The sequence below is a fragment of the Marivita sp. genome (genome assembly GCF_020055675.1).
In the GTDB taxonomy this organism is placed as follows: Bacteria; Pseudomonadota; Alphaproteobacteria; order Rhodobacterales; family Rhodobacteraceae; genus Marivita.
Genome location: NZ_JAIPUS010000003.1, coordinates 158,093 through 211,202, shown reverse-complemented (window position 1 = coordinate 211,202; position 53,110 = coordinate 158,093). Strand labels below are relative to the sequence as shown.

71 protein-coding genes (1 of these 71 only partly in view) are annotated in these 53,110 nt (G+C 61.4%); 30 read left to right on the top strand and 41 right to left on the bottom strand.

Annotation, left to right across the window (positions count from 1 at the left end):
- The 5 genes from LCF59_RS04155 to LCF59_RS04135 all read left to right on the top strand — a co-directional run.
- Positions 1-157 carry the 3' portion of a hypothetical protein gene (locus tag LCF59_RS04155; RefSeq protein WP_292285876.1) on the top strand. The gene continues 206 nt to the left of window position 1, outside the view, so 157 of the gene's 363 nt are visible here — the last part of the coding sequence; its start codon lies beyond the left edge, outside the window; the stop codon is at positions 155-157.
- 16 nt (positions 158-173) lie between these two features.
- A complete protein-coding gene (locus LCF59_RS04150) occupies positions 174-518 on the top strand; it encodes a YbaB/EbfC family nucleoid-associated protein (protein WP_292285875.1) in 345 nt (114 codons plus the stop codon).
- 48 nt (positions 519-566) lie between these two features.
- Positions 567-1,160 (top strand): recombination mediator RecR, encoded by a 594-nt coding sequence (recR, locus tag LCF59_RS04145; RefSeq protein WP_292285873.1) that lies wholly within the window; start codon positions 567-569, stop codon positions 1,158-1,160.
- A 73-nt stretch (positions 1,161-1,233) separates the two neighbouring features.
- The gene (locus LCF59_RS04140) at positions 1,234-2,133 is read left to right on the top strand and encodes an MBL fold metallo-hydrolase (protein WP_292285872.1); all 900 of its coding nucleotides are present in this window, start codon (positions 1,234-1,236) and stop codon (positions 2,131-2,133) included.
- Between the two features lie 10 nt (positions 2,134-2,143).
- The gene (locus LCF59_RS04135; RefSeq protein WP_292285869.1) at positions 2,144-2,527 is read left to right on the top strand and encodes a rhodanese-like domain-containing protein; all 384 of its coding nucleotides are present in this window, start codon (positions 2,144-2,146) and stop codon (positions 2,525-2,527) included.
- A 142-nt stretch (positions 2,528-2,669) separates the two neighbouring features.
- Here LCF59_RS04135 and LCF59_RS04130 read toward each other — a convergent pair whose 3' ends face one another.
- Positions 2,670-3,443: a DUF1013 domain-containing protein gene (locus tag LCF59_RS04130; RefSeq protein ID WP_292285866.1), complete on the bottom strand. Its 774-nt coding sequence runs from the start codon at positions 3,441-3,443 to the stop codon at positions 2,670-2,672.
- A gap of 134 nt (positions 3,444-3,577) precedes the next feature.
- Between LCF59_RS04130 and LCF59_RS04125 the strand changes: the two genes are divergently transcribed.
- Positions 3,578-4,216 (top strand): ribonuclease T2, encoded by a 639-nt coding sequence (locus LCF59_RS04125; RefSeq protein WP_292285864.1) that lies wholly within the window; start codon positions 3,578-3,580, stop codon positions 4,214-4,216.
- Here the strand turns inward: LCF59_RS04125 and LCF59_RS04120 are convergent.
- Positions 4,209-4,925 (bottom strand): COQ9 family protein, encoded by a 717-nt coding sequence (locus LCF59_RS04120; RefSeq protein WP_292285862.1) that lies wholly within the window; start codon positions 4,923-4,925, stop codon positions 4,209-4,211. The genes LCF59_RS04125 and LCF59_RS04120 overlap by 8 nt on opposite strands.
- A 199-nt stretch (positions 4,926-5,124) precedes the next feature.
- On the opposite strand from LCF59_RS04120, the gene LCF59_RS04115 reads away from it, so the two are divergent.
- From LCF59_RS04115 to LCF59_RS04065, 11 genes are all read left to right on the top strand, one after another.
- Positions 5,125-5,802 (top strand): hypothetical protein, encoded by a 678-nt coding sequence (locus tag LCF59_RS04115; protein WP_292285860.1) that lies wholly within the window; start codon positions 5,125-5,127, stop codon positions 5,800-5,802.
- Positions 5,803-5,887: 85 nt separating this feature from the next.
- Complete coding sequence (rpsU, locus tag LCF59_RS04110; protein ID WP_188483398.1) at positions 5,888-6,094, top strand: 30S ribosomal protein S21; 207 nt, start codon at positions 5,888-5,890, stop codon at positions 6,092-6,094.
- A gap of 205 nt (positions 6,095-6,299) precedes the next feature.
- Positions 6,300-6,977 (top strand): haloacid dehalogenase type II, encoded by a 678-nt coding sequence (locus tag LCF59_RS04105; RefSeq protein WP_292285858.1) that lies wholly within the window; start codon positions 6,300-6,302, stop codon positions 6,975-6,977.
- Entirely contained in the window at positions 6,977-7,798 is an 822-nt protein-coding gene (locus LCF59_RS04100) for an alpha/beta hydrolase (RefSeq protein ID WP_292285856.1), read from the top strand. The genes LCF59_RS04105 and LCF59_RS04100 overlap by 1 nt, the downstream gene beginning before the upstream one ends.
- Positions 7,799-7,801: 3 nt before the next feature.
- On the top strand, positions 7,802-8,779 hold the full coding sequence (locus LCF59_RS04095; protein ID WP_292285855.1) for a threonine/serine dehydratase: 978 nt from the start codon (positions 7,802-7,804) through the stop codon (positions 8,777-8,779).
- A gap of 171 nt (positions 8,780-8,950) precedes the next feature.
- Entirely contained in the window at positions 8,951-9,739 is a 789-nt protein-coding gene (pcaD, locus tag LCF59_RS04090) for a 3-oxoadipate enol-lactonase (protein WP_292285853.1), read from the top strand.
- Between the two features lie 50 nt (positions 9,740-9,789).
- A complete protein-coding gene (locus tag LCF59_RS04085; RefSeq protein ID WP_292285851.1) occupies positions 9,790-10,995 on the top strand; it encodes a TCR/Tet family MFS transporter in 1,206 nt (401 codons plus the stop codon).
- A gap of 74 nt (positions 10,996-11,069) precedes the next feature.
- A complete protein-coding gene (locus tag LCF59_RS04080; RefSeq protein WP_292285849.1) occupies positions 11,070-12,149 on the top strand; it encodes an alcohol dehydrogenase catalytic domain-containing protein in 1,080 nt (359 codons plus the stop codon).
- A gap of 89 nt (positions 12,150-12,238) precedes the next feature.
- Positions 12,239-13,486 (top strand): mandelate racemase/muconate lactonizing enzyme family protein, encoded by a 1,248-nt coding sequence (locus LCF59_RS04075; protein WP_292285847.1) that lies wholly within the window; start codon positions 12,239-12,241, stop codon positions 13,484-13,486.
- Between the two features lie 60 nt (positions 13,487-13,546).
- Positions 13,547-13,867, top strand: a complete 321-nt coding sequence (locus tag LCF59_RS04070) for a helix-turn-helix transcriptional regulator (RefSeq protein ID WP_292285846.1) — start codon at positions 13,547-13,549, stop codon at positions 13,865-13,867.
- Entirely contained in the window at positions 13,864-15,282 is a 1,419-nt protein-coding gene (locus tag LCF59_RS04065) for an amidase (RefSeq protein ID WP_292285844.1), read from the top strand. Before LCF59_RS04070 ends, LCF59_RS04065 begins: the two co-directional genes overlap by 4 nt.
- A 143-nt stretch (positions 15,283-15,425) precedes the next feature.
- Here the strand turns inward: LCF59_RS04065 and LCF59_RS04060 are convergent, their stop codons facing one another.
- The 4 genes from LCF59_RS04060 to LCF59_RS04045 all read right to left on the bottom strand — a co-directional run bounded on the left by LCF59_RS04060 (position 15,426) and on the right by LCF59_RS04045 (position 21,552).
- Positions 15,426-17,306 (bottom strand): acyl-CoA synthetase, encoded by a 1,881-nt coding sequence (locus LCF59_RS04060; RefSeq protein WP_292285842.1) that lies wholly within the window; start codon positions 17,304-17,306, stop codon positions 15,426-15,428.
- 329 nt (positions 17,307-17,635) lie between these two features.
- Positions 17,636-19,021, bottom strand: coding sequence for an FAD-linked oxidase C-terminal domain-containing protein (locus tag LCF59_RS04055; RefSeq protein WP_292285840.1), 1,386 nt, complete (start codon positions 19,019-19,021; stop codon positions 17,636-17,638).
- Positions 19,022-19,092: 71 nt separating this feature from the next.
- A complete protein-coding gene (locus LCF59_RS04050; RefSeq protein ID WP_292285838.1) occupies positions 19,093-19,758 on the bottom strand; it encodes an SOS response-associated peptidase in 666 nt (221 codons plus the stop codon).
- Between the two features lie 210 nt (positions 19,759-19,968).
- Positions 19,969-21,552 carry a bifunctional UDP-sugar hydrolase/5'-nucleotidase gene (locus LCF59_RS04045; protein WP_292285836.1) on the bottom strand — a complete coding sequence of 528 codons (1,584 nt, stop codon included), beginning with the start codon at positions 21,550-21,552 and terminating at the stop codon, positions 19,969-19,971.
- A 116-nt stretch (positions 21,553-21,668) separates the two neighbouring features.
- Here LCF59_RS04045 and LCF59_RS04040 point away from each other — a divergent pair, with 116 nt between their 5' ends.
- Both LCF59_RS04040 and LCF59_RS04035 read left to right on the top strand, forming a co-directional pair.
- Entirely contained in the window at positions 21,669-22,049 is a 381-nt protein-coding gene (locus LCF59_RS04040) for a DUF952 domain-containing protein (protein ID WP_292285835.1), read from the top strand.
- Positions 22,046-23,092 (top strand): quinone-dependent dihydroorotate dehydrogenase, encoded by a 1,047-nt coding sequence (locus LCF59_RS04035; protein WP_292285833.1) that lies wholly within the window; start codon positions 22,046-22,048, stop codon positions 23,090-23,092. The genes LCF59_RS04040 and LCF59_RS04035 overlap by 4 nt, the downstream gene beginning before the upstream one ends.
- 69 nt (positions 23,093-23,161) lie before the next feature.
- Here LCF59_RS04035 and LCF59_RS04030 read toward each other — a convergent pair whose 3' ends face one another.
- From LCF59_RS04030 to thyX, 4 genes are all read right to left on the bottom strand, one after another.
- Positions 23,162-23,818 (bottom strand): phosphoribosylanthranilate isomerase, encoded by a 657-nt coding sequence (locus tag LCF59_RS04030; RefSeq protein ID WP_292285831.1) that lies wholly within the window; start codon positions 23,816-23,818, stop codon positions 23,162-23,164.
- A gap of 9 nt (positions 23,819-23,827) precedes the next feature.
- Positions 23,828-24,178, bottom strand: coding sequence for a LapA family protein (locus LCF59_RS04025; protein ID WP_292285830.1), 351 nt, complete (start codon positions 24,176-24,178; stop codon positions 23,828-23,830).
- Positions 24,179-24,184: 6 nt separating this feature from the next.
- On the bottom strand, positions 24,185-24,466 hold the full coding sequence (ihfB, locus tag LCF59_RS04020; RefSeq protein WP_292285939.1) for an integration host factor subunit beta: 282 nt from the start codon (positions 24,464-24,466) through the stop codon (positions 24,185-24,187).
- 353 nt (positions 24,467-24,819) lie between these two features.
- Complete coding sequence (gene thyX, locus LCF59_RS04015) at positions 24,820-25,725, bottom strand: FAD-dependent thymidylate synthase (RefSeq protein WP_292285828.1); 906 nt, start codon at positions 25,723-25,725, stop codon at positions 24,820-24,822.
- A 210-nt stretch (positions 25,726-25,935) separates the two neighbouring features.
- Here thyX and LCF59_RS04010 point away from each other — a divergent pair, with 210 nt between their 5' ends.
- From LCF59_RS04010 to LCF59_RS03995, 4 genes are all read left to right on the top strand, one after another.
- Positions 25,936-27,042: a hypothetical protein gene (locus tag LCF59_RS04010; RefSeq protein WP_292285827.1), complete on the top strand. Its 1,107-nt coding sequence runs from the start codon at positions 25,936-25,938 to the stop codon at positions 27,040-27,042.
- A gap of 100 nt (positions 27,043-27,142) precedes the next feature.
- Positions 27,143-28,426, top strand: coding sequence for a hypothetical protein (locus tag LCF59_RS04005; RefSeq protein ID WP_292285825.1), 1,284 nt, complete (start codon positions 27,143-27,145; stop codon positions 28,424-28,426).
- Positions 28,427-28,495: 69 nt separating this feature from the next.
- The gene (locus LCF59_RS04000) at positions 28,496-28,924 is read left to right on the top strand and encodes a VOC family protein (protein WP_292285823.1); all 429 of its coding nucleotides are present in this window, start codon (positions 28,496-28,498) and stop codon (positions 28,922-28,924) included.
- 31 nt (positions 28,925-28,955) lie between these two features.
- Positions 28,956-29,648 carry a DUF1194 domain-containing protein gene (locus tag LCF59_RS03995; protein ID WP_292285821.1) on the top strand — a complete coding sequence of 231 codons (693 nt, stop codon included), beginning with the start codon at positions 28,956-28,958 and terminating at the stop codon, positions 29,646-29,648.
- Here the strand turns inward: LCF59_RS03995 and LCF59_RS03990 are convergent.
- The 3 genes from LCF59_RS03990 to LCF59_RS03980 all read right to left on the bottom strand — a co-directional run bounded on the left by LCF59_RS03990 (position 29,642) and on the right by LCF59_RS03980 (position 30,869).
- A complete protein-coding gene (locus LCF59_RS03990) occupies positions 29,642-30,139 on the bottom strand; it encodes a winged helix DNA-binding protein (RefSeq protein WP_292285819.1) in 498 nt (165 codons plus the stop codon). The two genes, LCF59_RS03995 and LCF59_RS03990, sit on opposite strands and share 7 nt — an antisense overlap.
- An 80-nt stretch (positions 30,140-30,219) precedes the next feature.
- On the bottom strand, positions 30,220-30,480 hold the full coding sequence (locus LCF59_RS03985; RefSeq protein WP_292285817.1) for a succinate dehydrogenase assembly factor 2: 261 nt from the start codon (positions 30,478-30,480) through the stop codon (positions 30,220-30,222).
- Positions 30,477-30,869, bottom strand: a complete 393-nt coding sequence (locus tag LCF59_RS03980; protein WP_292285815.1) for a helix-turn-helix transcriptional regulator — start codon at positions 30,867-30,869, stop codon at positions 30,477-30,479. The genes LCF59_RS03985 and LCF59_RS03980 overlap by 4 nt, the downstream gene beginning before the upstream one ends.
- An 85-nt stretch (positions 30,870-30,954) precedes the next feature.
- Here LCF59_RS03980 and LCF59_RS03975 point away from each other — a divergent pair, with 85 nt between their 5' ends.
- The 4 genes from LCF59_RS03975 (at position 30,955) to LCF59_RS03960 (ending at position 35,382) form a co-directional block, all read left to right on the top strand.
- Positions 30,955-32,157 carry a pyridoxal phosphate-dependent aminotransferase gene (locus LCF59_RS03975; RefSeq protein WP_292285813.1) on the top strand — a complete coding sequence of 401 codons (1,203 nt, stop codon included), beginning with the start codon at positions 30,955-30,957 and terminating at the stop codon, positions 32,155-32,157.
- A 147-nt stretch (positions 32,158-32,304) separates the two neighbouring features.
- Positions 32,305-32,718, top strand: a complete 414-nt coding sequence (locus LCF59_RS03970; RefSeq protein ID WP_292285811.1) for a hypothetical protein — start codon at positions 32,305-32,307, stop codon at positions 32,716-32,718.
- A 74-nt stretch (positions 32,719-32,792) separates the two neighbouring features.
- Positions 32,793-34,751, top strand: coding sequence for a DNA topoisomerase IV subunit B (parE, locus tag LCF59_RS03965; RefSeq protein ID WP_292285809.1), 1,959 nt, complete (start codon positions 32,793-32,795; stop codon positions 34,749-34,751).
- 1 nt (position 34,752) lies between these two features.
- On the top strand, positions 34,753-35,382 hold the full coding sequence (locus tag LCF59_RS03960) for a hypothetical protein (protein ID WP_292285807.1): 630 nt from the start codon (positions 34,753-34,755) through the stop codon (positions 35,380-35,382).
- A gap of 522 nt (positions 35,383-35,904) precedes the next feature.
- On the opposite strand, the gene rplQ is transcribed toward LCF59_RS03960, so the two are convergent.
- The 19 genes from rplQ to rpmC form a co-directional block, all read right to left on the bottom strand.
- Complete coding sequence (gene rplQ / locus LCF59_RS03955) at positions 35,905-36,327, bottom strand: 50S ribosomal protein L17 (protein ID WP_292285805.1); 423 nt, start codon at positions 36,325-36,327, stop codon at positions 35,905-35,907.
- Positions 36,328-36,450: 123 nt separating this feature from the next.
- On the bottom strand, positions 36,451-37,467 hold the full coding sequence (locus LCF59_RS03950) for a DNA-directed RNA polymerase subunit alpha (protein WP_292285803.1): 1,017 nt from the start codon (positions 37,465-37,467) through the stop codon (positions 36,451-36,453).
- Positions 37,468-37,582: 115 nt separating this feature from the next.
- On the bottom strand, positions 37,583-37,975 hold the full coding sequence (rpsK, locus tag LCF59_RS03945; RefSeq protein ID WP_292285801.1) for a 30S ribosomal protein S11: 393 nt from the start codon (positions 37,973-37,975) through the stop codon (positions 37,583-37,585).
- Positions 37,976-37,990: 15 nt separating this feature from the next.
- Complete coding sequence (gene rpsM, locus LCF59_RS03940; protein ID WP_292285799.1) at positions 37,991-38,359, bottom strand: 30S ribosomal protein S13; 369 nt, start codon at positions 38,357-38,359, stop codon at positions 37,991-37,993.
- A gap of 191 nt (positions 38,360-38,550) precedes the next feature.
- Positions 38,551-38,883 carry a DUF6693 family protein gene (locus tag LCF59_RS03935; RefSeq protein ID WP_292285797.1) on the bottom strand — a complete coding sequence of 111 codons (333 nt, stop codon included), beginning with the start codon at positions 38,881-38,883 and terminating at the stop codon, positions 38,551-38,553.
- A 100-nt stretch (positions 38,884-38,983) separates the two neighbouring features.
- On the bottom strand, positions 38,984-39,562 hold the full coding sequence (locus LCF59_RS03930) for an adenylate kinase (protein WP_292285795.1): 579 nt from the start codon (positions 39,560-39,562) through the stop codon (positions 38,984-38,986).
- A complete protein-coding gene (secY, locus tag LCF59_RS03925) occupies positions 39,559-40,923 on the bottom strand; it encodes a preprotein translocase subunit SecY (RefSeq protein ID WP_292285793.1) in 1,365 nt (454 codons plus the stop codon). The genes LCF59_RS03930 and secY overlap by 4 nt, the downstream gene beginning before the upstream one ends.
- Before the next feature lie 103 nt (positions 40,924-41,026).
- Entirely contained in the window at positions 41,027-41,500 is a 474-nt protein-coding gene (rplO, locus tag LCF59_RS03920) for a 50S ribosomal protein L15 (RefSeq protein ID WP_292285791.1), read from the bottom strand.
- A gap of 222 nt (positions 41,501-41,722) precedes the next feature.
- A complete protein-coding gene (rpmD, locus tag LCF59_RS03915; RefSeq protein ID WP_292285789.1) occupies positions 41,723-41,911 on the bottom strand; it encodes a 50S ribosomal protein L30 in 189 nt (62 codons plus the stop codon).
- A gap of 5 nt (positions 41,912-41,916) precedes the next feature.
- Positions 41,917-42,501, bottom strand: a complete 585-nt coding sequence (gene rpsE, locus LCF59_RS03910) for a 30S ribosomal protein S5 (protein WP_292285787.1) — start codon at positions 42,499-42,501, stop codon at positions 41,917-41,919.
- Between the two features lie 163 nt (positions 42,502-42,664).
- On the bottom strand, positions 42,665-43,018 hold the full coding sequence (gene rplR / locus LCF59_RS03905) for a 50S ribosomal protein L18 (protein WP_292285785.1): 354 nt from the start codon (positions 43,016-43,018) through the stop codon (positions 42,665-42,667).
- A 12-nt stretch (positions 43,019-43,030) separates the two neighbouring features.
- The gene (rplF, locus tag LCF59_RS03900) at positions 43,031-43,564 is read right to left on the bottom strand and encodes a 50S ribosomal protein L6 (protein WP_292285783.1); all 534 of its coding nucleotides are present in this window, start codon (positions 43,562-43,564) and stop codon (positions 43,031-43,033) included.
- A gap of 12 nt (positions 43,565-43,576) precedes the next feature.
- The gene (gene rpsH, locus LCF59_RS03895) at positions 43,577-43,969 is read right to left on the bottom strand and encodes a 30S ribosomal protein S8 (protein ID WP_292285781.1); all 393 of its coding nucleotides are present in this window, start codon (positions 43,967-43,969) and stop codon (positions 43,577-43,579) included.
- A 12-nt stretch (positions 43,970-43,981) separates the two neighbouring features.
- On the bottom strand, positions 43,982-44,287 hold the full coding sequence (gene rpsN, locus LCF59_RS03890; RefSeq protein ID WP_292285779.1) for a 30S ribosomal protein S14: 306 nt from the start codon (positions 44,285-44,287) through the stop codon (positions 43,982-43,984).
- A 13-nt stretch (positions 44,288-44,300) separates the two neighbouring features.
- Positions 44,301-44,861 (bottom strand): 50S ribosomal protein L5, encoded by a 561-nt coding sequence (gene rplE / locus LCF59_RS03885; RefSeq protein WP_292285777.1) that lies wholly within the window; start codon positions 44,859-44,861, stop codon positions 44,301-44,303.
- Positions 44,854-45,165 (bottom strand): 50S ribosomal protein L24, encoded by a 312-nt coding sequence (rplX, locus tag LCF59_RS03880; protein ID WP_292285775.1) that lies wholly within the window; start codon positions 45,163-45,165, stop codon positions 44,854-44,856. Before rplX ends, rplE begins: the two co-directional genes overlap by 8 nt.
- On the bottom strand, positions 45,165-45,533 hold the full coding sequence (gene rplN / locus LCF59_RS03875) for a 50S ribosomal protein L14 (RefSeq protein WP_292285773.1): 369 nt from the start codon (positions 45,531-45,533) through the stop codon (positions 45,165-45,167). Before rplN ends, rplX begins: the two co-directional genes overlap by 1 nt.
- A 78-nt stretch (positions 45,534-45,611) precedes the next feature.
- The gene (rpsQ, locus tag LCF59_RS03870) at positions 45,612-45,842 is read right to left on the bottom strand and encodes a 30S ribosomal protein S17 (protein WP_292285771.1); all 231 of its coding nucleotides are present in this window, start codon (positions 45,840-45,842) and stop codon (positions 45,612-45,614) included.
- Positions 45,843-45,857: 15 nt separating this feature from the next.
- On the bottom strand, positions 45,858-46,064 hold the full coding sequence (rpmC, locus tag LCF59_RS03865; protein ID WP_292285769.1) for a 50S ribosomal protein L29: 207 nt from the start codon (positions 46,062-46,064) through the stop codon (positions 45,858-45,860).
- 45 nt (positions 46,065-46,109) lie between these two features.
- Between rpmC and LCF59_RS03860 the strand changes: the two genes are divergently transcribed.
- The 3 genes from LCF59_RS03860 to LCF59_RS03850 all read left to right on the top strand — a co-directional run bounded on the left by LCF59_RS03860 (position 46,110) and on the right by LCF59_RS03850 (position 47,596).
- Entirely contained in the window at positions 46,110-46,283 is a 174-nt protein-coding gene (locus LCF59_RS03860) for a hypothetical protein (RefSeq protein ID WP_292285768.1), read from the top strand.
- Positions 46,284-46,408: 125 nt separating this feature from the next.
- Positions 46,409-46,816, top strand: coding sequence for a DUF4168 domain-containing protein (locus LCF59_RS03855; protein ID WP_292285766.1), 408 nt, complete (start codon positions 46,409-46,411; stop codon positions 46,814-46,816).
- Positions 46,817-46,972: 156 nt separating this feature from the next.
- Positions 46,973-47,596, top strand: coding sequence for a TIGR02466 family protein (locus tag LCF59_RS03850; RefSeq protein WP_292285764.1), 624 nt, complete (start codon positions 46,973-46,975; stop codon positions 47,594-47,596).
- A 238-nt stretch (positions 47,597-47,834) separates the two neighbouring features.
- Here the strand turns inward: LCF59_RS03850 and rplP are convergent, their stop codons facing one another.
- The 9 genes from rplP to rpsJ form a co-directional block, all read right to left on the bottom strand.
- On the bottom strand, positions 47,835-48,248 hold the full coding sequence (rplP, locus tag LCF59_RS03845) for a 50S ribosomal protein L16 (RefSeq protein ID WP_292285761.1): 414 nt from the start codon (positions 48,246-48,248) through the stop codon (positions 47,835-47,837).
- Positions 48,249-48,250: 2 nt separating this feature from the next.
- Positions 48,251-48,964: a 30S ribosomal protein S3 gene (gene rpsC / locus LCF59_RS03840; RefSeq protein WP_292285760.1), complete on the bottom strand. Its 714-nt coding sequence runs from the start codon at positions 48,962-48,964 to the stop codon at positions 48,251-48,253.
- Positions 48,964-49,344, bottom strand: coding sequence for a 50S ribosomal protein L22 (rplV, locus tag LCF59_RS03835; protein WP_292285758.1), 381 nt, complete (start codon positions 49,342-49,344; stop codon positions 48,964-48,966). Before rplV ends, rpsC begins: the two co-directional genes overlap by 1 nt.
- 3 nt (positions 49,345-49,347) lie before the next feature.
- Positions 49,348-49,626 carry a 30S ribosomal protein S19 gene (gene rpsS, locus LCF59_RS03830; protein WP_058260876.1) on the bottom strand — a complete coding sequence of 93 codons (279 nt, stop codon included), beginning with the start codon at positions 49,624-49,626 and terminating at the stop codon, positions 49,348-49,350.
- Positions 49,627-49,629: 3 nt separating this feature from the next.
- Positions 49,630-50,472 carry a 50S ribosomal protein L2 gene (rplB, locus tag LCF59_RS03825; protein WP_292285750.1) on the bottom strand — a complete coding sequence of 281 codons (843 nt, stop codon included), beginning with the start codon at positions 50,470-50,472 and terminating at the stop codon, positions 49,630-49,632.
- A 326-nt stretch (positions 50,473-50,798) separates the two neighbouring features.
- A complete protein-coding gene (locus LCF59_RS03820) occupies positions 50,799-51,095 on the bottom strand; it encodes a 50S ribosomal protein L23 (protein WP_292285748.1) in 297 nt (98 codons plus the stop codon).
- Positions 51,092-51,709, bottom strand: coding sequence for a 50S ribosomal protein L4 (gene rplD, locus LCF59_RS03815; RefSeq protein WP_292285746.1), 618 nt, complete (start codon positions 51,707-51,709; stop codon positions 51,092-51,094). The genes LCF59_RS03820 and rplD overlap by 4 nt, the downstream gene beginning before the upstream one ends.
- Positions 51,706-52,548, bottom strand: a complete 843-nt coding sequence (gene rplC / locus LCF59_RS03810; RefSeq protein WP_292285744.1) for a 50S ribosomal protein L3 — start codon at positions 52,546-52,548, stop codon at positions 51,706-51,708. Before rplC ends, rplD begins: the two co-directional genes overlap by 4 nt.
- A gap of 9 nt (positions 52,549-52,557) precedes the next feature.
- Complete coding sequence (gene rpsJ, locus LCF59_RS03805; RefSeq protein WP_007792792.1) at positions 52,558-52,866, bottom strand: 30S ribosomal protein S10; 309 nt, start codon at positions 52,864-52,866, stop codon at positions 52,558-52,560.
- Positions 52,867-53,110 lie beyond the last annotated feature (244 nt).

Genomic DNA, 53,110 nt, shown 5'->3' with positions numbered 1-53,110 from the left:
AGCCTTTGCCACCTTCCTGACAATGCTGGCCCCGGCCTCGCGGAAAATCGCGATGGCGGAAGGCTGCGTCGGGTCGCCTGCCTTGTTCATCGGCACCATCGCTGCAATATGTGTGGGGATGATCTTTTACACCGCGCCACTGATCAAGGGGCGCTGACAACCGGAGGGACAGGATGTTCAAGGGTTTGGGCCAAATGGGCGACATGGGCAAGATGATGAAAGCCGCGCAGGAAATGCAAGGCAAGATGGCCGAGCTGCAGGAAGAGATGGCCAACATGACCGTGACCGGGGAATCCGGCGCTGGTCTGGTCAAGGCCACCTCGACCGCGAAAGGCGAATTGACCGGGCTGGACATCGATCCGTCGATTTTCAACGGTGACGACAAGGAAGTGGTCGAGGACCTGATCCTTGCCGCGATCAAGGATGCACAGCAAAAGGCCCAGGCCAAGTCGCAAGAAGAGATGGCCAAGCTGACCGAAGGCCTTGGCCTGCCGCCCGGCATGAACCTGCCGTTTTAAGCGGGGTGTGCATCTTCCTCTCTCTGCGCGCCCGGTCGGACAGGTAGAATGCGCCAAGGCAGCGATATCGAGGCGCTGATCGACATGATGGCGCGGCTTCCGGGGCTTGGCCCCCGGTCGGCGCGGCGCGCCGTGCTCCACATGATCCGCAAGCGCGGAATGCTGCTGGGGCCCTTGGCAGAGGTCATGGCGCGCGTCGCGCGGGATGCCCGCGAATGCCTCAATTGCGGCAATATCAGTACGCAGGACATCTGCGACATCTGTCAGGACAATCGCCGCACCAATGGCACGCTCTGCGTGGTCGAGGATGTTTCGGCCCTCTGGGCGATGGAGCGGTCAGGCGTGTTCAAGGGCCGCTATCACGTTCTGGGCGGCACATTGTCGGCGCTGGACCAGGTCGGCCCGGACGAGCTTCGCATTCCCAAGCTGTCGACTCGCATCGAAAGCGAAGAAATCACCGAGGTGATCCTCGCACTCAATGCCACGATCGACGGCCAGACCACGGCGCATTACATCGCGGACCAACTGGAGGGGCGCGTCACGCTGACCTCCCTGGCGCAGGGTGTGCCGATTGGCGGAGAACTGGATTACCTTGACGAGGGCACCATCACCGCCGCGATGAACGCCCGCAAGCGTCTTTGAAAATTACCTTGTCACATTCCGGAACAAGAATACGTCCTGCGCAGTTGGTAAATGAAAGACGAAAGAGGTGTATATGACTTTGTCGAGAACCAGCCCGTCCACCGGACCCAATTCCCCGGATGTAACCGGGTTTTACGACGCGGATACCGGCAGCATCCAGTACCTGGTTGCCTGCCCGCAGACACGCAAAGCGGCGATCATCGATGCGGTTCTGCCGTTCGACCCCGCCGGCGCCGCAACCGATCCGGCCCCGGTCGACGCGATCCTGCGCTTTGCCCAGACCGAGGGGATCGAGATTGTATGGATTCTCGACACGCACCCCCATGCCGATCACCTCATGGCGTCAGCCTATTTGCGAGACAGGTTGGGAAAGCCCAATGCGATCGGCGAAAAGGTGCAGGAGATCGCGACGCTCTGGCGCGAATACTATCACCTGCCCGATGCGTTCGACCCCGCCGCGGATTTTGACCACCTGTTTGCTCATGGCGATGAATTCCAGATCGGCGAACTCCAGGTGAAGGTGATGCTGTCACCGGGACACACGCTGGGTTCGATTACCTATGTCGTCGGGAATGATGCCGCTTTTGTGCATGACACGTTCATGATGCCCGATGCCGGCACGTCACGCGCCGACTTCCCCGGCGGGTCCGCCGACGACCTGTGGAATTCGCTGCAGGATATCCTTGCCCTGCCCGGCGAAACACGGCTCTTCATCGGACACGACTACGGCACCTCGAACCGCCCCGGCCCCGCGTGGGAATCCACCGTGGCCGAACAGCGGCGTCACAACGTGCACATCGGCGGCGGGGCGCCCAAGGCGGGATATATCGACCGGCGCGAGGCGCGGGACAAAACGCTCGCCCTGCCGGACCGGATGTTGCACGTGCTGCAAATGAACTTGCGGGCCGGTCGTGCGCCGGAGCCCGAAAAAGATGGCAACAGCTATCTGAAAATTCCGTTTAATCGATTCTAGGAGAGATCGCATGGAGATCGAAAACACTGAGCAAGGCATCCTGGAACACTGGACCCCGGCCGAGGTGGCCGAAGCCTTCGGCAAGGACAGCATTATCCTGATCGACGTGCGCACGCCGCAGGAATTCGCGCTCGAACGGATCACCGGTGCCCTGTTGGCCCCGATGCAGACATTCCAGCCAAACCACATGCCGGACCCGTCGACGAAACCCATCGTGTTTCACTGCGGCTCCGGTGTGCGGTCCTCCAAGGTGGCGCAGCAATATCTTGCCCATGGTGAGGACCGGATCGCCCATATGGCCGGTGGCTTTGCCGCGTGGAAAGACGCGGGGCTGGCCTACATGGGCACAGACACGGCCAGCGGCGCACCGAAAGAAATGCAAAAGTCGTCCTAGGGTCCGGACACCGCCTGTATCTGCGTTCCGCTGAACTGGCCCCGGCCGGGACCGATGGCAGAGCGGCGCGGCGGGATCGACCACAAGAAAAAGCCCGGCACCGAACTTCGGGCCGGGCTTTTCGTGCCATCGTCTTCGACGATCACCGCTTGTCGGAATCCTCGTCGTCTTCCTCGTCGTCATTTGCCCCGTCGGGCAGGTTGAAGAAGCTGTCGGCATCGGCGTAATCGCTGTCAGGGCTGTTGTCTTCGTCACTGTCCGCTTCGGACCCACTCGACAGGCTGAATGTCTCAAGCCCTTCGATCGCACTGGGAAGGCGCGGCTCCTCGTCCATCCCGAGGCTCTGTTCCGTCGACACCAGCTTGCGGCGCTCGTCATCGGACATCACCGCCTCCTGCTTTTTCGCGGCCTTGGCCACGGCGGCATCCAGTTCGGACTGCCGGCACAGGCCCAGCGCCACGGGATCAATCGGCTGGATGTTGTTGATATTCCAATGCGTGCGGTCGCGGATCGCCTGGATGGTCGGCTTGGTTGTGCCCACCAGCTTGGAGATCTGGCCGTCGCTCAGTTCGGGGTGAAATTTGACCAGCCAGAAGATCGATGCCGGACGGTCCTGACGCTTGGACAGCGGGGTATACCGGGGACCCCGACGCTTTTCTTCACCCTGGGCCGCGGCATAGACCTTGAGCCGGAGCGTATAGAGCGGGTCGGCTTCCCCCTTCTTGATCTCCTGCGGATCAAGCTGGTTGTTGGCGATCGGATCGAACCCCTTCACGCCGGCAGCCACGTCGCCATCGGCAATGCCCTGCACTTCAAGCTCGTGCATCCCGGTGAAATCCGCGATCTGCTTGAACGTGAGTGTCGTGTTATCCACCAGCCAGACAGCAGTGGCCTTGGCCATGATCGGTTTGCCCATCTCGCGTCTCCTTGCGCATAGCTTTTTCCCGCTCCCGGAGGTCTCCGGGAGGTCCCGGATCGACCGGAACGGGTTTCCATTGTCAGGGAACTTGGACGCCTTATAGTCGGGCAAGGCAAAAGAGGAAAGAGTAAATGCGGGTTTTGGTAAGCGCTCTCATCTGTGTAATGGCCGTGTCGCTTGCACGGGCAGAAGGCGAGCGCGCGGGTGTGTTCGACTATTACGTGCTGTCACTGAGTTGGTCACCGACCTGGTGCGCGATTGAAGGCGACGCGCGACAGTCGCCGCAATGCGACGACAGCGCCGATTTCGGCTGGGTGATGCACGGCCTTTGGCCGCAATATCATCGGGGCTGGCCGTCCTATTGCCCGACCAATCAACGCGATCCTTCGCGCGGCATGACGCGTGACATGGCCGGTATCATGGGCACATCCGGCCTTGCCTGGCACCAGTGGAACAAGCATGGCGTCTGCTCCGGCCTGTCGGCCCCGGACTACTACGCCCTGTCGCGCGAAGCCTTTGGCACGATAAACCGTCCCGAGACGTTCCGCAAACTTGACAAGGCTGTCACATTGCCAGCCTCCGTCGTCGAAGCCGCGTTTCTGGAGGCCAACCCGGAGCTTGAACCGGACATGATCACCATCACATGCAAGCACGGCCGCATCAACGAGGCAAGGATTTGCCTGTCCAAATCGCTTGATCCAGTGCCCTGCGGACAAGACGTCGTGCGCGACTGCGCCGCGACCGACGCCCTGTTCGATCCGATCAGGTAAGCCCGGAGCCGGAACGCTGGCGCGGCACTGTCCAACCACCGGGCAGGTCATCACGGCGGTTCTTGGGCGGCGTGACCCGCGACAAGACCGCTTCGGCCTGCTTGGCCAATCGACCCAGGCCAGGGGTCTTGCGCACCTGCGCCTTGGCCTTCTCGACCTGCATCACATCCCCGATGCGGCGATCCAGAAAGCCCCATGTCGCCTGGTTGTCGAGCGAATCATCTCCAAGCCAATAGAGCACGGTCGAGGAATAGACCCCCGACAGGGTTGCGCGCTTTGTGTACCAGTTGATATCGCGCGACGTGTCGCCCAGCGCGGTCCAAATGCGATCCGCCGTACCCCAGATCAGCCGTGTGCCTTCTGCGGCGTGCATGGGCAGCGCGAACAGGGTCGCCCCCCGGCGCACTGCCTCCTTGTCTTCCACCGCCTCGAGTCGCAGCCGCACGGCCAATGCCACCTTGTCGCGAAAGCGCATCTCGCTCAGGTCGTGGTCCCGCAGGGCGGCCACCATCGCGTCATCGCCACGCCGGTGAAAGGCAACGGCCAAATCCAGCGCGCCGCGCGGGAAAAGCCCCTTGGCCACGGCGGGCGCAACATCGACATCGGCAATCGCGGCTTTGAACGCTGTGTCGGACCATCCGTCAAACGGGACATGCATCAGCGCCGCGTCCAGTAGCTCTGTGGCGATATCGCGGGGTGTCTCTGTCATGTCGGGCCTCCAGGGAGTGGTTGCTTGCATCGCTGGTATAACCTAGACCGCATTTGCGCGTCCCGCCACATCGGTCGGCGAAATTCTCGTGCGGCATGGGCGCAGAAATTTTCTGCGCGAAATGAGGTCATTGGCCTTTTCTACGGCGTCATGCACCCGTTGCATGAAACAATTCACACAGATCAAACGTTGATACCGTGTGACTCGAGAAACCACAGATCATTTCCTTCTGGCCCTTGGTGTCGTGATCCTGATTGCCGCCTTCGTCGCATCGGGTATCTCGACGGAGTTTTTCCTCCGATATTTCGGGGCCGAGGATTCGCTGATCGAGAACGCGACCGCGGTGCTGCTCGCGACTGCGGGCGTTGTTCTGATCCACCGTGTCATGGTGCATCGCGGCGCCTTGTCCCGCCCGCTGCTGATGCTTGGCGTAATCTACGGGCTTGTCTACATCTGGGCGGCCGGTGAAGAGATCTCATGGGGGCAGCGCATCATCGGTTTCGAAAGCCCGCAATATTTCGAACAGAACAATGACCAGCAGGAATTGACGCTGCACAATCTGGTCATTGGTGGCGTGAAACTGGATGAGCTGCTGTTCGGGCCGGTGCTGTCCTACATCATACTCAGCTACCTGATCGTGTTGCCACTGCTGTGGCGCAAGCTGGCATGGGTCAAATCCGTGACAGACGCGCTGGTCATCCCTGTGCCGCGGACGCATCACGCGATCTATGCGCTTGCCATCACGATCATCATCCCGATGCTGGACCAGACCCGCAGATGGGAAGTCTACGAATGCATCTTCGGTCTTTTGTCCATCGCGATCTTCGTGAACGCGGCCAATCCTGTGAAAGGGTCCAGGACAACTCCGACAGCTTAGCTCTGGACAAAGTAAATTTCCGTTGCTATGCGGGCCGCTCCTGCAATTCCTTGCAAATCCAACTTAGAAAGGTGGTGAAAACCACATGCAGGTTAGTGTTCGTGACAACAATGTCGATCAGGCGCTCCGCGCTCTGAAGAAAAAGCTGCAGCGCGAAGGCGTTTTTCGCGAAATGAAGCTCAAGCAACATTTCGAAAAACCGTCCGAGAAAAAAGCACGCGAGAAAGCTGAAGCGGTCCGCCGTGCGCGCAAACTGGCGCGCAAGAAGGCACAGCGCGAAGGTATGCTCTAAGCACGGCTTTCCGACACATTGATGTTTTGATGACCCCCGGAACCAGTCGGCTTCGGGGGTTTGTCGTTTCCGCACAACACCCTATCCCAAATCCTTCACCCTTACTGACAGGCGCCGCCGCCGGGATTTTGCCGGTCTTGGCCCTTCCCTCCGCATGGGTGTTCTGCCACGGTATCCGAAGTGGCGCGAAGGGACGAAAACAACCATGGCTATCACTTGCGTATTCGACGCTTACGGCACGCTGTTCGACGTATCCGCCGCGGCGCGTGTCGCGTCAGAAGAACCGGGCCGCGAGGCTCTGGCCGCCGTCTGGCCGCAATTGGCCGACCACTGGCGCTCCAGGCAATTGCAGTACACCTGGCTGCGCACCATCACCCAAGACCACGCACCGTTCTGGGATGTCACCCGCGATGCGCTGGATTGGGCGATGGAAAAGACCGGTCTCGCCGGGGACCCCGAATTGCGCGAACGACTTCTGGGCCTGTACTGGGAATTGCCGGCCTATCCCGAGGTGCCCATGATGCTGGCCCGGCTGAAGGCGGCGGGAAAGACCTGCGCAATCCTGTCGAATGGCAGCCCGGACATGCTGGAAGGCGCGGTCGATAGCGCCGGGATCGGCGAATTTCTGGACGCCGTTCTGTCGGTCGAGGACGTGGGCACCTTCAAACCCTCCAAGGCGGTTTACGACATGGTCGCTGCGCAACTGGGTTCTGCCAGGACCGATGTGCTCTTCGTCTCTGCCAATGGATGGGACATCGCGGGCGCATCCGGCTATGGCTTCAGAACCGTCTGGGTCAACCGCGCGGGCGACCCGGTGGATCGCCTGCCGCACCGCCCGGCGCATGTGCTGACAGATCTCGCCACCATACCGGAGCTGGCCTGATGCCGCGTTTCACCACCGCCGACGGATTGTCGCTCCATTATACCGATGAAGGCGACGGCCTGCCGCTGCTCTGTCTTGCCGGGTTGACGCGCGATGGCCGCGATTTCGAATTCGTCGCGCCGCACCTGGAGGGCGTGCGCCTGATCCGGCTCGACTACCGCGGTCGCGGACAGTCGGATTGGGGCGATCCGTCCACCTATCAAATCCCCGTCGAGGGTCGTGACGCGATCGACCTGCTCGACCACCTCGGGCTCGACTCCGCAGCCGTTCTTGGAACCTCGCGCGGCGGGCTGATAGCGATGGTCCTGGCCAGCACGGCCAAGCACCGCCTGCGCGGTGTGGCGCTCAACGATATCGGCCCCGAGATCGCACCGGAAGGGCTGGAGGTGATCAAGGACTACCTTGGCCGCCCGCCCGTTCTGAAAACGCATGCAGAGGTGGCACGGGCCCGCGCCCAGATGCTGACCGGTTTTGCCAATGTCCCGGACCCACGCTGGCTGCGCGAGGCGCAGATCCTGTTCAATGACACCGGAGACGGGCTCGAACTGACCTACGATCCGCGCCTGCGCGAGGCGGTTCTGGACAGCGGCGCGCAACCGGCGCCCGATCTCTGGCCGCTGTTCGATGCCATGTCGGGCCTGCCACTGGCCTGTTTGCGCGGCGCCAATTCCGATCTTCTTTCGCCCGAAACCTTCGCCGAGATGAAGCGCCGCCGCCCCGACATGATCGCGGTCGAAGTGCCCGACAGGGGACACATCCCGTTTTTGGACGAACCGCAAAGCCTGCGCGCGCTGCGACGCTGGCTGGATATGTTGAGGTAACACATGGATATTCACCGGATCGAGGCCGCCGCCCAGCGCCTGCAAGGTCACGCGCGGGTCACACCACTTCTGTCTTCCCCCTTTCTGGACGAAATTGCCGGGCGCCGGGTGCTGATCAAGGCGGAATGCCTGCAACATACCGGCAGCTTCAAATACCGCGGCGCGCGGTCTGCCATTTCAGCATTGCCGGAAGATCAGCGCGCCTCCGGCGTGATCGCCTTTTCCTCGGGCAACCACGCGCAAGGCGTGGCGCTGGCGGCCCGGCAATTCGGTGTCGCTGCGGTGATCGTCATGCCGTCCGACGCGCCGAAGATGAAAATCGCCAACACCCGCGCGCTCGGTGCCGAGGTGGTGCTCTACGACCGTGCGACCCAGGATCGGGACACGATCGGCCATGACATTTCGAACGCGCGCGGGCTGTCCCTGATCCGCCCCTTCGATGAACCCGAGGTCATCGCGGGGCAAGGGACATGCGGTCTCGAGATCGCGGCGCAAGCGGCCGATCTGGGGGTGACAGCGGCGGATGTGATTGTCTGCTGCGGTGGCGGCGGGCTGACCTCGGGCATCGCGCTGGCGCTGGACGCACGGGCTCCTGAGATGCGCGTGCGCCCTGCCGAGCCCGAGGCGTTCGACGATGTCACACGGTCTCTTGCCTCTGGCCGGATCGAACGCAACGCCAGCCAGTCGGGCGGCCTCTGCGATGCCATCGTCACCCCGCAGCCAGGGGCGCTCACATTTCCGATCATGCAGCGCCTGTGCGGCCCCGGCCTCGTTGTTTCCGAGGAGGAGGCGCAAATGGCCATGGCGCAGGCGTTTTCCCGGCTCAAGCTGGTCGCCGAGCCCGGTGGCGCGGTGGCATTGGCGGCAGCGCTGTATCATGCGGACCAACTCGAAGGCGATACGGTGATCTGCACCCTCTCGGGCGGCAATGTCGACCGCGGGGTTTTCCTTCACGCTCTGCAACAATACGGAGACGCCTAGTGCAGGACATCACAGGCGCGCATTTCAACCTCAGGACCCTGATCGGGCCGGCGACCACGGTCGGATCATGGCACATTTGAAGACCGGTTGAACCACCGGCGCCGCTGTCTCGCCGCCTTGCAGCGACGTCCCCGAGGTATCCGGAGCCAAAAGAAACACAGGAGCGCCACCATGCAGATCGCCAAACTTGACGATATCCGCCTGCACTACCGGATCGACGGCGATCCCGACGGTGCGCCGGTGGTCTTTGCAAATTCGCTGGGCACCGACCTGCGGCTCTGGGACAAGCTGATTGCGCGGCTTCCGAAAACAGGCCTGAAATACCTGCGCTATGACAAACGCGGGCATGGCCTGTCGGACTGCCCGCCCCCGCCTTATGGCATGGGCACGCTGGTGCGCGATCTGGAGCAGTTGATGGATCACCTCGCCCTGCGCGACGCGGTTGTTGTCGGCTTGTCCATCGGGGGCATGATCGCACAAGGGCTGGCGGCCAAGCGGCTGGATCTGGCGCGCGCCCTGGTCCTGTCGAACACTGCTGCACGGATCGGCACGCGCGAGATGTGGGCAGACAGGATCGCGCAGATCGAACAGGGTGGGGTCGAGGCTTTGGCCGACGCGGTCATGGCGCGTTGGTTTTCGACTGACTTTCGCCAGACCCAGGAGCTTGTCGCCTGGCGCAACATGCTCACCCGCACACCGGCCGAGGGATATGTCGGATGCGCGCAGGCAATTGCCGGAACGGATTTCTACTCCACCACGGCTGCGTTGCGCCTGCCCACCCTTGGTATCGCGGGCAGCGAAGACGGATCGACGCCCCCCGATCTTGTCCGCGAGACGGTGGACCTGGTGCCAGGTTCTCGGTTTCAGCTCATCCGCAAGGCCGGACATCTGCCCTGCGTCGAGGCGCCGGACACCTACGCCGCCGCGCTGACCGAGTTCATTGCCGCGCAGGCGCATTGATGCGGACCCTGTCGACAGCCCGGTACGGATCATCTTGAAAGCGTTGGACCATGCGCCTGCCGGTTCTCTTCATCCTTCTGACCGTAATGATCGATTCCATGGGGATCGGGCTCATCATCCCGGTCATGCCGGACCTGATCCAGGAGGTGACCGGCGGCGATCTGGCCAGTGCCGCGCTCTGGGGGGGCGTTCTTGCCACGGTCTTTGCCGTGATGCAGTTCCTGTTCGGCCCGCTGCTTGGCAACCTTTCGGACCGCTTCGGGCGCCGGCCGGTCCTGCTGATATCCCTTCTCGTGATGGCGGCGGATTACGTCGTGATGGCCCTTGCCGGGAGCATCTGGCTCTTGCTGGCCGGGCGCCTTGTCGGCGGCATCACGGCGGCCACGCAATCCACCGCCTCCGCCTACATGGCCGATATCTCCGAGCCAGGGAAAAAGGCGCAGAATTTCGGGCTGGTCGGCGCGGCCTTCGGTCTGGGCTTTGTCATCGGACCGTTGCTGGGCGGGCTGCTGGGTGAATGGGGCACCCGCGCGCCGTTCTGGGCCGCGGCCGGGTTGGCCGGGGCAAACACGGTGCTTGGCTATTTCGTCCTGCGCGAAACCGTGACCGACGCGATCCGCCGCCGCTTCGACTGGCGGCGCGCAAACCCGCTGGGCGCGTTCAAATCGCTGCGCGCGCTGCCGGGGCTGGGGCGGCTGTTCACCGTGTTTTTCCTCTACCAGGTCGCGTTCTTTGTCTATCCGGCGATATGGGCCTATTTCGGACAGGCGCGGTTTGGCTGGAACGCGGGCCTCATAGGGGTGTCGCTGGGCCTTTTCGGCGTGATGATGGCGGTGGTCCAAGGCGGGCTCATTCGACTGATCCTCGCACGTCTGGGTAAACGCGGCACGGTCCTTTACGGTCTCGTGTTCGACGTCTTTGCCTTCGCCGCGCTGGCCTTTGTCACGTCCGGCCCCATCGCGTTGATCCTTACGCCGCTGGCGGCGCTCGGCGCGGTCATCACCCCGGCGCTGCAAGGGATCATGTCGCGCGCCGTCGGAGAGACGCGGCAGGGCGAATTGCAAGGCGCGCTCACCTCGGTCAGCGCGATTGCGATGATCATCGCCCCGATGCTGATGACCTCGGTCTTTGCACGGTTCACCCATGCGGACGCGCCGATCCATTTTCCCGGAGCACCGTTTCTGCTGTCGCTTGCGCTCATCCTGATCGCCTTGGCGGTGTTTCTCTATCCCAAGCGCCCTCCGGTGGCGGTCTGACGGATCAGGCCCGGTATCGGCTTGCACTTCCGTGCCGCCAGCCCCACCTTGCGCGAAACCAAACAGGAGGGGCCATGACCCGCATAAAAGCCGCCGTCTGCACGGAATTCGGCGCACCGCTGCGCCTCGAATCGCTCGAGCTGCGCGCACCGCAGGCCGGAGAGATCGAGGTCACACTCGAGGCAGTGGCGATCTGCCATTCCGACATCCATTTTGCCGAAGGCGCATGGGGTGGCGATTTGCCCGCGGTCTATGGGCACGAGGCGGCCGGCCGGGTGTCTGCCATCGGTCCGGGCGTGTCCGACCTGATCGAGGGACAGCGCGTGGTCGTGACGCTGATCAAGGCCTGTGGCACCTGCCCCAACTGTGCAATCGGCAAACCGACGATCTGCGAAACGCCGGGCACCGGACCGTCGCCCTTGGCGCGCGAAGATGGCACACATGTCGTGCAGGCCATGAATTGTGGCGCCTTTGCCGAACGCCTGGTCGTGGACCAGAGCCAGGTCGTGCCCTTGCCGGACGACATGCCGCCGGAAGCGGTTGCGCTCATGGCCTGCGGCGTGATCACCGGCGTCGGCGCCGTGATCAATGCTGGCCGTTTGCGCGCGGGCGAGGACGTTGTGGTGATCGGCGCGGGCGGGGTCGGCCTGAACGCGATCCAGGGCGCAAGGATCGCCGGCGCACGCCGCATCGTGGCGGTGGACATGACGCAGGACAAGCTCGACACCGCGATGGCCTTCGGGGCGACGGATGGCGTGCTCGCCACCTCGGATGCGCCCTGGACCGAGGTCCTTTCCATCCTCGGGCGCGGAGCAGATCTTGTTGCCGTCTCGGTCGGCGCGATTCCCGCCTACAACACCGCGCCGCGCTACCTCGGATGGGGTGGGCGCATGGTGATGATCGGGATGCCCCATTCCGGCGCGATGGCCGAATACGAACCAGTGGTTCTGGCCTACATGGCGCAGGGCATGACGGGCTCCAAGATGGGCGATGTGGTGATCCGCCGTGACATACCGTGGCTCGCCGATCTTTACCGGCAGGGCCGGCTCAAGCTTGATGACCTGGTGTCGGGACGCTGGTCGCTCGACCAGATCAACGAGGCCATCACCGACACCAAGACAGGTGGCGCGAAACGCAACGTGATCGTTTTCTGAGCAGCCCCGACCCGCTGCACGCGTTTGCCGTCACCGGAAACTCTGCGATGTGCCGACGCATCGCCCGCCCGATACACCAAGGAACCGCCATGAAACTGCAGTCGCTCGACATCATCACCACCGCCCCGCCTGCCCCCGGCTGGGGCGGCCGCTACTGGACGCTGGTCAAGCTGACCACCGACACCGGCCTCACCGGCTGGGGCGAATGCTACGCCTCCAGCGTCGGCCCCAAGGCGATGACGGCGGTGATCGAAGACGTGTTCGAGCGACACATGAAGGGCGAAAACCCGGAAAACATCGAATTGATGTTTCGCCGCGCCTATTCATCGGGCTTCACCCAGCGCCCCGACCTGACCGTCATGGGAGCGTTTTCCGGCCTGGAAATCGCCTGCTGGGACATCCTCGGCAAGGCGCGGGGCCGTCCGGTCTGGGCGCTTCTGGGCGGGCGCATGAACGCCAGAGTGCGCGCCTATACCTATCTCTACCCGCTCCCGCATCACGATCTGACCACGTTCTGGACCGACCCCGACGCCCATGCCGAGGCGGCAGCGCATTATGTCGAACAAGGCTACACCGCGCTGAAATTCGACCCCGCCGGCCCCTACACCATTCACGGTGGCCACCAGCCCGCGATGTCGGACATTTCCCTGTCGGTCGAGATGTGCAAGGCAATCCGAGCGGCAGTCGGCGACAAGGCAGATTTGCTTTTCGGCACGCATGGCCAGTTCACCACCTCGGGCGCGATCCGGCTGGGTCAGGCGATCGAGCCCTATCTGCCACTCTGGTACGAGGAACCGATCCCGCCCGACAACCTGCTGGAGTTCGCAGAGGTGGCACGCGCCGTGCGCATTCCCATCGCAACCGGCGAACGGCTGACAACAAAAGCCGAGTTTGCCACGCTCCTGCGCAGCGGCGGCGCGAGCATCCTGCAACCCGCCCTGGGCCGCGCCGGCGGTCTCTGGGAGATGAAAAAGCTCTCCGCGATGGCCGAGGCCTTCAACACCGAGATGGCGCCGCATCTTTATGCCGGGCCGGTGGAATGGGCCGCGAACCTGCACCTGTGCACCTCCATTCCCAATGCCCTTCTGGCCGAGACGATCGAGACGCCCTTTCACGCCAGCCTGATCCGCAATACGATCACCGTTGAAAATGGCTTTGTCACCCTGCCGGACACGCCCGGCCTTGGCATCGACGTCGACGAAGACCTGGCCCGCGCGCATCCCTACACCGGCGATGGTCTGCATCTCGAGATGCAGTCAGACCCCTGCAATTACCAGGGCGGCAACAATTTCATGGGCGGCGCGCCCCCGAAGACCGACAGCGGACCGGCGCGATAAATCTTTGAACTGCGTCGCGCATCGGTGCTATGTTCCATGGAATGGTTCGGGATATCGCAGATGAATGACCTCGGGTTTGCGCCTGCAACGGCGCAGGACATGGCAAAAAGCGCGGAAGACGCGGCCGCCTACCTCAAGACCTTGGCGCATGAAGGCCGCCTGATGATCCTGTGTCACCTCGGCACTGGCGAAAAATCGGTTGGAGAGCTCGAAAGCCTGCTCAACATCCGTCAGGCGGCGGTCAGCCAGATGCTGGCCCGGCTGCGCGACGAAGAGCTCGTCAGGACGCGGCGCGACGGCAAGACCATCTACTACAGCCTGAACGACGAAAACACCGCCCGCCTGATCGCTCATCTACACGGGATGTTCTGCGCCTCATGACCCGCCCCGACACTTCTTTCAGCGGACCCGAAATCTGCGCCAAACCGGCGCGGGACGTGATCCGCCTGCTGCGCAACCGCGAACTGAGCACCGCCGATCTGATCGAGGCAAGCACCGCGCGCATGGATCAGGTCGAAGAGCAGGTGACCGCTGTCGTTACCCGCTGCCCCGACCGCGCCGGCGCCGCGCAGGCCGATCCGGACAGCGCGCTGGCCGGGCTGCCCATCGGGATCAAGGACCTCAATCCGGTCGCGGGGGTGCGCACCACCTTCGGCACGCAAGGCATGTCCGATCACGTCCCCGGCGCATCTGACCCTCTGGTGGCACGGCTGGAGGCGCGGGGCGGCGTGGTTCTGGGCAAGACCAACACGCCGGAAATGGGCGCGGGTGCCAACACGTTCAACACCGTTTTCGGGGCCACCCGCAACCCTTGGAACACCGCGATGAACGCGGGCGGCTCCTCCGGCGGCGCCGCGGTATCGTTGGCCACCGGGGAACTCTGGCTCAGCCACGGTTCCGATTTTGGCGGCAGCCTGCGCAGCCCGGCCAATTATTGCGGCATCGTCGGCCTGCGCCCCTCGCCCGGCATCGCGGGGGGATCGTCAGCGAACCTGGGGTTCACCACCGGCGGCGTCGACGGCCCGATGGCGCGCGATGTGTTGGATTGCGCGCTCTTTCTTGACGCGATGGCCGGCTTCGATCCGGTCTGGCCGATCTCCTATCCGGCGCCCGCCACGCCTTATTTCGAAACCGCGCGGCAGGACGCGGGTGCGGTTCGCATCGCCTACACGCCCGACCTGAACGGCTTTGCCGCTGTGACCGCCGAAATCGACGGCGTGCTGCGCCGCGCGCTGAAGCAGGTGCAGGCCCCGGCGATCACCGTCGAAGAACATTGCCCGGACCTGTCACGCCTCGACGAGACCTTCCGCGTCTTGCGCGGCCTATCCTTTCTCGGCAGCTACGCGGCCACACCCGACAGCGTCACCCGGCACTACAAGCCCGCGATCCAGGGCAATCTTGCCGATGCGCAGGCGCTGACATTCGGCGACCATGTCCGAGCCGAACGCGATCGTTCGGCGATCTACAACACGATGGCCGGGTTTTTTCGCACCCACGATGTCCTCGCCTGCCCGGTCAACGGGTTGGCGCCGCTGCCGGTCGAGATCGAATACCCGACCGAGGTCGCTGGCCGCCCGATGCGCGACTATATCGACTGGCTGCATTTTGCCTTCCTCGCGACGGTCGCTGGCTTGCCAGCCTTGTCGCTTCCCGTCGGTTTCACTGCCTCAGGCATGCCCGTTGGACTGCAACTGATCGGTCCGCCGCGCGGCGAAGGCCGACTGTTGCAGATCGCGCATATGATCGAGCAGTCTCTGGCGCTCCCGGTCACGGTCATCGACCCGATCCCGTCCTGACAGGACAGGACAGGACAGGACAGGACAGGACTGCGCGGAGCCATCCGGACCGTCCATCCTTCTTCTCTTTCCAAATATGCAAAATGCGCGCCGAAGGCGCGCCCGTCGGATCGGCGCAGCCGATTCGAGACCGGCTCAACCGATCACGCCGCCACCTGCCAGCGATTGGCATAGCAGCCAAGAACCCGGCCCACATCGTCCTCCGCAGCCCCGTTCAAGGCAACCTGGGCAACAAGACCAAGCGTCTTGTCATCGACAACCGACACCACACGTGCCGGCGACCCAGACTTATCCAGTGCCGCGTTGAACACCCGCATGATCGCGTGTTTGCGCAGGTCCGGCTTGTAAACCTTGCCAACTGCCGTTTTCGGAAGCTCGGGCAGGATCGTCATGTGCTTGGGGATTGCCGCGCGTTCGTGGACATGCACCTGGCAATGCTTCAAAAGCGCCTGCTCCGTCACGTCCGCGCCAGCGACCAGTTCGACAAACGCGCAAGGCAGTTCACCCGCGCGCGCATCGGGCTGGCCAATCGCCCCGGCAAAAGCGACCGCCGGATGCGCCAGCAACGCCTCTTCGATGTCTGCGGGATCGATATTATGCCCGCCGCGGATGATCAGGTCCTTCGCGCGCCCGGTGATCCACAAATACCCGTCCGCATCGATCCGGCCCAGATCTCCGGTCCGCAGATGGGTGCCGTAATGAAACAGGTCGGCGTTCTTGGCCGCCTCGGTATAGGTATGCCCGGCAAAGACACCCGGATTCGACACGCAGATCTCGCCGATCTCGTCCACCGCGCAGTCCGCAGCACCGCCGTCGGCCTCCTTGAGGATTTTGACATCGGTATGCGGGAAAGGGATACCCACTGATCCCACTTTCTTTATCCCGTCCGGCGGGTTGCACGAGACAAGGCAGGTCGCCTCGGTCAGCCCGTAGCCTTCGACCACGGTGACGCCACAGGCGTCCTCGAACCGTTTGAACAGTTCCAGCGGCAACGGCGAGGAGCCGGAAAACGCGGTCTTGATATGCGACAGGTCCGCATCCACCGGTCGTTGCATCAGCGCCGACATGGCGGTTGGCACGGTGATGACGAAAGTGGTTTTCCAGCGCTCGCACAACTTCCAGAAATTGTCGAACACGCCCTCGCCACGATACCCCTGCGGCGTCGGGAACACCGTATGCGCGCCGGACACCACCGAGGCCATCAGGATGACATGGCAGGCGAAGACGTGAAACAGAGGCAGCGGGCACATGATACTGTCTTCTTCGGAAAACAGCAGCCGCGTGCCCAGCCATCCGTTGTAGATCATGCCGGAATACTGATGCTGCGCGACCTTGGGCATGCCGGTGGTGCCGCCCGTGTGGAAATAGGCCGCAACGCGGTCGGCTGTGCTGTCGGCGAAATCCAGCGTCGTGTTCTGTGTCTTGGCCTCGGCGGCAAAACTCAGCACATCGGCGTGGTGCGCGCCGGGGTTCTTCGGTCGGATCAAGGGCACGATCCATGATTTCGGCGGCGTCAGATGTCGGTTCAAATCCACCTCGAGCACCGTGTGAACATGCGGCGCATGGCGGCAGGCCTCGGCCACTTTCTGCGGGACATCCGTCTTTGGGAACGGCTTGAGCGTGACGACAACCTTCGCGTCGGTTTCACGCAGGATCGCGGCGATCTGCTCGGGTTCGAGCAACGGATTGATCGGGTTGACGATCCCGGCAATGGCACCGCCCAACAGCGTTACGATGGTTTCTGTGCAATTTGGAAGCACATAGGCGACGACATCGGTTTCCCCGATGCCCAGCTTGCGAAACAGGTTCGCCGCCTGCACGGTTTGCGTCAGCAGGTCAGACCAACTCAGGGTTTCGGCCTTGTCATTCGGGCCGGACAGCAACTGAAAACTGACGGCGGGATGCTCGGGAAACGCCTGTGCGGTCTTGCTCATCTGGCCATAGAGCGTCACGGGCAAATCCCGCTCGGCATACGGCATCTCGTTTTCAATCGTGTTGCGGTCCTCGATACTCGCAAACGTCATGGTGTCCCCTCCCTGGATCGCGCTTGGACCGCGCCTCTGCGTGTCGTTCCCCCTGTTTAGCGGAAATTTGACCGAAACAAGACCGGGCGACGCGACGGCACTTCCTGCCTGACGCCGCGTTCTTCAGCAATCTGGCCACAGCGCCGCACCAAATCAAATGAAATCCACCACGCCGGTCTGCAGCGCTCCTGCGGGGGCGTCTTTTTGCACGGGCTTTGCAAGGACGTCTGCCCGAACCACGCGCCTGCCGCCCCGTGATCCTGTCCAGCCCGACCGCCGGGGCCGTCACGGGCCGAGATCCGCGCCGCTTTCCCACATGCCGCGCGGCCTCAGTTCAGCGTTACCAGCTTTCCGGGGTTCATGATGTTGTCCGGATCAATCGCCTTTTTCAGAACCCCCATCAGCGCATAGCCGGCGCCATGTTCTTGTGCGAGATACTGGCGCTTGCCGATGCCGATGCCGTGTTCGCCGCTCACCGTGCCGCCGAATTCCAGCGCCAGGCGGTTGACCGCCTCCACCAATTCCTTGGCACGGCTCAATTCCTCGGCGCTGTCGGGATCGACCAGGATCAGCAGGTGGAAATTCCCGTCGCCGACATGCCCCACCATCGGCGCAAGAAATCCCGACGCCTCGGCCAGATCCGTGGCGCGCGTCAGACACTGGGCCAGGGACGAAATCGGAACGCAGCAATCCGTGACCACGCCGTTGCAGCCAGCCCTCAGCGCCTTTCCCGCGTAATAGGCGTTGTGCCGTGCCTGCCACAGGCGATTGCGATCCTCGGTCCGTGTCGCCCATGCGAAATCCGAGCCTCCATGCTCTTCGACCAACGCGCCAAAGGTTTCGACCTGTTCGGCCACACTCGCCTCCGAGCCGTGGAATTCGAGAAAGAGATGCGGTTGCTCGGGCAGCGCAAGATCCGGGTTGTGCAGGTTCATGCCCCGCATCGTCAGCGCGTCCAGCAATTCCACCCGTGCCATCGGCAAGCCCATCTGGATGGCAAGGATCACGGTGTCTACCGCGCCGTGAATGTCGTTGAACGCGCAGGTCGCCGCCGCGATATGCTCGGGCTGTCCGTGCAATTTCACCGTCAGCTTGGTGATGATCCCCAATGTGCCCTCGGAGCCGATAAACAAATGGGTCAGATCATACCCGGTCGAGGATTTGCGGGCCCGGCTGCCGGTCTGGACGATCTGGCCATCGGGCAAAACCACCTCCAGCGCAAGAACATTGTCCGCCATCGTGCCATAGCGCACCGTATTGGTGCCAGACGCGCGCGTGGCCGCCATGCCGCCAAGGCTCGCATCGGCGCCGGGATCGACGGTAAACATCAGCCCAGTCGCCCGCAGCGCCTCGTTCAGCTGCACCCGCGTGACGCCCGGTTCCACCACGGCGTCCAGATCACTCTGGTTTACCGTCAGGATCTTGTTCATCCGGCTGGTGTCAATGGACACGCCCCCGTGCACCGGCACGATATGCCCCTCGAGCGACGATCCGACGCCATAGGGCACCACGGGACAGCCATTCCGGGAGCAGATTTTCAGAACATCCGACACCTCTTCGGTGGTCTCGGGGAATGCCACCGCGTCCGGCAGGGCGGGTTTGGTATAGGCCTCGTCATGGCTGTGTTGATCGAGCACCGATGCGCCGGTGGACAGGCGGTCCCCCAAAAGGTCACGCAGCGCGGTGATGGTTGTCGTGATGGCGTCACTGGGCATGGGGGGTCTCCTTATTGCCGCGCGGGCTGGTGTCGGACCTTAATGCGACGCGACGGCAGGGAAAAGCCCGCTCATCCGTCTATCGGGTCGATCAGGTCGGGTCCCGAGGCGCGGTTCGAATTGACCTGGGGATCGACGCGGTAGACGTCCAGCGCGTCTTCGGGCGGGGCGGTCATGAGGGTCGCGGCGCCGTGGCCGTCTTCGCCCAGCCAGAGCGCCCAGTCATCCGGGTGCAGCGTGACCGGTTGACGATGATGAATGGCCGACATCGTCGCGTTGGCGCCGGTGGTCACGATGGCACAGCTGCGATGCGCCAGCCCGTCGCGTTCCCAGTCCTGCCAGATCCCGGCAAAGGCCAGCGCATCAGCCGCAGCCGGATGGATATACCACGGCAGACGGTTGCCCGCGTCATCCTTGGTCCATTCGTAGAATCCGGTCGCCGGGATCAGGCATCTGCGTTCGCGGCATGCCGCCTTGAAGGCGGGTTTCTCGGCGATCGTCTCGGCCCGCGCGTTGATCAGAAGTGGCCCCCCGGTTTCGGTCTTGTACCAATGCGGCAGAAACCCCCAGCGCATCGACACCAGCCGGCGCTGTCCCTCCTGCGTGTGTACCGCATGCACGAGATTGGTCGGACAGATGTTGTAATTCGGAACTTCGGGCAGCGCGTTGGCCGGCACCGCATCGAACAACTGCGCCATCGCGTCAGACGGCAGGGTGAGGGAGAAACGACCGCACATGGGGCCTACAGTAAACGGCCAGGTGGTCTTGGCAACGCCCTTCGTCACCAAAGGCCGCGCCCGGCGAACACCATCGTCCAGAGGTCGCGCTTGCCCTGTGCGCCCTGTCTTTTGCGCACGCCACCGTCTTTAAGCTGGCGTCGTACAACACACCCAGACGAAAAAGCGCGCCCCGATGTTGGACGCGCATCGGGGTCGAGTTGCCAGACTTTACTGCTTCACGGTGATCCGACCATCCGTATAGGGCGTGTAAGGCCCAGTCTCGGCCAGAAACTCTGCCATGACATCGGCAAGGTCGGGGCCGAAGTCATAGGCGTTCCGCGCATCGCGGAACATGGCATATCCATCACCGCCGTTGCGCACATAATTGTTGGACACGGCGCCGTAGGTGGCCGCCAGGTCAATCGGCGCCCCGTTGATCATCACATCGGAGATCCGGTTGCCCGGTTCCTGGCTCAGATCGACGGTAAAGCTCATGCCGGCCACCTGCGGGAACCGGCCCGCACCGTCCGCGACCCGGCTTACACCGTTTTCCAGCGCGGCGAGGATCTGGTCTCCGGTGACCTCGAAAGTGGACAGCGTGTTCTGAAACGGCAGCACCGTCAGCACCTCGCCCATTGTCACCTCGCCCGCATCTATGGAGGCCCGCAAACCGCCGCCATTCTGGATCGCAACCTGGATGCCCTGATCCTTGACCCGGTCCAGCATCGCATCTGCGACCAGATTGCCCATCGGGCATTCCATGGTGCGGCAAACCTCGCGGCTGCCCTCGATCGCCTCAGCGGTTGCGGCCATGACCTGCGTCTTCATGTCCTCGATCGGCCCGGCAAGTTCGGCCACACGGTCCTCGATCTCGGGGTCTTCGGCGACCGAGGCATCCAGCAGGATCGTATCGCCTTGGGCATGGGTCACATTGCCGTCGTCATCGAAAGTCAGTTCGAGATGCCCGACATATTTCGAATAGGCATAGGCCTGCACCACCGGCACCAGCGTGCCGTCTTGCTGGCTGACAAAGGTCGGATAGGCGCCGTCACGGTCCGGGTCGCTTGCCGACAGGTAGCTGTGGCTGTGCCCGCCCACGATGGCATCGATCCCCGGCACCGCGGCTGCGATCTCGATATCCTTCGGCAGCCCGACATGGTTCAGGCCAATGATCTTGGTCACGCCCGCGTCGGTCAGCGTTTCGACATCCGCGGCAAGGCTGTCGATCTCGGGCTGGAAAATCACCGCCTCCGACGGCGACGAGGTTTCCACCGTGTCAATGGCCAGCGCCGACACGATGCCGATCCGTTCACCGTCCACTTCGAGCACGACATGGGGCTGCACCTTGTCGGCCAGGATGTTCGACTGGCTCACATCGAGGTTGCCCGAGACGACGGGAAAGGACACGGTCTCGATCAGCTTGAGCAGGCCTTCGTCGCCATCATCGAATTCATGGTTGCCCACGGCCATCACGTCGAAGCCGATCTTCTCCATCATCTCGGCTTCGACATCGCCCTTGTAGGTCGTGTACATCAGCGACCCCTGGTACTGGTCGCCCGCATCGACCACGATCACGTTTTCGCCGTCCAGTTCGGCGCGCAGCTCGTCGATCATCGTCTTGACCCGCGCCACACCGCCGAAACACTTGCCTTCGGCGTTGTCCTCGGCCGAACAGGTCGAATCGAAGCGGTTGATCGGCTCGATCCGGCTGTGCAGATCGTTGATATGGATCACGTGAAGCGTGTATTCGGCCTGCGCCACACCGGCGCTCAGCGCCAGGCCAGCAGCCCCTGCAAGAAGTCGGTAAGACATGTGAACCCTCTTTGTCGGATTGTTATGCAGCAATCGTGCATCGCGCCGCGAAGGGAGTCAAAACTTACCCGCGCGCGGCGCGCGACACGGTTATCGGTCGCTTGGACAACAGGCAGATGACACAGCTTGACGCGACCGCCCGCACACGGCACATCCCGGGCATGATATACAAAATTCTCCGCTCCGATGAATGGGCCGCGCTGCAGGCCGAAGGTGAAATCGCTGGCGCGCCGATCGACGTGGCAGATGGATACGTGCATTTCTCTACTGCCGAGCAGACGCGCGAAACCGCTGAGAAACATTTCGCCGGTGCAGACGGGCTGATGCTGCTGGCCTTCGACGAGGCCACGATCACCGGCGACCTGCGATGGGAGCCATCCCGTGGCGGCGCGCTGTTCCCGCATCTTTACGGGCCGCTGCGCCTTGCCGACATGGTCTGGGCCGAGCCGATGCCGCGCGACGGCGACACCCATCGCTTTCCGGACAAGATGGCATGAGCCTGCTCGAACGGGCCGGTCTGCACCTGCTGCACCGGTTCGATCCGGAAACCGCCCACGGGCTTGCCCTGCGCGCGCTGCAACTGGGTCTCACACCCAGCGCGGGCACCCTCACCAGCCCGCGCTTGCGCACCGATCTGGCGGGTCTTGTCCTGCCCAACCCGGTCGGCCTCGCCGCCGGTTTCGACAAGAACGCGGTCGCGCTGCGCCCATTGTCGCGCGCGGGCTTCGGCTTTATCGAAGTGGGCGGCGCCACGCCGCGTGCCCAGCCGGGCAACCCCAAGCCACGGCTTTTCCGCCTGACCGAGGATCGCGCCGTCATCAATCGCTTCGGCTTCAACAATGACGGGATGGCGGCCATCGTGGCGCGGCTGCGCGACCGCCCTCGCGACGCGATCATCGGCCTCAACCTCGGAGCCAACAAGGACAGCGAAAACCGCGCCGCCGATTTCGCCACCGTATTGGCCAACGGCGGCGCGCATGTCGATTTCGCCACCGTCAATGTCAGTTCGCCCAACACCGAAAAACTGCGCGACCTGCAAGGCAAGGACGCGCTCTCGGCGCTGCTGGCCGGTGTGATGGAGACGCGCAACGCGCTGGACCGTCCGATCCCGATCTTCCTCAAGATCGCGCCGGACCTGTCGGAGGCAGAAATCACCGATGTGGCCGAGGTTGCCCTTGCCTCGGGCATCGACGGGCTGATCGCCACCAACACCACGCTGGACCGTGACGGGCTCACGTCTCGGCACGCCGCGGAAAAGGGCGGATTGTCGGGTCGGCCGCTGATGGATAAATCCACCGATGTGCTGGCCCGGATTTACCGCGAAACGCAGGGCAGACTGCCGATCATCGGTGTCGGCGGCATCGGCTCGGCCCAGGATGCCTATACCAAGATCAAGGCGGGCGCGTCAGCCGTGCAACTCTACTCTGCCCTCACTTACCAAGGCCTTGGCCTGATCCCTCAGATCGTCAACGGTCTCGATACCCTTCTGGAACGCGACGGGTTCGCCAATATCGCCGATGCCGTCGGCACCGGCACCTGATCCCAGCCGCGGCATTCTTTCAAAAGCACGCGGCGGACCTGGGCGCAGAGCGCCATCGTGCCGAACCCGCTATCGCAGCGTGGGCACCCGCAGCGCATCGACAAAGGCGCGGATCAGGGCGGCATCCTTGATCCCCGGGGACGCCTCCACACCCGAGGACACATCGACTTGCCGTGCGCCCGTCAGCGCCACCGCCTCGGCCACGTTGTCCGGCGTCAGGCCACCGGCCAGCATCCACGGGACGGACCAACGCCGGTTCGAAACCAGCCGCCAGTCAAACGTCACGCCATTGCCGCCGGGCAGCGTCGCCTCCCTGGGCGGCTTCGCATCGACAAGCAACTGGTCCGCCACCTCGGAATAGACATCCAGCGCCGCGGCATCCTGCGCATCCGCCACGCCAACAGCCTTCATCACCGGCAAGCCATAGCGCGACCGGATCCCGGCAACACGCTCCGGCGTTTCCGAGCCGTGCAATTGCAACATGTCCAGCGGCACCGCATCGGTGATGGCATCCAGCGCCGCGTCATCGGCATTCACGACCAGCGCCACCTTGGCCACGCCAACAGGCACAACCACCGCAAGGTCGCGCGCCTGGGACAACGAGACGTTGCGCGGGCTCTTGGGAAAGAACACGAACCCGACATAGGCCGCCCCTGCTCCCGCGGCAGCGGCCACGTCTTCGGGCCGGGTCAGCCCGCAGATCTTGGTTCGAATTCCGGATGCCATGAAACCCGCTCAGCCTGCCTCGTCCAGAAGCGCCAGAACCTCGTCCTTGTCCTTGTCGCGCTCGGCCTTGGTGCGCCGCAATTCGCGTTCCAGCTTCTTGACCTCGGCCTCCTTGCGCGACGCCTGAGCCCGGTACTTGTGCTCGCGCAGCCACTCCCAGATGAAGCCGATCAGCAAGCCCGCGACGATCCCGCCAAAGATGACGACGAACATCGGCAACTCGATGGATCGGTTCATGCCGGCAAGATCGGCCAGTCCGCTTGGGAAAAGCGACAGCTGCACCATCCCCCGGTTTGCCAGGGCGACTGACACCAGCACGATGGCCAGCGTCGCAAGAAATGCATAGCGAATGTATCGCATCAGAGTTTACTTCCCATTCAACCTGTCTCGCAACAATTTGCCGGTCTTGAAGAACGGCACATGCTTCTCTTCCACTTCCACCGACTCGCCCGTGCGCGGGTTGCGGCCGACACGGGCCTCCCGTTTCTTGACGGAAAATGCGCCGAACCCACGCAGTTCGACCCGGTCCCCTCGGGCCATCGCATCGATGATTTCTTCGAAAACCGTGTTCACTATGCGCTCAACATCGCGCTGGTACAAATGCGGATTGTCATCAGCAATCTTCTGGATCAATTCGGACCGTATCATCGTCTCGCATCCCCTTGGTCGCACGCCGGTTTCACGCGTGTCCTGGCGCTGGAGTATACGCACCACATGGCAAAACGGAAACCACGGCGTTTGCCAGAATGGCAAAAAGTTCAGCCCGATGAGGTGGTTCACAGCCATGCCGGTGAAAAATCGCGCATTGGTCGCGGGCAAATCCCGCCTGCGGCCAAGGCGCAGTGTCCTCACGATTCGGCTGATCACCCCCCGGTCCGGCGTGCCGGACAAGGCCAGGGGCCATGCTTTGGCGCAGCCCTGCCAACCGTCAATCCAGATGCCTCGTGGGCGACGCATGGGCCGATGCAAAGCACCTGACCCAAAAGGGCAATCGGCACGACCTAGCCGAACAATCCCTCGAACTCCCGCCATTCCCCCTTGGACATGCCGGACGTTTCCTGCGTCACGGTCTCCCCCTTCAGCATCCGCCGGACACACTCAAGACCGGTCGCCGACAGGTTTGCGCCCCCCATGCGGTAATCCTCGAAGGCCCGGTAGGCGAAGGGGACCCAGTCGGCGACGACCTTGCAAATCTCGTCGGCGTAAACCCTTATTTCATACTGCGCGTGCGAATCTGCGCGCAACCGAAGGAAATGGAGCAGGTTGTGCAGATCGACCTTCCAATACCATTGCGTGTAAATATTCGCGGGCAGGTTCATCCGGGCCAGTTCGCGCGCCAGCCCCTGCTGGCCATCCTGGCTGATCATCTCTTCGTAATGATCATAACAGCGCATCGCGTCATCCCGCAGGTACCGCAGCACGCGGTCGGCCTCCTCCCCTTCGAGCGATGTCCCGCGCCCCTGGTTGTTTACCACCGATTGCGCATTGAGCTGGTCCGGCGCGGGAATATAGAACTCCCGGTCGAGGATCGAATACCGGGCCGAATATTCGTTGACGTTGGCCGTACGGTGCCGGATCCACTGCCGTGCGACGAAGACCGGCAATTTGACGTGCAGCTTGATCTCGCACATCTCGAAGGGGGTAGAATGCCAGTGCCGCATCAGGTAGCGGATCAGCCCCTCGTCATTCTGAACCGACTTCGTGCCCTTGCCATACGACACCCGTGCCGCCTGGCAGATCGCCGCGTCGTCGCCCATATAGTCCACCACCCGGATAAAGCCGTGGTCCAGCACAGGATAGGCGGTATAAAGATGCGCCTCCATGCCATCGCTGACCGCGCGCAGCGTCTGTTGCGGCGCGCTGCGCAGCTCGGTGATTTCGGCCTCTTGATCCGGCGACAGGGGCATGGCGAATCCTTTCCACTAGGATGAGTCGATGCAGACTATATCTCGCGGGCGAAGCAGTAGAAACCACCAAGACTGGTATCATGCAACTGCGCCGCAGTGGCAGGGATTTTCGGTGGCTGCGGTGTACTATGCGTTGACTTTGCAGTGCTTCTGCCAGATTTTCGGGTAGAGGTCGGGAAAAAGACCAAGGTTATCCGGGGCAGTATTTTGATGACGCGCATTCTTTTCCTCTTGCTGTGTTTTGGTTTCGTCTCCGCCTGCGACAGCGGCGGCGGCGACGTTCTGCAATCGCCCTCCGAAGACGGCGCAGATGGTGGTGCAGGCGAAGGCGGTGATGATGGAACGCCGATCGACAGTGATCGTGAACTGCCTCCCGGGACAGAATCGCCCACCCGGGACGACTCGATTTTCCGGCGTGAGTCTTTTGACGAGGAAATCGGCAACGGCTACGTCAGGTCCGTAAGCTACAATGAAGATGATGATACATTTTTTGTTGACGGCCTTGGATTTGACGGAAATCAGGTGGACGGTGATCGCTTCACACCTTCTGATCCGGGGTCCCTTGGCGGTCGGTTTGATCTGCCAGGTGCGCGCTACAGCGTCTACGAAGCACCGGTCGAATTTCCTGATTCCCTAACAGAAACTCCGATCCCCCAGTTTTTGCATCGCGCAATCTACGGCGTCAGCGATAGCGGAGACACGGAATTCGCAATTGTTCGTACAGGTGCGTACATAAACTACGGCTTTGGCGGGTTCATTTATCAAAGGAATGGCGACGTCGTGATTCCGGCGGAGGGACAAGCAACCTATGAGGGCGCTTATGCAGCGCTTCGCGACTTCGATGGAAGATCTGGTCTCGAATATGCAGACGGCAGGGCGGAAATCGATATCGACTTCAGCGGATTTCGAGGCAACTGCGCTGAGGCAGAATGCGACAACGCCGTGAGAGGACTCATATCCGAACGCAGGTTGTTCGATCTGGAAGGCAACGACATCACACGCGCATATCTCGATGCGCTCAGTGCAGCCAACGGAGATGTGGCTTTAAGCGAAATGCCAGTCATCTCGTTTAAAATCGGCCCGAATGTCGGCGACCTGAACGGAGAGTTGGTCGGAACGGTCTTTACTGCCGGGAGTGAAGCTCCCTTGACAGAGTCGATTGAGGAAGACGGACAGTTTTTCGCCGTCATGGCCGGAGACCACGCGTCAGAGCCCGGGGGCGAAATCGCCGGCGTTGTGGTAATTGAAAACGATGATCCACGTTTTGACGGTGTGACGGTACGAGAAACCGGTGGTTTCATCGCGGTTCGCCGCTAACGGTGCCGTGGCACGTCGCATGATGCAGGCTGCTCGTGTTCTTACGGCAAACGCTTTGCTACTCGGCCTGTTTGTTTCTCAAGCATCTGCCCAGGACGCATTGTCCCCGTCCGAAATGCGCGAGCTTGCTGGCCAGGCCGCACTTCGCGGGCAGGCGAGTGTGGCCTTTGACCTGTCAGAGGCACTGATTAGTCGAGACGACACCGACCTGAACGCGCATCTGATCCGGTCCCGGGCGGCGCGGGATCTGGGCCGGAATGAGGATGCCTTGAGGCATGCCCGGCGCGGCTGGTCATTGGCGGATGACGCACAATCGCAATACGCTGCGGCGCTGGCCACCGCGCAAGCCCTGTCTTCCGATGGGCGGCGGACCTCGGCACAATTCTGGCTGCGGCGCGCGATAGAGCTGGCGCCCAACGAGACGCTGAAACAGCGGGCGGCAGAGGATCTTGTCTATGTCCGCCGGCGGAACCCTTGGTCGACGCAGCTACGGTTTTCGGTTGCGCCCAGTTCGAACATCAACAACGGCAGCCGTAATGACTCTTCCGAGCTGTTTGGGTTGCCGTTTGAATTTGGACTGGAAGGCGAAGCACAGGCGCTGTCGGGGGTCGAGATTTCGACCGGGTTCAGCACCCGGTATCGGCTCACAGAGAATGACCGCATGCGGAGAGACCTGACTTTCGGCGTGTCGCATCGCACCTATATCCTGTCGGAGGACGCAAAGGATATCGCGCCCGATGCGCAGGGCACCGATTTTGCCACCAGTTCCGCGTATGTCGCGCTCGGGGAAAGCCATGCCCTGTCTGGTGGCACGGCCCGGCTCGGGTGGAACGCGCAGCTTGGACGCAGATGGTACGCAGGCGATCCGTTGCTTGACTACACCCGGATCGGCGCCAACTACCGCCGCGCGACCAGCAAACGCGGACAGGTCAGCGCCGGGATCAGCCGGGAAGGGCAAGATGGCGTCGGTAGCCGGGACGACGCGACGATCCTGCGGGCCAGTCTGGGATACGGAATTGCGCTGCGAAATGGAGACCAGGTTTCGCTGAGCACCCATGCCGTGCAATCGACCAGCGATGCAGACTATCTCGATTACGACCAGCGTACCCTGTCTGCGAGCTATACGATGGCGAAACCCGTAGGGCCCGCAAAGCTGGACTTCGGGATTTCCATTTCTGAAAAACACCATGATGCATCCAGCCTGACCCCTGACGGGCGGGATGAACGGGCCATCGAGGCGCGCGTCACCGCCGCCCTGACCGAGATGGATTTTTACGGTTTCATGCCGACGGTGACACTGAATGCCGAAAAGACGGATACGAATATCGACCTTTACGAGACCGAGAATTACGGCATTCAACTGGGCGTGCGCTCCGCATTCTGACCGCGCATTCGCTCTCGACATCTCGGCTCTATGGCTTAGCCTCCTTGCAACCCAACCTATGAGGACAAGATGCCCCTTCGATATCTCCACACCATGGTGCGCGTGAAAGACCTTGACGCGTCGATGAAATTCTACAGTCTGCTGGGTCTGAAAGAGACCAAGCGGATGGACAACGAAAAAGGTCGCTTCACCCTGGTCTTCATGGCCCCCGAAGGGCAGGAAGACTGCCCGGTCGAGTTGACCTATAACTGGGACGGCGATGACGCCTTGCCATCCGACAGCCGCCATTTCGGTCACCTCGCCTACAGCGTGGACGACATTTACGCGATGTGCCAACATCTCATGGACAATGGTGTGACCATCAACCGCCCGCCGCGGGATGGGCACATGGCCTTCGTCCGATCCCCCGACAACATCTCGATCGAGCTGCTGCAGGCAGGTGACGCGTTGCCCCGACAGGAGCCTTGGGCGAGCATGGAAAACACCGGGCACTGGTAAACGGATGCGATCCTGGCTGGCAGGAATAGCGGTGGCATCGGCAACTTTGGGTGCCACCGCATCCGACCTTCATGCCCAAGCCGATTGCCGCCTGGCGCTGGTTCTGGCGTTGGATGTGTCCTCGTCGGTTGATGATGCGGAGTACATTCTGCAACGCGACGGTCTTGCAGCGGCACTGGATGACCCGGGGATCCGGTCCGCAATTCTGGACGGTGACGGGCATGTGGCGATGGCGATCTATGAATGGAGCGGGCGCCGCCAAAGAGAACTGATCAGCGACTGGACCCGGTTGCACGACGATGCCGCGATTGACGAGGTAATCCAGACGCTGCGCAGCACGCCGCGCAGCTATTCCCGGTTTCCCACAGCGATGGGCTATGCCCTGGGCTATGGGGCAACCCTGTTGTCGCGCGGGCCGGACTGTGATCGGCAGGTGATCGACCTGTCCGGGGATGGTGAAAACAACGAGGGGTTTTCACCCACCCTCGCCTACAGGAACTTTCCGTTCCGCAATGTCACGGTGAACGGTCTTGCCGTTCTGGGCGGGACCAAGGATGTGGTTGACTATTTTGACCGCGAGGTGCGCTTTGGCACCGGCGCTTTCGTCGAAACATCGCAAGGCTACCAAGGATATCAAGAGGCGATGACCCGCAAGCTGTTCCGGGAGCTGAACGACATGATCCTTGGCGCGCTGCCCGCCGACCAGTCGAGACGCCGTCAATAGATATAGCGGATTTGATCGGTCCAGTAACGCTCCATTCGGCGCAGGGTATCGCTCATGTCGCCAAGGGTGTCGTGATCGATCACGTTATTGTCGATCAGCCCATCCGCATGACGCGCGAAGAGCGCCGAAATCAGATCGCGGATTTCCCGCCCCCGCGAGGTAAGCCGCACGCGCACCGACCGGCGATCGATCTCGCAGCGCTGGTGGTGCATATACCCCATATCGACCAGCTTTTTCAGGTTGTAACTGACATTGCTGCCCTGGTAATATCCACGCGTTTTCAGCTCTCCTGCGGTGACCTCGTGATCGCCGATATTGAACAACAGCAGCGCCTGGACCGCATTGATTTCGATGATGCCAACACGTTCGAATTCGTCCTTGATCACGTCCAGAAGCAACCTGTGAAGCCGCTCCACAAGCGCGAGCGCTTCCAGATAGCCATCAAGGACACCGGTCCCGCCCCCCTGGTCAACAGATGCATGTATGCTCATTGAAATCTCCGCCTAACCTGTTGAGACGAAGACTGCGCGATAAAACCGAATAATCGGTTAAAGCGAAAAATGCGTGCGAGTCAGCGCTGGAACGCCACTTCGGAAATATCCGTGATCAGGTCGCGAAGTGCCTCGGGTGGCGGTTTCTGACCGCTTACCCATTGGTAGAGATCCTGGTCATTTTCCGCCAGCAGCGCATCGTAGCGGTCCAGTGCAGCCTCATCAAAGTCCTGTAACCGCCGCTGTGCATAACGCGACAGGATGATGTCCATCTCCTTGATCCCACGCCGCATGGACCGCATGGACAGGCGCTTCAGCCGGTGCTCTCGGGTTTCGGTCAAGACTGCGGCCCCATGATGGTGCGCAGCCGCTTTTCCAGCCGTGCCAGTTGTTCCGCCTTGCGCTGCATGTCGGCTTTCATCCCGCGAATCTCGTGAATGATCTCGCTCATGTGCGCCGGCATTGTTTCGGCCTCGGGACCGTCTATGCCTTCTCCCTCACCGTTGATAAGCCACATCATGGAAACATTGAGCAGCCCCGCGAGCATGGACAACCGGTTCGCCCGCGGTTCGGCCAGATCGTTTTCCCAGCTGCGCAGGGTGGCCTTCTTGACGCCGATCCGCTTGGCCAGCGCGTCTTGCGTCATGCCGGCTGCTTCACGCGCGGCGGTCATACGGTCACCAAACGTGGCGATTTCCGGGGCGTACCAGTTCTGATCGACTTCGGTCATCAAGTCTCCTTTCACGATCCTTGCTTGATCGTTGTTCGAGCGCACCCTAAGACAGGCAGGCCACAATCACAAACAAGAGCCAGCCATGCCGTTCCTGTCCGACACACTCGCCCGCGTCAGCCCGTCTCCTACCGTGGCCGTGTCGCAAAAGGCGATGGAGCTGAAAGCCGCAGGTCACGATGTGATCGGTCTTGGCGCCGGTGAACCTGACTTTGACACACCGGACAACATCAAGACCGCTGCGATTGCGGCAATCGAGGCGGGAAAAACGAAGTACACGGCCGTTGACGGGATTCCCGAGGTCAAGGAGGCGATCTGCGCCAAGTTCGCGCGTGAAAACGGGCTGGAGTACAGACCGTCACAGGTGGCCGTCTCCACCGGCGGCAAGCAGGTTCTTTACAACGCCCTGATGGCGACGCTCAACCCTGGCGACGAGGTGATCATCCCCGCGCCCTACTGGGTCAGCTATCCCGACATCGTGCGGCTGGGGGGCGGCACGCCGGTGATCGTGGAAACAACGCTGGACGAGGGATTTCGCCTGACGCCAGACGCCCTGGACGCGGCGATCACGCCAAATACCAAGTGGTTCATCTTCAATTCGCCATCGAACCCGACCGGCGCAGGATATACCCGTGACCAGTTGAAAGCACTGACCGATGTCCTCTTGCGGCACCCCCATGTCTGGGTCATGACCGACGACATGTACGAACACCTGGCCTATGACGGGTTCCGGTTCTGCACCCCTGCGCAGGTGGAACCCAGGCTGTACGACCGCACCCTGACGGTCAACGGCGTGTCAAAGGCCTATGCCATGACCGGCTGGCGGATCGGCTATGCCGCGGGGCCGGAGCATCTGATCGCGGCAATGCGCAAGCTGCAGTCGCAATCCACGACGAATCCCTGCTCGATCAGCCAATGGGCCACGGTCGAGGCTCTCAACGGTCCGCAAGAATTTCTGGCCGAGCGCAACGAAGCGTTCCGCGCGCGCCGTGATCTTGTCGTGGCCGGGTTGAACGCCGCAGAGGGTATCACCTGTCCGGTGCCCGAGGGTGCGTTCTACGTCTATCCCTCGATCGCCGGCTGCATCGGCAAGACCAGTGCCGGTGGTACGCTGATCGACACGGACGAGGCTTTCGCCACCGCGCTGCTGGACGAGCAGGGCGTTGCCGTTGTCTTTGGTGCGGCGTTCGGCCTGAGCCCTCATTTCCGGGTGAGCTATGCCACCTCGGAAGAGGCCCTGACCGAGGCATGCCGGCGCATTCAGACCTTCTGTGCGGGCCTGACGTAACCCCCTGACCCATGGATTGGACTGTGCACAGGGCAATACGTCCCGCGCGGGTTTGACAATTCTGCCCATGCGGCTGGTTTGAATCGATTCTGATTGTTAGCGTGGCTGCATTGCCAGCGTGGCATCAACATGGCTGCAGAGGTGAATATGGCCGGTACCCTTCCAGAGTATTATTTCAGGGTCCGCGAAAATGGCGCGATCGTGTTCCAAGTCGACACCGAGAATCGCCAAAAGCGCATCGAGATGCAGCAGATCGCCGTGGTGAATGTCCGCAATGGAGAGATCAAGCCGCATGGCAACCGCCCTCTGACCGACGAGGATATCCGCGTCATTCAGGACTGGATGGCAAACCGCAAGCTGGTTATCGCCGAACGCGATGTCGATGATATCTTGCGGACCGTGGATCACCTGAACCTGACGACACAATGGGCACAAACGCGGGCGACCGACGATCAACTGGACCTGGTGACGGATTCCCTGCTGCTGGCGATGCACGACCTGCGCGGAGTGCTCACGCGGCGCAAGGCGGACCGGATGATCGAGGCAGAGAAGACCGGCTGAGGCGCGACAGGCGCTTCCACCCTGCCCCGCGCTCTGCCATACTGGCACAAATCAACAAAGACAGAGCAGCAGCCATGGCCGAAGACCTTCTCTCCGGGCAAGAACCGACCGACTACGATGCCGCCTCGATCGAGATCCTCGAAGGACTCGAACCGGTGCGCAAACGACCGGGCATGTATATCGGCGGCACCGATGAACGCGCCTTGCATCACCTCGTGGCCGAAGTGCTCGACAACTCGATGGACGAGGCCGTCGCCGGACACGCCAACCGGATCGAGGTGGAACTGCACGCCGATTACACCGTCACGATCCGCGACAACGGCCGCGGCATCCCGATCGATCCGCATCCGAAGTTTCCCGAGAAATCCGCGCTCGAAGTGATCCTGTGCACGCTGCACTCGGGCGGCAAATTTTCGGGGAAATCCTACGAAACCTCTGGCGGTCTGCACGGCGTGGGCGCATCGGTGGTCAACGCGCTGTCGGATTCGATGGTGGTGCAGGTCGCGCGCAACAAGGAATTGTTCGAACAGCGCTTCGCACGCGGCGTGCCGCAGGGCCCGGTGTCGAAGATCGGCCAGGCGCCGAACCGGCGTGGCACCACCGTGACATTCCACCCGGACGAAGAAATATTCGGCTCGCACCGCTTCAAACCGGCGCGGATGCTCAAGATGGTGCGGTCCAAGGCCTACCTCTTCTCCGGCGTCGAGATCCGGTGGAAATCGGCGATCGACGATGGCGAAACACCGTCCGAGGCCACGTTCCATTTCCCCGGCGGTCTGGCGGATTACCTGGTCGAAACGCTGGGCAGCGCCTCCACCTATGCCGCGCGCCCCTTTGCCGGGTCGGTCGATTTTCGGGACAAGTTCAACGCGGCGGGAAAGGTCGAATGGGCGATCAACTGGACCCCGGCGCGCGACGGCTTCATCCAGTCCTACTGCAACACGGTGCCAACGCCCGAGGGCGGCACGCATGAGGCCGGGTTCTGGGCTGCGATCCTCAAGGGTATCCGCAGCTATGGCGAGTTGTCGAACAACAAGAAGGCGGCGCAGATCAACAAGGATGACCTGATCACGGGAGGCTGTGCGCTGGTGTCCTGCTTTATCCGGGAACCGGAATTCGTCGGTCAGACCAAGGACCGGCTTGCCACGACCGAGGCACACCGCATGGTCGAAGGCGCGGTGCGCGACCATTTTGACAACTGGCTGGCCGCCGATACCAAATCCGCCGGGGCCATCCTCGACTTCCTGATCCTGCGCGCCGAGGAACGACTGCGGCGGCGGCAGGAAAAAGAGACCCAGCGCAAATCGGCAACCAAGAAACTGCGCCTGCCCGGCAAGCTGGTGGATTGCACCTCGAACGCGCGCGACGGCACAGAGCTGTTCATCGTCGAGGGCGATTCGGCCGGTGGCTCGGCCAAGATGGGGCGTGACCGAAAGACCCAGGCCCTGCTGCCGCTGCGCGGAAAGATCCTGAACGTGCTGGGGGCCGCGTCATCGAAACTGGGCACCAATGCCGAGATCAGCGACCTGACGCAGGCCTTGGGCGTGGGCCTCGGGACCAAGTTCAACGTGGATGACCTGCGCTATGACAAGATCATCATCATGACCGACGCCGATGTCGACGGCGCCCATATCGCCTCGCTCCTGATGACCTTCTTCTTCACCCAGATGCGACCGATGATCGACACGGGCCATTTGTACCTCGCCTGCCCGCCTTTGTACCGCCTGACGCAGGGCGCCAAGCGGCTTTACGTGGCCGATGATGCCGAAAAGGACCTGATGATGGAGCAGGGCCTGGGCGGCAAAGGCAAGATCGACGTCCAGCGCTTCAAGGGTCTGGGCGAGATGGACGCGAAGGATTTGAAAGAAACCACGATGGACCCGGCGTCCCGCAAGCTGATCCGGGTGACGATCGACGAGGACGAACCCGGCGAAACCGGTGACCTGGTGGAACGGCTGATGGGCAAAAAACCCGAGCTGCGGTTCCAGTATATCCAGGAGAACGCGCGGTTTGTTGAGGAGTTGGATGTTTAGTATGCGTAATCTAAAGGTCATCGGCCTTTGTGTATCACTTGCATATTTGTTTGTAGTGGCTGCGTTATCGTACCGATCAAGGCAGGCATTCCTTGATCTCGATCCTAATAATTGGGGAGATTTCCTTGCGGGTGCATTTGGCCCATTGGCACTGTTTTGGTTGGTTCTAGGCTTTTTTCAGCAAGGCTACGAATTACGAAACAGCGCGGATGCTCTTCGAATTCAGGCTCAAGAGCTTAAGAATTCTGTTGAAGCGCAAAAAAACCTTGTCGTAAGCGCAGATCGCCAAATTGCCCAAGAGATAAGCATGCGAACTGCTGATTTGTGGTTAGAAGCCAAAAAGTTGGAAGCAGATATTACCCGAAAAATCCACACCCTCGACGCAACCTTTTCAGTGTTTGTCAAGAAAACGCATGGGACGCGAAATTGGAATCATGATCTGGCAGTAGATTTCAACAAATTGGAGGCCGAGAAAGAACAAATAAAGGAAGAATTTTCCAAATTTCACCCTGTTGCCAATTTAGATGATAATGAATTTGATGAAAATACAGTGGCTAAAGCCTATAATTGGAATTCGCAATTGGATCTAATAATAGAGAAAATGCAGCAGTTAGCGCAAGGTGCACCATAGCCGGACCGCGGGGTGGCGTCGTTGGGGTGAGCGGCGCGCTTTATAGTTGCCATGTCTGGACGACAAAGGAGCGGTGCGCATACGGCTACCAATCGCCAGCCTGGGGGGCGGTCTGGCGATGGTGCGGGCATCTTCGGTGCTGTTCCGCACCGGGTGCGATGATCTTTCGTTTGGTTTTGGAGACCGGCCATTTGCGGATGTCCGGTATTCGAAAAAGTGGATGGCGCCATCCCAGTTGGGTGGACGTCCTCTCCCCCGTGCAGAGCCCCGAAAGGCTCCGAGCCTGTACCCCGAAGGGCCTTTGAGACGCGTCTCTCATGGTCTGAACGCACATAGAGCGTCCGTAGAGAGAGGGTGGTCGCTTTGGGTGCCCCGCCAAAAGACGGAACGGATATCGGATCCGATGGCGTGCGGTATCGCGGGAAAGGGTTAAGCCCGGCGAAACGCGGCGCGCGTTACCCACAAAACGAAAAAGCCCCGCCACTTGGGCGGGGCCGTGTTCGTGCCAAAGCGGCGCGGTTCTTAGTCTTCGTCGGCCATTTCCATGGCGTCGAGGCGCGCCTTGTCGGCGGCGCCCTTGGCGTCGGCGTCACGGTCGACGAATTCGATGATCGCCATCGGCGCCATGTCGCCATAGCGGAACCCGGCTTTCAGGATGCGGATATAGCCGCCCTTGCGCTCGGCAAAGCGCGGGCCGAGCACGTCGAAAAGCTTGGACACATGCATGTCCTGCTTGAGCTGCGCGCGGGCCTGGCGGCGGGCGTGGATATCGCCGCGCTTGGCCAGCGTGATCAGCTTTTCGACGATCGGGCGCAGTTCCTTGGCCTTGGGCAGGGTTGTCTTGATCTGCTCATGTTCGATGAGCGAGCCGGACATGTTCGCGAACAGCGCCTTGCGGTGCTCGTGGGTGCGGTTCAGGCGGCGATAGCCTCTTGCGTGACGCATGTGTCTTACTCCGAATGTGGCCCTCTACGGGCGATTTTGCTTTGTCCGGCCGCCGATGCGTGTCAGCGGCTCTCCTTGGGGCGGATGCCCGGTGGCGTGAGGGGCGCCCCTCACGCCAATCTCTTAGAACGAGTCTTCCAGCTTCTTGGCCAGGTCCTCGATGTTGTCTGGCGGCCAATCCTCGACATCCATGCCAAGGTGCAGGCCCATGCCCGACAGCACTTCCTTGATCTCGTTCAGCGACTTGCGGCCGAAGTTCGGGGTGCGGAGCATCTCGGCTTCGGTTTTCTGGATCAGGTCGCCAATATAAACGATGTTGTCGTTCTTCAGGCAGTTGGCCGACCGCACCGACAGCTCGAGCTCGTCCACCTTCTTGAGCAGAAGCGGGTTGAATTCGAGGCCATCGTCGTCGTCCTGCGGGCGCGCGCTTTCCGGTTCGTCGAAGTTGACGAAAACAGACAGCTGGTCCTGAAGGATGCGCGCAGCATAGGCGACCGCGTCCTCGGGCGTGACGGAACCGTCGGTTTCCACCTTCATGGTCAGCTTGTCATAATCGAGCACCTGGCCCTCGCGGGTCGGCTGCACGTCATAAGAGACCTTCTTGACCGGCGAATAGATCGCGTCGATCGGCATCAGGCCGATAGGTGCGTCTTCCGGCTTGTTCTTGTCGGCAGAGACATAACCCTTGCCAGTGTTGACCGTCAGTTCCATGTAAAGGTCCGCACCATCGTCGAGGTGACAGATCACGTGGTCGCGGTTCAGCACTTCGATGCCGTTGGTTTCCGAGATGTCACCGGCCGTGACAACGCCCGGCCCCTTGGCATTGATCGAGACACGCTTGGGGCCTTCGACTTCCATGCGCAGGGACACGCCCTTGAGGTTCAGAACGATGTCTGTCACGTCTTCGCGCACACCGGCAACGCTGGAGAACTCGTGCAGCACATTGTCGATCTGCACGGAAGTGATGGCGGCGCCCTGAAGCGACGACAGCAGCACGCGGCGCAGCGCATTGCCAAGAGTGAGACCGAATCCGCGCTCCAGCGGTTCGGCAACAGCAGTCGCCACGCGCGCGGGGTCTGCGCCCGGCTTGACATCAAGCTGTGTCGGCTTGATCAATTCTGCCCAGTTTTTGTGGATCATGCGTCCCTCCATTCCTGTCCCTGCCCCATGTCCGATAAGCAAAGACGCCCGAGGTTAAAATGACGAAGACATGGCCCTGCCAGACAGCAGAGCCATGTCTGTAAATCTTTCCGGCTTAGACGCGGCGGCGTTTTGGCGGACGGCAGCCGTTATGCGCCATCGGGGTCACGTCACGGATCGAGGTGATGTTGAACCCGGCAGCGGCCAGGGCGCGCAACGCCGATTCACGACCCGAACCGGGACCCTGAACTTCGACCTCAAGCGTCTTCACGCCATGTTCCTGCGCTTTTTTGCCAGCATCTTCTGCTGCAAGCTGCGCGGCGTAGGGTGTCGATTTCCGCGAGCCCTTGAAGCCCATCGTGCCAGCGGACGACCAGGAGATGGCGTTGCCTTGCACGTCGGAGATCAGGACCTTGGTGTTGTTGAAGCTGGAGTTCACATGCGCGACGCCAGCAGCGATGTTCTTGGAGACCTTTTTCTTGCCTCCACGACGGGTATCACGTGCCATTGGTGCAGACCTCCCTTACTTCTTCTTACCGGCAATGGCCTTTGCGGGGCCTTTGCGGGTACGTGCGTTGGTGTGGGTCCGCTGGCCGCGGACAGGGAGGTTGCGACGATGGCGCAGGCCACGGTAGCAGCCCAGATCCATCAAACGCTTGACGTTCATCTGCACTTCGCGGCGCAAGTCGCCTTCGACCGTGTAATTGCTGTCAATATGTTCGCGAACGGCGAGCACTTCGGCATCGCTCAGCTCGTTCACACGGCGGGTCTGGTCGATACCGGTCGCCTCGCAAATCTGCAATGCAGAGGAGTGGCCGATACCGGTGATGTAGGTGAGGGCGATTGGAACACGTTTCCCTGTGGGAATGTTCACGCCAGCAATACGTGCCACGTAGGTCTTCCTTTTCGTTGCGGGTCCGTAGCGCCAGACCCTTTTTTCACAACATAAGGCCCGCAGGTTTCACCCCAGGGGCCTTCAGCTGATCAGGTGCTCCGCAAACGGGAGCGACCCGGTCTGCGACGATGATTCTCTTGACGAGATGCGGGTGGATAGGAGTAATTCGCGTTCGCGTCAAGGGTCTCTCAGACCTCAGTGATCTTGGCAGCATTCATCAATCTTTTTATCACCGCAGACCAATAGATGAAGTACGCCAACCCGAGCGTCACAATTGTCAGAAGCAACCAGACAAGTGCATGTCCGAGTATGTCAACAAACGCGATGTCTACCGTGAGCTTGCCGATCTTCGACCCCTCTGCGTCGACAACATAGGTGCGGTTGATTGGAGCCTTCACGAAGTAATAAGGAAGCACGAACAGCGCCAATCCCAAAGTTATGATCGACAATATCAGCCAGATAACTATTTGACCGATCGCTTCGCCGACCGTGAACTCGCATTTGAAGCTAGTGCCCAACAACGGAAATCTCCTTTGGATTGAAATTTTTATTTCAATATACCTCAAAGAAGAAAGCCGCAACAACTCGCCACGACTCCAAAGAACTCTTTTCTTCCTTACTTCAAGCGTCCAGAACCTTGGCGATATCCGCTTTTACATCGTCCATCGTGCCCAGCCCGTCGATCGACGTAAGAGATCCCTTGGCGTGGTAGTAGCCGATCAAGGGCGAGGTTTGTTTGTAATACGCCATCAGGCGCACCCTGAGGCTTTCCTCGTTGTCGTCCGCGCGCACCGTCTGGCCTGCGGCGCGGGCTTCCTCGGCGCGGTTAACGATACGTTTGACAAGCACGTCATCATCGACCTGAAGCTCGATGACATGGTCCAGCTTTTCATCCTGCTCGGCCAACAGATCGCCAAGGGCGTCTGCCTGCGCGAGGGTGCGCGGGAACCCGTCAAAGATGAAGCCACCCTTCTTGTTGCCTTGGAGCTTTTCCCGGATCAGACCGATCACAATCTCATCCGTGACCAGATCACCGCGGTCCATGACAGCGGCAACAACCTTGCCCATTTCGGTTCCGCTGTCCTTGGCTTCGCGCAGCATGTCGCCGGTACTCAGCTGAATCATGTCACGCTCGTCGCACAAGAAGCGTGCCTGCGTGCCTTTCCCCGCTCCCGGCGGTCCCAAGAGAATAATGTTCATCGGCGCGCAGGCCCCCCCCGTTTTTTGCGTCCCTTGCCCTTGCCGCGCAGTTGCGACTTCTGGATGAGACCTTCGTATTGATGCGCGAGCAGATGGCTCTGCACCTGTTGTATCGTGTCCATCGTGACCGAGACGACAATAAGAACCGATGTGCCGCCGAAGTAGAACGGAATGGCGAACTGGCCGCGCAGGATTTCCGGAAGCAGACAAACCGCCGTGAGATAGGCCGAGCCAAGAACCAGCACACGGTTGACCACGTATTCAAGGTATTCTGCGGTTTTCTTGCCCGGACGTATACCTGGCACAAAGCCGTTCTGGTTCTTCAGGTTGTCGGCAACATCCTCGACCTTGAACGAAACGTTGAAGGTATAGAAATACGCGAAGAAGACGATCATCGCACCGAAGAACAGAAGGTAAAGCGGCTGACCGGGGCCGAAATAGGCAAGGACCGTCGACATCACCGGGCCGGTTTGCTGGCCGCTGAACGTGCTGATCGTGGTGGGCAGCAGAAGCAGGGAGCTGGCAAAGATCGCCGGGATCACACCCGACGGGTTGACCTTGACCGGCAGGTGACTGTTCTGCGCCTCGGCCATCTTCATGCCCATCTGGCGACGCGGATACTGAATGGTGATCTTTCTCAGAGATCGCTCCATGAAGACCACGAACATGATCACGGCTATGACCATGAGGATCACCCCCACGATCACGGCAGGGCTGATCGCACCGGAGCGGCCAGAGGCAAAGAACTGGGCCAGCGCCGCCGGAACCTCGGCGATGATGCCCACGAAAATGATGAGCGAAATGCCGTTTCCGACGCCGCGTGCGGTGATCTGCTCACCCAGCCACATCAGGAACATCGTGCCGCCGACAAGCGTGATCACGGTGGACGCGCGGAAAAACCAGCCCGGGTCGGTTACCAGATCACCCGCCTCAAGGCTTACAGCAAGGCCATAGGCCTGGAATGTTGCCAACAGAACGGTGCCGTAGCGGGTGTATTGCGCGATTTTCTTACGCCCCGCCTCACCCTCTTTCTTGATTTGCTCAAGCGCCGGCACCATCGAGGCCAGAAGCTGAACGATGATCGAGGCCGAGATATAGGGCATGATCCCTAGCGCGAAGATCCCCATGCGTCCCAGGGCGCCGCCGGTGAACATCGTCAGCATGCCGCCGATGCCCTGCTGGGCCTGTTCCATGAAGTCGCGCAGGGCCAAACCGTCGATCCCCGGAACGGGGATGAAGGTGCCGATGCGGTAAACGATCAGAAGGCCGAGCGTGAACAGGATGCGGTTGCGCAGATCGGTGGCTTTGCCGAGCGCAGACCAGCTTGTGTTCGCGGCCATTTGTTCTGCTGCTGATACCATGCGGGTCTCTTTTATAATGAACGCCGCCATGAGCGGTCCGGCTCAGGCGGCGTTTGGAAAGCTCTGAGGTTATGTAAGCGGGCCTGCGCCCGCTCACAACCTCTTATTCGGCTGCATGCGCAGTTGTGACCGTCAGGGAGCCGCCCGCTTTCTCAACCGCCTCGACCGCCGACTTCGACGCGCCGGTGACATTCAGAGTGAGTTTCGCGGAAATGTCGCCCTTGGCAAGCACGCGGATGCCGTCCAGTTTGCGACGCACCAGCCCGCAGGAAACCAGGGCATCCTCATCGATGGCGCCCGACGCGTCGAGCTTGCCGGCATCGACGAATTTCTGGATCAGCCCGAGGTTCACAACGGCAAAGGATTTCCGATTCGGCTTGTTGAAGCCGCGTTTCGGCAGGCGCTGGTAGATCGGCATCTGGCCACCTTCGTAGCCCTTGATCGCCACACCCGACCGGGATTTCTGGCCCTTGATACCCCGACCACCCATTTTACCGGTGCCGGAGCCGGGTCCACGGCCAACGCGCTTCCTGCGTTGTGTTGCGCCGGGATTGTCGCGCAGTTCGTTCAATTTCATGTCGCTTCTCCTTTGCCGGACGCGCCCCCGAAGCGATATGGGGCGACCACGGCGTTTCTTGATTGTAGACTCGGCGGCCTCTTGACCACCGGGGGCGTATAAAAGGTTGCACGACGGCGATCAAGGGGGCACGTGGCCCGGGTTTGTCGCGTTTCGGCACCCATGGAAAAGGCCCGCCGGATTGCTCGGGCGGGCCTTGTCATATCAGCGCGGCGTTCAGGCCTAACCGCGCTCTTCGATGATTTCGACCATATGCGAAACCTTGGCCACCATACCGCGGATCGCGGGAGTGTCTTCAAGCTCGCGGGTCTTGTTCATCTTGTTCAGACCCAGACCGATCAGCGTCTGACGCTGGGTGGCGGGGCGGCGGATCGGCGAGCCGACCTGTTTTACAACGATTGTCTTAGCCATCTGGATCAGGCCTCCTCAGCAACCTGGCCGCTTTCCTGCGGCGTGTGATCACGCTTGGGCAGGATGTCGGCCACTTTCTTGCCGCGACGCTGGGCAACGGAGCGCGGGCTGGATTCCTTGGACAGACCGTCAAGCGCGGCGCGGATCATGTTATAGGGGTTCTGCGACCCGATCGACTTTGCGACAACGTCCTGCACACCCAACATTTCAAACACCGCACGGATCGGACCGCCGGCGATGATTCCCGTCCCTTGCGGAGCGGTCCGCATCTCGACCTTGCCCGCACCATGGCGGCCTTCCATGTCGTGATGCAGCGTGCGACCTTCGCGCAGCGGCACGCGGATCATCTTGCGCTTTGCTTGCTCGGTGGCCTTGCGAATGGCCTCGGGGACTTCCTTGGCCTTGCCCTTGCCAAATCCGACGCGGCCTTTCTGATCGCCCACGACGACAAGTGCGGCAAAGCCGAAGCGCTTACCACCCTTCACTGTCTTGGACACCCGGTTGATCGCCACGAGGCGATCGGCAAATTCCGGCGTCTGTTCTTCACGGTCGCGGCGATTGCCCCGACGATTGTTGTCACGTTCTGCCATTTCGGCATCCTCTGTCTTCGTGGGCCTTGGCCCGTTATCCGATCCTGGTGAGCCTTTCGGAACTCCCGGATCATCGGGAAGGGAACCCCTTCCGCAAAAGCAAGGTGCATGAGATCACGCACCTTGCTGTTTTTCAGGGTGCGTGATCACACGCACCGATCGCTTAGATCTTCAGACCACCTTCGCGGGCAGCATCGGCAAGCGCCTTGACCCGACCGTGGAACAGGAACCCGCCCCGGTCGAAATACGCTTCTTCGATCCCCGCCTTCTTGGCGCGTTCGGCGATTGCCGTACCAAGCTTGGTGGCCGAGGCGACATCGTTCTTGCCGCCCAGATCTTTTTCCATCGTCGAGGCCGACGCCAGCGTCACACCCTGAACGTCATCGATCAGCTGTACGCTGAGGTTCTTGTTCGAGCGGTGCACACTAAGGCGCAAGCGCCCTGCATTTACCTTGCGAAGTTTGTTCCGAACGCGCAGGCGGCGTTTCTGGAACAGATCACGTTTGCTGTTAGCCATGTCCTTGCGTCCTTACTTCTTCTTGCCTTCCTTCTGGAAGATGTATTCGCCCTTGTAGCGGATGCCCTTGCCTTTGTACGGCTCGGGGCGGCGCCAATCGCGAATGTTCGCCGCAACCTCGCCCACCAGCTGAGGGTCGTGACCTTCGATCACGATCTCTGTTGGCTTGGGGCAGGTCACGGTTACACCGTCCGGAATCTGGAAATCGACATCGTGGCTGAGGCCAAGGTTCAACTTCAGGACGTTGCCCTGAAGCTGTGCCCGGTAGCCGACGCCCTGAATTTCAAGTTCTTTCTTGAAACTGCTGGTTACGCCGTGGACCACATTCGCGACCATCGTGCGGGACATGCCCCACTGCTGGCGCGCGCGCTTGGATTTTCCACGCGGATCAACCTTGATCACGTTGTCTTCGACCGTGATGGTGACATCATCGGTCGCGGTAAAGCTCTGGGTGCCTTTCGGCCCCTTCACTTCGACGGTCTGGCCGGACACGGATGCAGAGACACCCGAGGGCAGCTCGACCGGCTGTTTCCCAATACGAGACATTCCCTGATCTCCTTAGAAGAGTGTGCAGAGCACTTCGCCACCAACATTATGGGTGCGAGCACTTGCATCGGTCATGACGCCTTTGGATGTGGACACGATGGACACGCCCAGACCCTGACGGGTCTGCGGGATGTCCTGCACACCCAGGTACACACGACGACCCGGCTTGGACACGCGCTTGAGCTCGCGGATCACGGGGATGCCATCGAAGTACTTGAGGCTGATTTCATACGCGGGGTGGCCGTTCTTGTCCTTGGTCTCTTCGTAACCACGGATATAGCCTTCATCCACCATCACCTCGAGAACACGGCCGCGCAGTTTGGAGGCCGGGGTCATCGTGGTGGACTTGCCGCGCATCTGGGCGTTGCGAATACGGGTGAGCATATCGCCGATCGGATCGTTCATACTCTGCCCTCCTTACCAGCTCGACTTGACCATGCCGGGGGCCTTGCCATTATTGGCAAGCTCGCGAAGCGCGATCCGGCTGACCTTGAGTTTGCGATAATAGGCGTGTGGACGCCCGGTGAGCTGGCAGCGGTTGTGCAGGCGCGTCGGCGCACTGTTCCGCGGCAGTTTGGCAAGCTTGAGGCGCGCCTTGAAGCGCTCTTCCATCGGCTTGCCTTCGTCGTTCGCGATTTCCTTGAGCTCAGCCCGCTTGGCGGCGTATTTCTCCACCAGCTTCTGACGCTTCTTCTCGCGTTCAATCATTGCTTTCTTGGCCATGGTATCAGTCCCCTCAGGCGGTGAATGGCATGTTGAAATGCTTCAACAGCGCCTTGGCTTCCGCGTCGGTCTTCGCGGTCGTCGTGATGATGATATCGAGCCCCCAGACCTCATCGACCTTGTCAAAGTCGACCTCGGGGAAAACGATATGCTCTTTCATGCCCATGGCAAAGTTGCCACCGCCGTCGAACGCCGGCTTCACACCGCGGAAGTCCCGGATGCGAGGCATGGCGATTGTGATCAGGCGATCGAGGAAATCATACATGCGGTCGCCGCGCAGCGTTACCTTGGCCCCGAGCGGCATGTCTTCGCGCACACGGAAACCGGCAATGGATTTCTTGGCCTTGGTGGTCACGGCCTGCTGGCCGGCGATCTTGGTCAGATCCTCGACTGCGGATTTGGCCTTCTTGCTGTCACGGACCGCTTCGGCACCGCAGCCGATATTCAGCACGACCTTGTCAAGACGCGGGATCATCAGGTCATTCTTGTACCCGAATTCCTCCCTCATCGCCGCCTTGATCGTCTCGTTGTAGACGCCACGCAGGCGCGGGGCGTAGTTTGCAGCATCAAGCATCGATCACATCCCCTGTTGTCTTGGCGAAACGGACCTTCTTGTCGCCTTCTGTCTTGAAGCCGACACGAGTCGCTTTGCCATTCTTGTCGACAATCGCCAGGTTGGACAGGTCGATCGGCATCGCCTTCGGCGTGCGGCCACCCTGAGATGTCTGGGACTGGCGCACGTGACGGATCGCCATGTTCACACCGTCGACCACGGCCTGACCGGCCTTCGGATCGACCGACGCGATGGTGCCCTGCTTGCCCTTGTCCTTGCCTGCCAGCACGATCACCTTGTCGCCTTTACGGAGTTTTGCAGCCATTACAGCACCTCCGGAGCAAGCGAGATGATTTTCATGAAGCTCTTGGCGCGCAGTTCGCGCACGACCGGTCCGAAGATACGCGTGCCGAGAGGCTCGCCCGCGTTGTTCAGGATGACCGCGGCATTGCGGTCAAACCGGATGGCTGTGCCGTCTTCGCGACGGACTTCCTTGGCGGTGCGCACGACGACGGCCTTGCGGACGTCCCCCTTTTTCACGCGACCGCGCGGGATGGCTTCCTTCACGGATACGACGATGATGTCACCCACCGACGCGTATTTCCGCTTGGACCCACCCAGAACCTTGATGCACTGAACACGGCGTGCGCCGCTGTTGTCAGCAACATCCAGATTGGTCTGCATCTGGATCATAATATGTCTCCCGACGTCCCGGACCGCTCAGAGCGAGGCATTGGCCCGGGGGTTTCGTAAATGCCGAAAGGCTATCGCTTATCCAGCGATAACCTCCCAACGTTTGGTCTTCGATTTCGGCGCGCATTCCTGAATGCGGACAACGTCACCGACTGCGAATGTCCCGGCCTCGTCATGGGCACGGTATTTCTTGGACTTGCGCACGGTCTTTTGCATGACCGGGTGCTTGAAACGGCGCTCGACGGAAACGGTCACGGTCTGTGCGTTGGCTGTCGATGTGACGGTGCCGGAAAGAATACGTTTGGGCATCTGTCTGGCTCCCTCTTACGCGTCGTTGGCGGGCGTGGCCGCCTTTTGGTTCAGCACGGTGTTGATGCGTGCCACGTTGCGGCGCACCTGACGGATGCGCGCGGTGTTCTCGAGCTGGCTGGTGGCCTGCTGAAAGCGGAGGTTGAAGGCCTCTTTCTTCAGCGAGACAAGCTCATCCCGGAGCTGATCCGGTGTCTTGTCATGCAGTTCCTTGGCGTTCATGTCGCCAGTCCTTTCTGTCAACATCACCGGCAGGCCCCATCACTGATGCGGGTCACCCGATTCCCGGTGGAGGTGGATGAAGTGGCGCGTATAGGCGGGATGCGCGCAGGGCGCAAGTCCGAACTTCACCGATGGCGCACCGCGATGGCTGCGCGCGGCGTCGGGGCAATCGTCTGGCCTTTGCCCGACGTCAGCCCCCCACAAGACGCCCTGTCCTGAAAGCCGGCCAGCCCCCTGACCAGCATTTTCCCGCCGACCGGTTTGTGTTACGATTCACGCTACGCCATGTGTTGCTCCGGGGACCGACAGGATCCTGACTGTACGTTTGAACTACGGAGACTCATATGACCTTGACGACCACGACCACCCTGAGCAAGGCGCCGCGCGCGATTGCACTTGCAGCGGCCACAGCCGCGTTTGGCCTTTTTGCAACGGCACCCGTCATCGCACAGACGACCACCCCGGCGCCCGAAGCGGTTGAAACCGACTTCAGCGACGCCAAACTGGACGCCTTCGTGACCGCGTTGCAGGATGTTGACGCCGTTCGCCAAACCTATATCCCGCAGATCGAGGCCACCGGCGACCCGGAAGAGCAGCAGGACCTGGTCGACGAAGCCAACACCGCGATCACCGACACCATCGAAGGCACGCCGGACATCTCGGTTGACGAATATGTCACCATCGCCCAGTTGGCTCAGCAAGACCCGGAATTGAACCAACGCATCGTCGACCGCGTGGAATTGGCGAACTGAAGACACAGTCTGCCAGTCCGGCCTCCTGGGACCGCACGCAAACACCCTGCCTCCCCCGATCCCGTCGGTGGGGGTCGGGTCACCGGGCGCAAACGTTCCGTGGCGCAGGCAATCGGGCTCTCGCCAAACGACGGCCGGCAGCGTAAAAGCGGCCCCATGAGCACAATATCCTCCCTCTTCGTGACCCGCCTCTACCAAACGCCGCTGTCAGAACACGCGCCCGGCATCGACCCCGTCGAGATGGAGGCCTCCTGTTTCGCAATCGCCACGGATGATGAGGCCGGTCAGCAATGGTGCGAGGACAACGCCTATCCGGGCTACACCTCCTATGCCTCGCTCAGCGACCTGCCCTGGCGCTTCCCGATCTTTGCCGATCTGGTGGCCTCGCTCGATGCGCATGTCGCCGCATTCGCCGACGACCTGGCCTTCGATCTCGACGATCGCCCTTTGGTACTGGAAGATCTCTGGATCAACATCCTGCCCGAAGGCGGCTTTCACGCGGCGCATATCCACCCGCATTCGGTGATTTCCGGCACCACCTACGTGTCGATGCCCGAAGGTGCGTCTGCCCTCAAACTCGAAGACCCCCGCCATGCCATGATGATGGCCGCCCCGCCCCGGCGCACAGACGCACCGGAGGAGATGCGGAACTTCATCTATGTGAAACCGGTCGTGGGCGACGTGCTGCTCTGGGAAAGCTGGCTGCGCCACGAGGTGGTGATGAACCAGTCCGAGGACGAGCGGGTTTCGGTGAGCTTCAATTACCGTTGGGGCGCGTAAAGCGTTTCGAAACGCTTTACGAAAGCCATTCGAATGGCTTTCCCGCTCCCGTCCAACCGGGTTCCAGACAGCCTCACGCAGTCGGCAAGATCATTCGAATGATCTTGCCCTGCCCAGACAGAAAGCCCCCGGCGCTTTCACACCGGGGGGCTAAAACTTCAAAGCTGCATGGCCCGGAGAAAATCCACGATTTTACCCACGCCATGCTGGTCAGAAAACGCTTAGTCGTCTTCGGCCTTTACCAGTCCTCGCGGACCACGATGCGGGTCTTGAGCGGCAGCTTCATCGCAGCCAGGCGCAACGCCTCACGCGCAACGTCATCACCGACACCGTCGATTTCGAACATCACGCGGCCCGGCTTGACCTTGGCGGCCCAGAAATCCACCGACCCCTTGCCTTTACCCATCCGCACCTCGGTGGGCTTGGATGTCACCGGGGTGTCCGGGAAAATGCGAATCCAGACCCGACCCTGGCGCTTCATGTGGCGCGTCATGGCACGACGTGCGGCTTCGATCTGGCGGGCGGTGACCCGCTCGGGCTGAACCGCCTTAAGGCCGAAAGTGCCAAAGTTCAGATCGGATCCGCCTTTGGCGTCCCCCTTGATCCGGCCTTTGAACATCTTCCGGAATTTTGTACGCTTTGGTTGCAGCATGATTAATTCCTCCGACCGCCGCCAGCACCACGCGGTGCGGGGCCATCCTGAAGTTCCTGCGCCTTGCGATCCCGCGCGGACGGATCATGCTCCATGATCTCGCCCTTGAAGATCCAGACCTTGATGCCGATGATACCATAGGCTGTTTGCGCTTCGACATTCGCGAAATCGATGTCGGCGCGCAATGTGTGCAGAGGCACACTGCCCTCGTGGTAATACTCGGTCCGTGCGATCTCGGCGCCGCCCAAACGGCCCGCAACGTTGACACGGATGCCCTTGGCCCCCATGCGCATGGCGTTCTGCACGGCCCGCTTCATGGCGCGGCGGAAGGACACACGACGTTCGAGCTGCTGCGCGATGCTTTCGCCCACGAGTTGTGCGTCGAGTTCCGGCTTGCGCACTTCAACGATGTTGAGATGCAGCTCGCTGTCGGTCATCGCGGCAAGCTTCTTGCGCAGCGTCTCGATGTCCGCGCCTTTCTTGCCGATGATGACACCCGGACGGGCGGTGTGGATGGTGACACGGCACTTCTTGTGCGGGCGCTCGATGATGACACGGGCGACACCGGCCTGCTTGCACTCTGTCTCGATGAATGCGCGGATCTTGATATCTTCGAGAAGAAGATTGCCGTAATCCTTGGTGTCGGCGTACCAGCGGCTGTCCCAGGTGCGGTTGACCTGAAGGCGCATGCCGATCGGATTGGTCTTGTTACCCATTAGACTTGCTCCTCGACTTGACGCACCTTGATGGTGATTTCCGAGAATGGCTTCATGATCTTGCCGAACCGGCCACGCGCCCGCGGACGACCGCGCTTCATCACGAGGTTCTTGCCAACCCAGGCTTCGGCGACGACGAGTTCGTCCACATCCAGACCATGGTTGTTCTCGGCATTGGCGATGGCCGACTGAAGGCATTTCTTCACGTCTTCCGAGATCCGCTTCTTCGAGAAGGTCAGATCGTTGAGCGCCTTGTCGACTTTCTTGCCGCGGATCAATCCGGCAACAACGTTGAGCTTTTGCGGGCTTGTGCGAAGCATGCGCAATTTTGCCATTGCTTCGTTATCGGCCACGCGGCGGGGGTTCTTTTCCTGGCCCATGACTTACTTCCGCTTCGCTTTTTTGTCGGCGGCATGGCCATAATAGGTCCGGGTCGGTGAATATTCACCGAACTTCTGACCGATCATGTCTTCGCTGACGTTGACAGGGATATGCTTGTGGCCGTTGTAAACGCCAAACGTCAGGCCCACGAACTGGGGCAGGATCGTCGAGCGGCGCGACCAGATCTTGATGACTTCATTGCGCCCGGATTCACGCGATGCTTCTGCCTTTTTCAAGACATAGGCATCGACGAACGGGCCTTTCCATACAGAGCGCGACATGGTTTACCGCCCCTTCTTCTTGGCGTGACGCGAGCGTATGATCAGCTTCTGCGACGCCTTGTTTGTGTTGCGGGTGCGCTTCCCCTTGGTCGGCTTGCCCCATGGTGTCACCGGGTGACGACCACCGGAGGTCCGCCCTTCACCACCACCGTGCGGGTGGTCGATCGGGTTCATCACGACACCTCGAACCGACGGGCGCACGCCACGGTGGCGAATGCGGCCGGCCTTGCCGAAGTCCTGGTTGCTGTTGTCGGGGTTCGACACCGCACCGACGGTGGCCATGCATTCCTGACGCACCAGGCGCAGCTCGCCCGAGCTCAACCGAACCTGTGCATAACCACCATCACGGCCAACGAACTGGGCATAGGTGCCCGCAGCACGTGCAATCTGGCCACCCTTGCCGGGTTTCAGCTCGATGTTGTGCACGATTGTCCCGATGGGCATGCCCGAGAACGGCATCGCGTTGCCCGGCTTCACGTCGGCCTTGGCCGATGCAACCACGCGGTCGCCGATGGCCAGGCGCTGCGGAGCCAGGATGTAGGCCTGTTCACCATCGTCATATTGGACGAGCGCGATAAAGGCAGTGCGGTTGGGGTCATATTCGATGCGCGCGACGGTCGCGCCCACGTCATACTTGTTCCGTTTGAAATCAACGATCCGGTAGAGGCGTTTTGCCCCACCACCGCGACGACGGGATGTGATACGTCCGGTGTTGTTCCGGCCGCCCGATTTCGTCAAACCCTCAGTAAGGGATTTGACCGGACGGCCTTTCCACAGCTCCGAACGGTCGATCAGCACCAGCCCGCGCTGGCCCGGCGTCGTCGGTTTATACGACTTGAGTGCCATGCTTTCTGTCTTCCGTTAGCAAATGCGGATCTTGGTGACCCGCTATGTTTGGGCAGGACGTATCCTGCCGATGGTATAGGGCCCCGAAGGTCCCCGGTTAGGCCAACAACGAAGCCCCGGACGAATCCGGGGCTGCGCGGTTGGGGGTTACTAGGCGGCGTGGCGCGCGGGGTCAAGTGGTGTCGGTTGATTCCGCGCACCGCGATCATCAAGCGCATGTGCTTACGCAGCACGCGCACGTTGGGCCACCACACGCAAAAAAGCCCCCCGCCATCACTGGCAAGGGGCTTTCTCATTCCTTCAGACCGGGCCTTGGCCCGACCCGATCACAGGCCGGTGGTCACGTCAATCGTGTTGCCCTCGGCAAGCGTCACATAGGCTTTCTTCACGTCTTTCCGGCGGCCCATCTGGCCCCGGAAGCGCTTGGTCTTGCCCTTGGTGATGGACGTGTTCACAGCCTTCACCGACACACCAAACAAGGCCTCGACGGCCTCCTTGATCTGCGGTTTGTTGGCATCGATCGCCACCTCGAAGACCACGCCGCCATATTCGGACGCCAGGGTCGATTTCTCGGTGATGATCGGCTTGCGGATCACATCGTAATGTTCAGCTTTCGCGCTCATTTCAACCGAGCCTCCAGTGCTTCGACACCCGCCTTGGTGAGCACGAGCGTGTCACGCTTGAGGATGTCATAGACGTTTGCCCCCATCGACGGCAGAACATCGAGCCCGTCGATGTTGGCTGCGGCACGGGCGAAGTTTTCATTCACCTCGGCTCCGTCGATGACCAGGGCCCGCTTCCAGCCCAGATCCCTGACCTGCTTGGCCAGCGACGCTGTCTTGCCGTCAGACTCGATATTGTCGATCACAACAAGCGAGCCATCCTTGACCTTGGCACTCAGCGCATGCATCAGACCCAGCTTGCGCACCTTCTTGGGAAGCTCATGCGCGTGGCTGCGCGGGGTCGGACCCTTGTAGATGCCACCCTTGCGGAAGATCGGAGCCGACCGTGCGCCGTGGCGTGCGCCGCCGGTGCCCTTCTGGCGATAGATCTTCTTGCTCGAATAGCTGACTTCGGACCGGGTTTTCACCTTGTGCGTGCCCTGCTGCGCCTTGTTGCGCTGCCAGCGGACGACGCGGTGCAGAAGATCGGCACGCGGATCGAGATCGAAGATCTCGTCCGTCAGCTCGACCGACCCGGCCTTTCCGCCGTCCAGTTTGATCACGTCGAGTTTCATTCGTCGCCTTCCTTCTTATCAGCTTCGATTTCAGCCTCGGCTTCCTTCAGAGCTTCCTCTTCGGCCTCGGCTGCCTCGGCGGCGGCGGCTTCTGCGGCGGCTGCTTCTTCGGCCGCGGCCTGAGCGGCAGCTTCCTCGGCCAGTCGCTTGGCTTCTTCCGCGGCGGATTTCAGAGCCGCCGGCAGGATCACGTTCTCGGGCGTCGGCTTTTTCACCGCGTCCTTGACAGTGACCCAGCCACCCTTGGACCCGGGAACCGCGCCCTTGATCATGATGATGCCGCGATCGGCGTCTGTCTTCACGACCTGAAGGTTCTGCGTGGTCACCTTCGCGGCGCCCATGTGGCCCGCCATCTTCTTGCCTTTGAAGACCTTGCCGGGATCCTGGCACTGCCCCGTGGAGCCGTGCGAGCGGTGACTGATCGACACGCCGTGCGTGGCCTCGAGGCCACGGAAGTTGTGCCGCTTCATGCCGCCGGCAAAGCCTTTACCGATCGAGGTGCCGCAGACATCCACGAACTGACCTTCGAAGTAATGGTCAGCGGTGATCTCTTCACCGACATTGATCAGGTTGTCCGACGCGACGCGGAATTCCGCGACCTTGCGCTTGGGCTCCACGCTCGCCGCGGCAAAGTGACCGCGCATCGCCTTCGAGACGCGCTTTGCCTTGATCGAGCCGGTGCCCAGCTGAACCGCTGAATAACCATGCGTGTCGGCGGTGCGCTGTGCCACCACCTGCAGCTTGTCGAGTTGGAGGACCGTCACGGGAACTTGCCGTCCGTCTTCCATGAAAAGCCGGGTCATGCCGACTTTCTTTGCGATGATACCGGAGCGCATCATATACCCTCCTTAAACCTTGATCTCGACATCCACGCCAGCGGCGAGGTCGAGCTTCATCAGGGCATCCACGGTCTGCGGGGTCGGATCGACAATATCGAGCAGACGCTTGTGCGTGCGGATCTCGAACTGGTCGCGCGACTTTTTGTTCACGTGGGGGCCACGCAGAACGGTGAACTTCTCAATCTTGTTCGGCAATGGGATCGGGCCGCGCACCTGCGCCCCCGTCCGCTTGGCTGTGTTGACGATTTCCTGTGTCGACGCATCGAGCACGCGGTAGTCAAACGCCTTGAGCCGAATGCGAATATTCTGGCTTTGCATTGGTCTTAGCCTTTACTGGCGTTGCGGTTGAGAGGAGGAGACAAGACCACCCTGCCCCTTCGTCGAACCGGATCGAACAAGCCCCGGAGCGATGCGCCCCGGCAGTACGCCGGGGCATCACCGGACCCTGGCGGTCCGTTTGGAATTGCGGGTCCCGGCGCCGGGCCGGGACCGGATGCGTTTACGCGGTGATCTTGGAGACCACGCCCGACCCGACGGTGCGGCCGCCTTCACGGATCGCGAA

Bases quoted from the DNA above. Each gene is read 5' to 3' on its own strand.
- secY (WP_292285793.1), bottom strand. From the start codon at position 40,923: ATGGTATCAGCAGCAGAACAAATGGCCGCGAACACAAGCTGGTCTGCG.
- LCF59_RS03950 (WP_292285803.1), bottom strand. From the start codon at position 37,467: ATGATCCACAAAAACTGGGCAGAATTGATCAAGCCGACACAGCTTGAT.
- LCF59_RS04075 (WP_292285847.1), top strand. From the start codon at position 12,239: ATGAAACTGCAGTCGCTCGACATCATCACCACCGCCCCGCCTGCCCCC.
- ihfB (WP_292285939.1), bottom strand. From the start codon at position 24,466: ATGATACGGTCCGAATTGATCCAGAAGATTGCTGATGACAATCCGCAT.
- rpsN (WP_292285779.1), bottom strand. From the start codon at position 44,287: ATGGCCAAGAAAGCAATGATTGAACGCGAGAAGAAGCGTCAGAAGCTG.
- LCF59_RS04130 (WP_292285866.1), bottom strand. From the start codon at position 3,443: ATGGGCAAACCGATCATGGCCAAGGCCACTGCTGTCTGGCTGGTGGAT.
- LCF59_RS04135 (WP_292285869.1), top strand. From the start codon at position 2,144: ATGGAGATCGAAAACACTGAGCAAGGCATCCTGGAACACTGGACCCCG.
- thyX (WP_292285828.1), bottom strand. From the start codon at position 25,725: ATGCCCCTGTCGCCGGATCAAGAGGCCGAAATCACCGAGCTGCGCAGC.
- LCF59_RS04085 (WP_292285851.1), top strand. From the start codon at position 9,790: ATGCGCCTGCCGGTTCTCTTCATCCTTCTGACCGTAATGATCGATTCC.
- rpsQ (WP_292285771.1), bottom strand. From the start codon at position 45,842: ATGCCCAAACGTATTCTTTCCGGCACCGTCACATCGACAGCCAACGCA.
- LCF59_RS04140 (WP_292285872.1), top strand. From the start codon at position 1,234: ATGACTTTGTCGAGAACCAGCCCGTCCACCGGACCCAATTCCCCGGAT.
- LCF59_RS04025 (WP_292285830.1), bottom strand. From the start codon at position 24,178: ATGCGATACATTCGCTATGCATTTCTTGCGACGCTGGCCATCGTGCTG.
- LCF59_RS03930 (WP_292285795.1), bottom strand. From the start codon at position 39,562: ATGAACATTATTCTCTTGGGACCGCCGGGAGCGGGGAAAGGCACGCAG.
- rplO (WP_292285791.1), bottom strand. From the start codon at position 41,500: ATGAAATTGAACGAACTGCGCGACAATCCCGGCGCAACACAACGCAGG.
- LCF59_RS03970 (WP_292285811.1), top strand. From the start codon at position 32,305: ATGGCCGGTACCCTTCCAGAGTATTATTTCAGGGTCCGCGAAAATGGC.
- recR (WP_292285873.1), top strand. From the start codon at position 567: ATGCGCCAAGGCAGCGATATCGAGGCGCTGATCGACATGATGGCGCGG.
- rplE (WP_292285777.1), bottom strand. From the start codon at position 44,861: ATGCTTGATGCTGCAAACTACGCCCCGCGCCTGCGTGGCGTCTACAAC.
- rpsE (WP_292285787.1), bottom strand. From the start codon at position 42,501: ATGGCAGAACGTGACAACAATCGTCGGGGCAATCGCCGCGACCGTGAA.
- LCF59_RS04050 (WP_292285838.1), bottom strand. From the start codon at position 19,758: ATGTGCGGTCGTTTCTCCCTCACCCTGCCGTCTGACGCGATGGCGCAG.
- LCF59_RS03975 (WP_292285813.1), top strand. From the start codon at position 30,955: ATGCCGTTCCTGTCCGACACACTCGCCCGCGTCAGCCCGTCTCCTACC.
- LCF59_RS04120 (WP_292285862.1), bottom strand. From the start codon at position 4,925: ATGACAGAGACACCCCGCGATATCGCCACAGAGCTACTGGACGCGGCG.
- rpsH (WP_292285781.1), bottom strand. From the start codon at position 43,969: ATGAACGATCCGATCGGCGATATGCTCACCCGTATTCGCAACGCCCAG.
- LCF59_RS04150 (WP_292285875.1), top strand. From the start codon at position 174: ATGTTCAAGGGTTTGGGCCAAATGGGCGACATGGGCAAGATGATGAAA.
- LCF59_RS04100 (WP_292285856.1), top strand. From the start codon at position 6,977: ATGCCGCGTTTCACCACCGCCGACGGATTGTCGCTCCATTATACCGAT.
- LCF59_RS04000 (WP_292285823.1), top strand. From the start codon at position 28,496: ATGCCCCTTCGATATCTCCACACCATGGTGCGCGTGAAAGACCTTGAC.
- LCF59_RS04080 (WP_292285849.1), top strand. From the start codon at position 11,070: ATGACCCGCATAAAAGCCGCCGTCTGCACGGAATTCGGCGCACCGCTG.
- rpsK (WP_292285801.1), bottom strand. From the start codon at position 37,975: ATGGCACGTGATACCCGTCGTGGAGGCAAGAAAAAGGTCTCCAAGAAC.
- LCF59_RS03855 (WP_292285766.1), top strand. From the start codon at position 46,409: ATGACCTTGACGACCACGACCACCCTGAGCAAGGCGCCGCGCGCGATT.
- LCF59_RS04125 (WP_292285864.1), top strand. From the start codon at position 3,578: ATGCGGGTTTTGGTAAGCGCTCTCATCTGTGTAATGGCCGTGTCGCTT.
- LCF59_RS03980 (WP_292285815.1), bottom strand. From the start codon at position 30,869: ATGACCGAAGTCGATCAGAACTGGTACGCCCCGGAAATCGCCACGTTT.
- rplC (WP_292285744.1), bottom strand. From the start codon at position 52,548: ATGATGCGCTCCGGTATCATCGCAAAGAAAGTCGGCATGACCCGGCTT.
- rplQ (WP_292285805.1), bottom strand. From the start codon at position 36,327: ATGCGTCACGCAAGAGGCTATCGCCGCCTGAACCGCACCCACGAGCAC.
- LCF59_RS04070 (WP_292285846.1), top strand. From the start codon at position 13,547: ATGAATGACCTCGGGTTTGCGCCTGCAACGGCGCAGGACATGGCAAAA.
- rplD (WP_292285746.1), bottom strand. From the start codon at position 51,709: ATGAAACTCGACGTGATCAAACTGGACGGCGGAAAGGCCGGGTCGGTC.
- rplX (WP_292285775.1), bottom strand. From the start codon at position 45,165: ATGGCTGCAAAACTCCGTAAAGGCGACAAGGTGATCGTGCTGGCAGGC.
- LCF59_RS04045 (WP_292285836.1), bottom strand. From the start codon at position 21,552: ATGTCTTACCGACTTCTTGCAGGGGCTGCTGGCCTGGCGCTGAGCGCC.
- LCF59_RS04030 (WP_292285831.1), bottom strand. From the start codon at position 23,818: ATGGCATCCGGAATTCGAACCAAGATCTGCGGGCTGACCCGGCCCGAA.
- rplN (WP_292285773.1), bottom strand. From the start codon at position 45,533: ATGATCCAGATGCAGACCAATCTGGATGTTGCTGACAACAGCGGCGCA.
- LCF59_RS03820 (WP_292285748.1), bottom strand. From the start codon at position 51,095: ATGAGCGCGAAAGCTGAACATTACGATGTGATCCGCAAGCCGATCATC.
- LCF59_RS04040 (WP_292285835.1), top strand. From the start codon at position 21,669: ATGACACAGCTTGACGCGACCGCCCGCACACGGCACATCCCGGGCATG.
- LCF59_RS04105 (WP_292285858.1), top strand. From the start codon at position 6,300: ATGGCTATCACTTGCGTATTCGACGCTTACGGCACGCTGTTCGACGTA.
- rplR (WP_292285785.1), bottom strand. From the start codon at position 43,018: ATGGCTAACAGCAAACGTGATCTGTTCCAGAAACGCCGCCTGCGCGTT.
- LCF59_RS04010 (WP_292285827.1), top strand. From the start codon at position 25,936: ATGACGCGCATTCTTTTCCTCTTGCTGTGTTTTGGTTTCGTCTCCGCC.
- rplV (WP_292285758.1), bottom strand. From the start codon at position 49,344: ATGGGCCAGGAAAAGAACCCCCGCCGCGTGGCCGATAACGAAGCAATG.
- rpsU (WP_188483398.1), top strand. From the start codon at position 5,888: ATGCAGGTTAGTGTTCGTGACAACAATGTCGATCAGGCGCTCCGCGCT.
- rpsS (WP_058260876.1), bottom strand. From the start codon at position 49,626: ATGTCGCGCTCTGTATGGAAAGGCCCGTTCGTCGATGCCTATGTCTTG.
- rplP (WP_292285761.1), bottom strand. From the start codon at position 48,248: ATGCTGCAACCAAAGCGTACAAAATTCCGGAAGATGTTCAAAGGCCGG.
- LCF59_RS04060 (WP_292285842.1), bottom strand. From the start codon at position 17,306: ATGACGTTTGCGAGTATCGAGGACCGCAACACGATTGAAAACGAGATG.
- LCF59_RS03990 (WP_292285819.1), bottom strand. From the start codon at position 30,139: ATGAGCATACATGCATCTGTTGACCAGGGGGGCGGGACCGGTGTCCTT.
- LCF59_RS03850 (WP_292285764.1), top strand. From the start codon at position 46,973: ATGAGCACAATATCCTCCCTCTTCGTGACCCGCCTCTACCAAACGCCG.
- rpmD (WP_292285789.1), bottom strand. From the start codon at position 41,911: ATGGCTAAGACAATCGTTGTAAAACAGGTCGGCTCGCCGATCCGCCGC.
- pcaD (WP_292285853.1), top strand. From the start codon at position 8,951: ATGCAGATCGCCAAACTTGACGATATCCGCCTGCACTACCGGATCGAC.
- rplF (WP_292285783.1), bottom strand. From the start codon at position 43,564: ATGTCTCGTATTGGGAAACAGCCGGTCGAGCTGCCCTCGGGTGTCTCT.
- rpsC (WP_292285760.1), bottom strand. From the start codon at position 48,964: ATGGGTAACAAGACCAATCCGATCGGCATGCGCCTTCAGGTCAACCGC.
- LCF59_RS03960 (WP_292285807.1), top strand. From the start codon at position 34,753: ATGCGTAATCTAAAGGTCATCGGCCTTTGTGTATCACTTGCATATTTG.
- LCF59_RS03860 (WP_292285768.1), top strand. From the start codon at position 46,110: ATGCGGGTCACCCGATTCCCGGTGGAGGTGGATGAAGTGGCGCGTATA.
- rpsJ (WP_007792792.1), bottom strand. From the start codon at position 52,866: ATGCAAAGCCAGAATATTCGCATTCGGCTCAAGGCGTTTGACTACCGC.
- LCF59_RS04065 (WP_292285844.1), top strand. From the start codon at position 13,864: ATGACCCGCCCCGACACTTCTTTCAGCGGACCCGAAATCTGCGCCAAA.
- LCF59_RS04035 (WP_292285833.1), top strand. From the start codon at position 22,046: ATGAGCCTGCTCGAACGGGCCGGTCTGCACCTGCTGCACCGGTTCGAT.
- rplB (WP_292285750.1), bottom strand. From the start codon at position 50,472: ATGGCACTCAAGTCGTATAAACCGACGACGCCGGGCCAGCGCGGGCTG.
- LCF59_RS04095 (WP_292285855.1), top strand. From the start codon at position 7,802: ATGGATATTCACCGGATCGAGGCCGCCGCCCAGCGCCTGCAAGGTCAC.
- LCF59_RS04055 (WP_292285840.1), bottom strand. From the start codon at position 19,021: ATGCCCAGTGACGCCATCACGACAACCATCACCGCGCTGCGTGACCTT.
- rpmC (WP_292285769.1), bottom strand. From the start codon at position 46,064: ATGAACGCCAAGGAACTGCATGACAAGACACCGGATCAGCTCCGGGAT.
- parE (WP_292285809.1), top strand. From the start codon at position 32,793: ATGGCCGAAGACCTTCTCTCCGGGCAAGAACCGACCGACTACGATGCC.